We start from the raw sequence: 57,671 nt of genomic DNA, 5'->3' as shown, positions 1-57,671 counted from the left end.
CGAGCGTCTTGACCAGAAACTCGTCCTCGACAAACTCCACGCTTCGCAGCACAGTCGCTGACATTTCTCGCATGACCGCCTCCTTGGTAATAGGGCTTAACTAGGGCTGATTGACCAGGATAAGGTGGCGGATGCTTCCACTTCAGGCACTAAACGTCACCTGGCGTATCCGCCAGGTGATTTGCTAGTCTCTCTCGCGTACAAGATCTACGTAGAGTTTCCTGTTAAATAGAATTACGAAATGTTCGGATCTGAAAAGGAGGGATCGTGGCGTGACACAAGGCAAGACCAGTTTTCAATTGCTGGACGGTGGTCTTCCATCAACATCCACTTTGTCAACAGCTCGGTCGGTACGACCATCAACGAATTTCCCAGGCCTCTATGAGTTGAAGCCTTGCGAAGGCGAGCTAACGACCGCGTTCAAAGCGACGGAAAGCCGGTTGAGCAAACTCCTAGAAGATCGGAGCCGTATCGGCCGAGATCTGCATGACTCCGTGCTGCAATCGCTGTATGCCATTGGGTTAAACATAGAAGCGGCTCGGCGGGGACGGAACGACCAGACAACGGTGGGACGAAAAGAAACTGACGACCGAATGATCCTCCAGATCAATCAACTGATTCATGAGGTCCGTGGCATGATCCGAGAGTTAGAATCGGGCAATGTCCAGGAATTTGACTTATCGTCGGAGCTCTCCAGGTTATGCACGACCTACGAACAAGCGGGCCGGTTATGCATGAAGCTCGATATCCAACGCAGCGCCATTGAGGTGCTAACGCACGAGGAAGAGCGTGAAATCCTGAATATCGTGCGTGAGGCACTCAGCAATTGCGCGCGGCACGCCACCGCAACCCGTGCGGTCATCTCGATCCGCATGCGAGACGCGAGAATTCGGGTGAGCATCCATGACAATGGCATCGGATTTTCAGCGGCTGGGCAGCCGCGAGGATATGGGCTTGCCAATATGGAGGCTCGAGCGAAGCGACTCGGCGGGGCCTTGCGGGTTCAGTCCAAGATAGGAGAAGGGACACACATCATCGCAGAGTTCTCTTTGGAACCTGAGTTGACATCCATATGAAACCATCACCGACCAATATCATTCTTATTGACGACCATGAGATGGTTCGTCGTGGGTTGCGTGCGCTGCTTCACCTCGAACCGGATATGGCGATCGTCGAGGAGGCCGGGACCGTGGCGGACGGCGTAGCAGCCGTGGAGCGTCTCGCCCCGCAGATGGTGTTACTCGACGTAAAACTTCCAGACGCTTCGCTGACCGAAGCCTGTCGACGGCTTCTGGCCGTTGCCCCGAAGCTTCGGATCCTCGTCCTAACCAGTTATGCCGAAGATTCCTCGGTGATGGCTGCCGTCCAAAACGGAGCCCACGGCTACGTGCTCAAGGATATCCGAATGGATGAGTTGATTCGTGCCATTCGTACCGTTGCCAGCGGCCAGGGGTATCTTGACCCGAGAGTGACTCAGCAAGCCCTGCGTTGGATTCGGACCAGTTCACACCTTGGAACGACATCCAATGGAACCTCTCGACTCTCCCCCCAAGAGCGCTTGATCCTGCCGCTTCTGGCTGAGGGAAAAACAAATAAAGAGATTGCTGTCCATCTCCGTTTGAGCGACAAAACGGTAAAAAACTACCTGGCCAATATCTTTGACAAGCTTCAAGTCAAGCGTCGGACAGAAGCCGTTGCCTGGTTCATGAAGGAAACCCAGGTACCCGGTGGTGCGAGGAGTCAAGGTTTCTAGCAGGCTCCGAACAACATTGGTCGATGCCATCCTATGGCCAGCAATTTCCGTTTTGTACTGAGACCAGAAGCCCTTCAGAATACTCAAAAAGACTCTCCATCAAGGCGTAGACCCTTTGCACTCGTCTACCCATCGCCTGTGTAAACAGGCGTTTGCCCAGATGGTACGCTGAGCCTTCCAGCGATGCGAGAACGCCGCTGATGGACATTTTCAGCAACCTGCTGCCCACAGATATTCGCCACTCATCCCTCCTGCCTCCGACACCCCGCTGGCATTAGAAACCTCATAGGCTCTATACTGTGCGTTAAGTTGACATTCAGCGAATGACCTACCTGCAATGCGTTAGAGGTTAGCCCTGTTATTTTATCTGACAGGGCACCAGAGCTCTTCCCTATGAGTACGCCGCTGGATACCGATCGCTCACTATCCACCGAACTGGTCGATCTCCGCAGCCAAGTACTCGAATTGCAGCAATTAGCTCAGATAGCACAAGACCAGGTCTCAGCGCAGACCTCAGTGCTTGAGGCTGCCCAGATAGGCACATGGGAGTGGGACAGCCGTACCAATCGCGTCCTATGGTCATCGGAAACTGAGCAAATTTTTGGCATCCCTCCTGGTTCCTTTGACAGCACGTATGAGAAGTTCTTCGCACTCGTTCATCCAGATGATCGGCAGCGATTAGGCGCTGCTATTGGGAAGGCCGTTGAAAACCTGGCCCCCTACCGAGTTGAACATCGAATCATCACACCGGAGGGCGCCATCCTGTGGGTCGAGTGCCGCGGCCGAGCTGTGTTCAACCAGAACGAACCGGTGACAGGCATGGCCGGCACCATTGAGGACATTACCGCGCGTAAAGAGCTGGAACTGGCCCAGCAAGACTTTCGAGAAACACTCGAGAGACAAGTCCGCGAACGCACGGCGACGCTGGAACAAGCCATTACCGACCTCGAGAAAGAAGCCGAGCGGAGGCGAGAGGCCGAATCTGCGCTCAAGGCGAGCGAGCAGCGCTACCAGTCGTTGTATGAACAGAACCCTTTCATGTACTTCACCCTTACCCCTGAGGGTACGGTGTTGTCCGTCAATCAATTTGTGGCTGGTCAACTTGGGTATCAGAAGGAAGACCTCGTTGGTCGTTCGATCCTGAACGTATTTGACACGAAGGATCACCAGGCCGTGCTGACACAGCTCAAGGCCTCTGTAGCCAGTCCATACACGCTGTTTCAGTGGGAGATTCAAAAAACCAGAAAAGATGGGACGAGACTATGGGTCAGGGAACGAGCACGAGCCATTTACGATCTCGCGAAGCAACCCCTCGTGTTGATCTCCTGTGAAGATATCACGGAACGCCGCGACGCGGAAGACCAGCTTCGGGACAGTGAGACACGCTGGAAAGCGCTCTATGAACATGCCGGCGTAGGAATCGCACAACTTGACCTCAATGGGCGATTTCTCCAAGTCAATCCTCGGCTCTGCGAAACACTGGGGTATTCACAGGAATCGATGCTCCGATGTACGTTTCAAGATCTCACTCACCCCGATGACCTCGCGGCCAATCTTCACTCTATAGGAGAATTACTCGACGCCAAATGCCCCTCCTTCTCCATTGAGAAACGGTACCGCCGGAGCGACAACGCGTGGGTATGGGCCGAGTTGACCGCCTCGCTGGTCCGTACCGGCTCCGGCGAACCAGCCTATTTCATCGCCGTTATTCAACAGATCGACGATCGAAAGCAGGCTGAACAGCTGTTGCGCGAGAGCGAAGAGCGGTTTGAAAAGGCCTTCCGGTCCAGCCCCTATCCCGTCGTCATCTCTGAGTTGGAATCAGGCCTCTGCCTGGACGCAAACGACACAGCAATTCATCTCTTCGGTTGCCGCCCGGAAGAAGTCGCCGGACACACAGCGGATCAGCTTGGACTGTGGCCGACTCCCGACCACCGGCGCCGGTTTATTGCGCAGTTGAAACAAACACGATCGGTCCGGAACGTGGAGGCCTCACTCCGCATGAAATCTGGAGGGTACCGCACGTGTTTGCTCTCCACAGAACAAATTGAGCTGAATGGCAAGAGCTGCATGGTGACGATTGGTCTCGACGTCACGGAGCAACGACACGCGGAACAGGCCTTGAGGTTAACACAAATCGCCGTCGACAGATCCGCCGATCTGGCTTTTTGGATCGACAGGTCAGCCAAACTTCTCTACGTCAACGATGCGGCTTGTCAACGGCTCGGATATACGCGTGACGAACTTCTCCGCATGACCGTCGCAGATGTCGATCCTGATTATCAGATGGAGACGTGGCCCGCACATTGGGAAGAGCTCCGCCGAGACAGTCGTCTCAGATTCGAGTCGCGGCACCGCGCCAAGTCTGGAGAGACGTACCCGGTCGAAATCGTCATGAATTTTGTCGTGATCGAAGGCCAGGAATATAATTTCGCCTTTGCCCGCGACATCTCGAATCGCAAACGTTCCTACTCACTTCTCCAAGCCGCCATCAACTCGGTCGCAGACGGGCTGCTCGTCGTCGACCGAGAGGGAAACGTGACCAGTGTTAACCAACGGTTCCTGCACCTCTGGAACATCCCCCAAGCGTTGGCCGACAGCCGAGACGACGAGAAACTACTGGCCTTCGTGACTAACCAGCTTCGAGAGCCTGAGGCCTTTCTGCATAAGGTTCGAGAGCTGTACGCACATCCAGAGCGAGAAAGCTTCGATGTGCTCCACTTTAAGGATGGGCGAATCTTCGAGCGCTATTCACAGCCACAGATCCTCGATGAGGACATTGTCGGCCGAGTCTGGAGTTTCCGAGATATTACCGAGCACAGACACGCTGAAGAAGCCTTACGATCGAGCGAGCTAAGGCTCCAGCGCTTTGTCGCTGAAGTGCCGGTCGGGCTGTGTATTCTGGATGAGCATTGGCACGCGATCAGCGCCAATAAAGCGCTGTGCGAGCTCACGGGGTATGACGAACATGAAATCGTGGGCAGCACCTATGCCCTCTACACACACCCGGAGGATCTTGCGGCCAATATCATGTTGACGGACGAGTTTTTCCGCGGGGTTCGATCGCAATATGCCTACGAAAAGCGGTACATTCGTAAGTCCGGTGAAATTATTTGGGTCTCCGTCAAAGCCACCCGAATCGAGTTATCGGGCCATGCCGGGCCACTCCTCCTTGCTGCGGTTCAGGACATTACCGAGCGCAAACTAGCGATGGAAGAACGTGAGCACTTGAGTCGAGACCTGCACGACAATATATTGCAAGCCCTCTACGCAGTTGGTATGCAGTTGGAAGCCGGCAAGTTGTCGATAGGGAAATCGCCTCGGAAGGCGAAACTCCATATGGCTCAAGCCGTTGACCAGCTCAACGCCCTGATGTTTGATGTTCGGCGATTCATTACATCATTGACTCAGCGTACGACAATGGAACTGGATTTCGGACAAGCCCTGCGGCAGCTCATCACGTCGATGTCCAGTGCGAGCCAGGCCCCGCCTGAACTGGAGATCGCAACTCCAGTACTATCATTCATCACACCCACGCTGGGAGAACAGTTGCTTAACATTGTACGAGAAGCCCTCAGCAATAGTACCCGCCATGCGCAGGCATCCCATCGCTGGATTCGACTCAGCCTGACGGAGAATGCCATCCATTTGATCATCGGTGATAATGGGGTCGGATTTTCGACTGTGCGCAAGCGTCGAGCCGGTCATGGATTGGGCAACATGGCAACCCGAGCCAAGCAGATCTCCGCCATCTTTACGCTAAAGAGCGCACCGGGGGAGGGAACCCGAGTCATAGTCGACATTCCACTGAAGAAAGAACACATCTATGAGTAAATCTAAACCAATTCGGCTGGTCATTGTGGACGATCATGAAGTCGTACGTATTGGGCTCTGTGCGGTCCTCAATTTGACGCCTGGCATGAAGGTCGTAGGCCAAAGTGGGCAGATGGAAGAGGCGAAGACACTCTGTGATCGCCTGAAACCAGACCTCGTCTTACTCGATATCCGACTGCCGGATGGCAGTGGGGTAGATGCCGCTCGTGAGATTCTTGCCAAATGCCCCAAGATACGCGTGTTGTTTTTGACGAGCTTCGCCGACGACCATACGGTCCTAGAGGCTATTCTGTCCGGTGCTCAAGGGTACATTCTCAAGGATATCGCAGCCGAGGCGTTGGTTCGTGCCATTCGGACCATCTACGCTGGCCAGCCCGTCATCGATTCCCGCTTGACCAAACATACCACGGAGTGGCTCAAGCACATCTACACAGAGCCTGGCCAATCCAAACGACCACTCCTTTCACCGCAAGAACAACGTCTCCTTCCCTTGGTGGCAAAAGGCCTCACCAACAAAGAAATCGCCAAAGACCTCAACTTGAGTGAAAAAACCGTCAAGAACTATCTCGCAAATATCTATTCAAAACTGAACATCGGGCGCCGATCCCAGATTGCTGCCTTTTATGCCGGAAGCTTTAAGGGCTCGGAGGTGCGTTTACCCACGGCGACTCGCGCCAGTAATGGCTAACCCACGTGGATGCTCGCCTGTTGTTGCCACTGGGGAAAGAGCCTCGCCGCCTGGCTGTCCCCATCTGCCCAACGTATCGCGCGCGCGCTCGACCCCTCACACGCCCCACCAGCACGGCGATGGATGGAATTGACAGCTTGGAATGCACTGACTAGGATACGCTCCGCTGTCCATTCGTCACTGGAACACCTCTATCGTTGTCCTGTTTAGGAGGAATTTGATGTCCGATTCTGACTCACCAGAATCTCGAGAGATGCACAGATCACCGAAGACGTCTCACTCAGCCAGCAATCAGGTCGAGGCAACGTTCGAATCCATCATCTTTGCCAGTCGATGGATTCAAGCCCCTCTTTATGCCGGACTCATCGTGGCGGAATTACTCTATGCCTACAAGTTTCTTCTCGAGCTCTGGGAAATGGTGCTCCACATCAACAAGATGGATGAAACGGTCTTCATGCTGGGAGTTCTGGGGTTGATCGATGTGACGATGGTCGCGAATTTGCTGACCATGGTGATCATCGGCGGGTATGCGACGTTCGTCAGCAAGCTTGATTTGGAGCAGCATCCAGACCGACCCGAGTGGCTGACCCATGTGGATCCCGGGACCATCAAGATTAAGTTGGCGGCTTCGTTAATCGGAATATCAAGTATTCATCTTTTGAAGGGGTTCGTGGACGTCGCCAATGAGAACCCGGAACATCTCAAATGGAAGATCTTCATCCATATGACATTCTTAGCGTCTGCCATTTTGCTGGCATGGACTGACAAGATCATGCAGAAGGACAAGAAACACTGAAGGATGACGAGACCCTGCCGTGAATCACTCAAAACAATCGCCGGCCATAGGGGTACCGCAGCGTCCGTCTAGGCAGCAAGTTTGGAGGATCCGCTTGTCTCAACAGCTGACTTAATGGCGTCGACAGTCAACGGTTTTCCGAGATGTCCATCGATGTGGAACGGAAGATGCGCTAGAATCTCGCTACTGAACGACTCGTGCACCAGCCCGAAAACTCGCAACCGAGAGAAGCGTTCCTTCAGCCTTTGCACATGCTTACGTGCTATTTCTAAATCCAGCAAGTTGACCTCCACAAAAAACAATATGGGAGCAACCTCTGGACCTATCTTTACCAGATCTTCCACGTCCGCTAGGGTCTGGACGTGATATCCGAGCTTTTCCAATGTTCGTCCAATAACGGCTTGACTAACAACTTCTTTCACATAGACAAGCGCGACGCGAGGCCTAGCTGCCTCCGGCATACGGTCACTGGCGCGCGCAACCGGGAGGTCAAACCAGAATCGGCTCCCCCGGCCAGGCTTACTTTCGAACTCAATTGTTCCACCCATCAACTCCACAAGCTGTTTCGCAAGTGCAAGGCCAAGTCCTGTACCACCATATTGACGATGATCGGACCCATCCACCTGCACGAACGGCTGAAACAACCGATTGGCATCTGTCGGATTGATGCCAATTCCTGTATCGGCGACAGCAAACCGAATTCGGCCGGCACCCATCTTTTCAGGCCCTCCTGCAAGTATCTGCGGCGCCGGGCAGACGTGCACACTGACTTCTCCCCGCTCCGTAAACTTCATCGCATTACTGAGCAACACCTGAAGAATACGCCCGATGTGGGTTTGATCCCCCCACAATGTCGGCGGAATCGTCGAGGCAATCTCTCGGCGAAGCACAATGCCCTTTTCCTTGCTGCGTTCTTCATACCGAGCCAGATGTTCGTCAACTAATGCTGGCAGGGAGAATTCCACCCGATTGAGCGTGACACGGCCTGTGTCCAATTTAGAAAAGTCGAGAATATCATTCACGATATCAAGTAAGGCCTTGGCGGATGTTCTAATCGTTTCAGCGCATTCTCGCTGCTCAGGAGAAAGCTCCGTATCAAGCAACAATTCATCCATCCCGATGATACCGTTCATCGGCGTCCGAATCTCATGACTGATGGTCGCGAGAAACTCTGACTTCAGGCGAGTGCCTTCAAGCGCAGCGTCACGAGCCTGCATCAACTTATCCTGGCTGTCGTGCAAATCTCGCATCGCCTGCCCGGCTCGCACCATATAGCGCACCCGATGTGCGAGCAAGAGCCCATTGATCGGTTTCACGATGAAGTCAGTCGCCCCTACATCGTAAGCTTGAGTAATCGACTGATAGTCCTCAAGTCCAGTCATAATCAGTACGGGAACGTGGGTACCTCCCGGCATTTTCCGTAGCGCGGCACAGGCTTCAAATCCGTCCATCTCCGGCATTAAGATATCGAGAAGGACGAGATCTGGACGTCGCGTCATGAACGCCTCAAGCCCAAGGCGTCCATCCTCAGCTTCTTCAACCATCCAACCGGATTGCTCAAGCGCTTCACGCGCTAGCAGACGGGCGACGGGATCATCATCGACAATGAGAACCGTGGGGCAACGTTCCTCCGTCATGCCGCCGCCCTCCCATTGCGTAGTTCATCGTGAAAGGCAACACAGGCAGCACTATAGTGCCGCTCCAGATTCTTCAACATCTCATCCGCTCGCTCCAATTCTCCCCTCGCACCCATCATTTCCAGCTCGCGGCAGTCGGAAGCCAATGCAGTCGCTCCTAACTGTGCACTACTCGATTTCAGGCGATGCGCAGCGGCACGCAACTCAACCGCATCCTTTGACAGCACGGCACAGCGTATCCGATCGATGATCTCCGGCGACGAGTCCATATACTGAGTCACGATGCGGGCGACGATATCGGGTTGACCTGGTCGTTGCAGCGCACGGATGGCGGCTAACGCGGCCTGATCGATCGTCGTTGGTTCAACGATTGTGTCCCGGCGTGGCTCTCCCATCTGAAGAGCAGGAACCTCCTGCAGATTTTCCAGGTTCTGCTGCAGTGGTGTGCTCGTGACATCACCGCACACCTCGACCTGAACAGGTCTTCTGTTGAATACCCAACGAGCCAGCACCCGCTCAAGTTGAGAACACGTAAACGGCTTTGTCAGGTAATCATCCATGCCTGCGGCAAGGCACAACTCTCGATCTCCCTGCATCGCGTGTGCCGTCAGCGCAACGATTGGCACATGTGAAACAGATCGGTGAACGTTGATATGGGATGGCGGCGTTGTGCTCGCCTCACGTTCCCTGATGAGTTTTGTCGCGGTGAAGCCATCCATCTCAGGCATTTGGCAATCCATAAAGATAAGCGCGTACTCTGCCCTTTCCACCGCAGCGACTGCTTCTCGCCCGTTCTCAGCCGTATCAATTTGAACATTGAGCGTTTCCAGCATGCCGCAGGCCACTTCTCGATTCACCGGGTTGTCTTCAACCAGCAGAATACGAACCTGCTCAGATCCTTCCGCGTGATGGGCCAATGGTTCAGCATCGATACCGCTTTCCTTAACGAAAGGCGACTGCAACCTCTGAACAGGGTCGCACTCTTTGAAATATGCGCTAAACGTGAACGTGGATCCCTCTCCCGGAGCACTTTGGAGCTTGATATGACCACCCATGAGAGTAACAAGTTGCTTGACGATTGCTAGCCCCAAGCCGGTCCCACCATATTTCCTGGTCGTCGAGCCATCGGCTTGGGAAAATGCAGCAAAGAGATGAGCTTGAGCCTCAGGGGAGATGCCAATACCTGTGTCTCGTACCATGACCGACAATCCATACAGCTCCTCTCGATGACTCTCTACGGACACAGCTACCTCAATGCCGCCCTGCTCTGTAAACTTAACTGCGTTGCCGACCAGATTGACGATGATTTGTCTCAACCGTGTCGGATCACCGAGCAGATAGGCCGGAATATCACTGGCAACATGCCATGAGAGCTTCAGGTGCTTTTTCTGCGCTTCAGGCATCGCCAGATCGACTGCTTCCTGAATGGTCCGACAAACCTCAAGCGGTATGGATTCCAGTTGTAACTTTCCAGCCTCGATTTTCGAGAAGTCCAAAATATCGTTGATGATGGCGAGCAGGACTGAACCAGATCGATGGATAGATTCCGTCAAATGACGCTCTTTGTCGCCCAGGGCACATCGGAGCATGAGTTCTGCCATGCCGAGCACGCCGTTCATAGGTGTCCGAATTTCATGGCTCATGTTTGCCAGGAATTGACTCTTCGCCCGGCTGGCCGCTTCGGCAGTTTCCTTGGCCTGTCGGAGCTCCTCCTCTGCCACTTTGCGATCAGTCACATCGAGATGGATGCCGACGATGCGGGTCGACTGGTCCTGAGTCTTGATCAACATGCCACGGGCCAGAATCCACCGATAGGACCCATCTTTGTGGCGAAGACGGTGCTCAATCTCGAGATGAGACTCCCTCCTGCTCAAATACGCCGCGATGGCACCCAGGGCTCGCTCATGATCTTCTGGATGAATCCGACTTTCCCATTCCTGAAACGTATTGCCGAGCTCGTGATCCTCATGGCCCAACTGTCGCTTCCACTCAGGCGACAGATAGACGTCATTGGAATTGAGATCCCAGTCCCAGATCCCGATGTTCGTACTCTGCACCGTGGTGGTCAGACGGCCTTCACTGGTGCGCAAGGCCTGCTCGACTTTCCGTCTGTCGGAAGACTCGATCGCGAGCGCAACCGTATTCGCGACGGACGTCGCGAAATGCTGTTCCTCGAGCGTCCAATGTCGCACGGGACCGATATGTTCATGGCAGATCACGCCAACCATCCGGCCTTCCGACCGAATGGGCACATCCAACATAGAGGTAATCCCGAGTGGAGCCAGATACGTCGCGGTAAATTCGCTAGTCTTTGGATCCACCTGCGCATCATCGGCAGTGACGATTCGTTCGAAATCCAGTTCTTCGAAGTATTTCGGATAGTCGGTCGCCAACAACACAGTTCCTTGTGAATGTTCTTGGATGGCCAATTGATAGAGATCCGCACACTGAATGGCGGAACGAGCTTGCGTGAAAAACCAGATACTGACCCGTTCAACATGAAGACACTCTGTAGCCAAACGTGTGATCGTGTGAAACGCATCTTGAAGATTTCCCCCATAGATCTGGGGATTTTTCGCCAGCTCAGATAATGCCGTCTGGATTCGCCGGAGGAGGTCTTCAGTCTGTTGATGGTCTCGCTCAATTCGCTTTTGTTCACTGATATCTCTGAAGACCAGGACAGCCCCAACGACGTGACCGTCTAGAACCATGGGTGTGACGACCAGACTGATGGGAACAAGCTGCCCATCTGCCGTCACGAGCAAGCCATCGTCTGTGTTGTATGGCTCTCCAGATGCCAGCGATGGTACCGTGGCATCGGTAATCAGACACTCGTCTTGGTATTCCTCAGGTCCTGGAGCAATCATCCGATACACAGGACGCCCTGCGAGATCCTGAGCGGTCCGGCCGAACAACTGCTCGGCTTGCTGGTTGACCATTTGTATCTTCCACGCAGAATCAACAACACAGAGACCTTTTCCTAAGGCCTGTAAAACCGCCTGAAGCTTGTTCCGTTCCTGGGCCAGTTGTGTGTCGCTGCTCTGTTTGAGCTGCGCGTTGAGGTCCTGCATTTCCTTCGATGAGAGAGCCAACGACCGTTCCAAGAGTGCATGGCCCTGGTCGGCCTCCAGATAGCTTCGGTCAATCCGCTCGAGCAGCTCGCTCCATGCCTCACGTGACGGCGGCGGATGTTGTTCATCGAGGCCTAAACGTTTTAATTGTCGTGCCAGTAAGGGATGCATGAAGACTCAGGCCGCCTCACTCAATGTCGTCAGCGTCATCGTCTGATTGTGAAGATCACAGGTTCCTGTCGCAAACGGGGACAGCTCTCCGTAGGAGTAGAACCCAATCTGTCTGGTCCCTTTGGGAAGCACGTCCAGCGTCGCCTCAATTTCCTCTTCCGTTCGTCCCCCCAACACAAGACGCCGACCCACACAACTGATCGCAATTGCGAGGGTGCCGGGACCGCCATCCGTCGATAGCTTCGTGGAGGAGGCCGCTTCTGACGCACCTTGGACTAACCGATCGAAATTCGCCTTCATCAGCTGCGCGAGCGCCCCTTCCGGAATATCACCGGCGAAGGTCAGTGATTGTTCCCGCTCATCCACGGCCAAAATGGTTCGGACTAGACTCTTTGCATCTGATTCGTGAGAGCGCAACGCGAGCGGAAACAAGAGCCCCGTCGCTGGCAACCCAGCTGCTCGTTCGCCAAGATATTCCTTGTAGAGTTGGAGTGCAGGGCGGCCATCGAGCTCAAAGAGGATGTTTCCTTTCGATCTCGTCACACAACGCTCGGGGCCAAACCGATCCCATCCCCCCTTCGATCCATGTCCGATCTGAATGCGATCGCCATAAAAGCCAACGGCCGTCACAAAACCTGCTTGAGGTCGTCTGTCTTGCAGGACCCAGGTTCGTTGGAATCGGTCACCATCGCCGGCCAGTCCACCGGTCACCACAACGGACGGAGGTACCTTGGAATTTAATCCTCGAACCAGTTCACTCCCATTCACATGGAGCCCATCAGAAAGGACGAAGATGCCTTTCAATCGCGAATCGTTCAGCTGTCGGGCGATTTCCTGTCCGGCGTTGAACGAGTGGTCCGCGGACTGAACAGGCGCACTGGCTAGCCGAAGATCCGTATGATCAAATCGCACGATCGCGGCACTCACACTCTCATCAAAGATCTGTGTTCCCAAAATCTCCCCGGCAGTCGAGCATCCGATGACGATCGCTTCGCGATAGTCATCAGCCAGCTCGCTGAGAGGATCCGCTGAATCGAGAAAGCTGGAGGACCCGAACAGCAAGACCAGTGTCCGCCGAGAGTCAATACGGGGCCGGTTCTTGACGGACCAGTATTTCTTGCGATCATAACCAAAGGTATGAACTTCCATCGTATGTTCCCCTTTCGATCTTGGACTAGGCGGCAACCTGATCCCCCGGATCAACGTCCCGATTTGGTAGCCCCCTCACTGCTCGTTCACGGAGCCGGACCGTCAACCAACGGCGCAAGCCGCTTCCGAACGTTTCTTCTCCTGCACTCGTTCCTGCCCCATTCTAATCAACCTCTTGAAGATGGCTACACCCATGAGTCGTGGCCATTCGCAAATAAGGTTGCTCGGATAGATACGTCGACGTTCGTCGCATATCCCGCTTACAAGCGAAATCGCAAGCAAACCTACTCGGTACTTTTTCGGTTTTTAGATCACAAAACTTGATCGGAACGATGAAGCGGGTAATGACTAGCAACTACAACGTCGCCAGAAGGGACAATCAACCAGGTGGAGGAAAGTCACCCGCTGCTGCCCTGCCAAGAGGAGATCCAGTACAGGCAAACGGTCTATGTGTCACGCCTTAGACAGTAGCGCTTCAACCCGTTGAAGAAACTCTTCTGAACTGAACGGTTTGGCCAGAGCGTCGTGGGCTCCAAGCCCCATTGCCGCACGACACGTATCAATGCCCTCAATCAGATTGGCACAGATGGCGAGTATCCTCAGATGGGGAATGAGCCTGCAGGTAGATGATGATCTCGAGTCCATTCACTTTGGGCAGAGAGAGATCCAACACAACCAGCGCGAGCCGACCTCGTTCGATGCGCGCCAACCCCGCATACCCATCACCGGCTTCCTCGACCTGGTATCCCTTGTACTCAAGGACCTGGCGCATCCCCACCCGATGCTGCTGATCATACTCGACACCCAGTACGATCGACATAGATCCGTCCCTCACCCATGAAACGTAGACCACTGGGCACGGTGCTGAAGTTCGCGCACATAGAGGGCTGCGGCTTGCGCCCGCCGCGCAACCTGCAACTTTTTGAACATATTCGTCATATAATTCTTCACCGTCTTCGGAGATAACGCGAGTTCCACAGCGATTTCCTGGTTCGTTTTCCCGTCCGCCACAAGCGGCATCATGCGTTGCTCCTGTGGAGACAGCACGTGGAGCCTCGATTCTCGCAGGACGACTGTCTGATCGGCCATTTCCGAATGGACGGATGGTGCTCTTCCGGCAACAACGCGGATCGCGTGCAGCAGTTCAGTGCGGCTCATCTCTCTGAGCTCATACCAGTACGCACCTCGTTCAGCCACGGCATTGAACGCCGACGAGATGCAGGGCATCGTCGTCACCACGGTGATTCGTGTGTCATGGCGAACTTTGCACGGCTGGCGATAGGCTTCGGTCCAGAACCCGTCAAGGAGGTGAGGATCAATCAGCGCCACGTCCGCCTTACCTCGGCGGGAGTTCGACATCGTGCTGGCCGAGCTGTCGGCCTTTCCCACGACCACGAAATCCTCTTCCCCATCAAGCATGGCTCGCACACCAAGCCTGACGAGCTCTTGGCCATGGGCAATCAGCACTCGAATCGGATGCGATGCACGAGGATGACGTATGGCGATCTTGCGCGGCTCAATTGTCGATCGGCTAAACGGACGACCACGTGGTTTACCATTCATAGAGAATGCCCTTCAGCCCACGTAAACGTGTGGTTCAGCCATCACTCGCTTAGTGTTCCTCTTGGCTGCCCGCCACCCAGAAACCGCGGACGGAAATTATCAGAAGGGGTCTCGATCTGGAATCAGGTTTTGTCCTACAGCCATACGCGACATCATGAGATCTCTATTGCACAAGCTGGTGATCAATGGCGTAGCGGATCAGATCAGCGGTCGTTCCAAGGCGCAGCTTTTCGAGCAGCCGAGTTCGATACGTGCTCACAGTCTTGACACTGAGTTTCAACCGCGTGGCGGCCTGGGAGACGGTACGGCCCTTCGCCAAGAACGAGAGCACCTCCAACTCCCGAGGCGAGAGGTGAAGATGGGGCAGCATGTCGGCGATGGGTCTCCCGTTCTCGTCCATGACGCCATTCAACGCCTCAGTGATGTACCGGCCACCGGCAAGCACCACCTTCATCGCTTGAGATAGTTCTTCAGGCGCCGACTCTTTAGTGAGGTAACCAGATGCTCCCTGTTTCAACGCGAGTCCCACATAATGAGGATCTTCGTGGATTGACAGAATCACGCATTGGGTCTCGGGACGAATCTGTTTGATGTGTTTGAGCAAGGTCAGTCCGCTCTGGTCAGGAAGCGCAATGTCCAGGATCATCAGCTCCACCGGCTGTGCGCGCACGATGCGCATCGCCTCGTCTGCATTCGCAGCCTCGCGTACGATCGAAGAAGGATAGTGGTGCTCGATCAGCTGCCGGACGGCCCGCCGAAGAAGAGGATGGTCATCGATAATGAGGACACGCATACTGCCTTCTTCGTAGCCGGCATGGACTGACTCTCGTGGACAACCGTCAGTATGAGCTTACCCTTAGATAGGGAGCGTATATAGCAGACCGACACTCATTGGTATGTCCGTAGTCGTCCTACAGATCCCTGGATCGGATTCAATCTGTACGACTCAACGCCGGTGGAGCAGGTGGCATAGCCCCCTTGAATGGTGAGTACGTGGAGCTGCGCAAGACCGGCAAGACCTCAGCCCCGTAGCGGCCTGGCGGCTAGATCGTCAGGTGGTGCTCAATCGCGTAGTGAACGAGCTCAGCCGTCGTGCGGAACTCGAGTTTGGCGAGGAGTCTGGCGCGGTAGGTACTGATGGTCTTGACGCTGAGCGCCATCCCGCTGGCGATGCTCGAGACGGTCTTCCCCTGTCCGAGCAACCGCAAGACCTCCATCTCCCGGTCAGAGAGCAGGTCATGCGACGCAGCCAACTGGCCACTGTCGAGATAGGAGGCCAACTGGTTTGCCAGCAAACCGGTCATGTACCGCCGGCCCGCCATGACCTCTTTCACGGCCACCAGGAGTTCGGACGGTGCTTGGTCCTTGGTGAGATAGCCAGACGCACCGGCCTTCAAGGCGCGTACGGCAAACTCACGTTCTGGATACAGGCTGAGCATGAGAACCGGGAGCTTCGGCTGGAACAGCTTGACCTCTTTCAAGACTTCCAAACCATGCTTGTCCGGTAAGGCGACATCGAGGATGAGGAGATCCCATGGTTCACGGCAGACGGCTGCTACCGCCTCCGCCGCGTTCCCCACTTCCGCAATGGCCGAATAGGTGCCCTCATCAAGGAGGAGATCTCGAATGCCTCTGCGGACAATCGGATGGTCATCAACGATCAAACACTTACTTAACTTTGCCATGGCGACGTTTCTTTCTCGCAGTCGCTAAGATCGGAAGCCGTGACGGCACCGCAGCACCATCGCGCCTCGATGGAGCCTGGAGCAGAATACCAACGGTCACAGCCGTCTTGCCAGGTCTCGAATGGAGGTCCACCGTTCCACCTAACAGTTCAACCCGCTCCCGAATCCCTTGTAACCCAAACCGGCCCTTCGACGGAACCTTGCCGACCGTGAAGCCACAGCCGTCATCCTGCACGATCAACTTCGCCATTCCATCACTGCAACTGAGCGTGATCGTGACGGCGGTCGCCTTGGCGTGGCGGGTGACATTGGTCAGCAGTTCCTGCGCGATTCGGTAGATCGCACTTTCGACTTCGAGGCCACAACAGGCCTGGAAATTCACTCGGTCCGTCACAACGTGACAGCGCAGGCCGGACTGCTCTTGTATGTCGGTTGCTAGGCTCTCCAGAGCCGGCACAAGCCCCAATTTCTCTAACAACGATGGCCGGAGAGTCGAGACCATTCCTCTGAGAGATCCAAAGAGGCGATCAACCATGCTGAGCGCACGCATCACTCTCTCACGGACAACCTCAGCTGGAGCGATACGATTCTTGGCGAAGGTTGCGGCGATGCCGATGAGATCAAACTTCAGCCCGCTCAGGACCTGGCCGAACTCATCATGCAGCTCCCTCGCGAGTCTGTTCCGTTCCCGCTCTTCTGCCACTCGTACCTCTCGGCTCAAAATGTTGAGCCAGCGATACGACTCCCGCAGGGCCTCCTCCGTTCGTTTACGCCCGCTGATGTCCTCAACGACCGCTAGATGGAAACTCGGCTTCTCGCCGACCGCCCACATGGGCGAGACGGTCGTATTCACCCACACAGACGACCCATCGTTGCGGAACAACCGTTTCTCCATCGAGAACGAACGAATATCGCCCAACCTGAGCCGTCTCATGTTTTGGAGATCGACCTGCAGATGGTCCTCATTCGTGATTGCCATGAACGTAGTTGCCATTAATTCCGCTTTGGATAAGCCCACAATATCGCCATACTGTTGATTCACCAGGATGAATCGGCCTGTCACGGTTTCAATCTGTGCGATACCGGCGGCTGCCTGCTCAAAAATGGCACGGAACGTCGCCTCGCTTGAGCTGCGCTGCTTACGCGAGTGCGTACGGGTGCCGAGATGGGCGTTCGGTTCAATATGCCGCATGCAACACCTTGTCCACGTTTCGTACTTTTCTGTATAACCGTGGCAGTCGGAACGGATCAAGAGGTGAACGGCTAGCGGTCAGAACGGATCGGAACTCAGAGTGACGGCTGGGAGCCGTCAACCCCTCTGCATCTCACTATGGCCCTACTGCCATGCAGATGCAAGCACCCCTCTGCCGTCCCGCCAGTGAGGCGTCCAAGCGAGAGCCACGAGCTTCACGGCAATGTTGGCTTTGGTGGGTTTCATGGAGACGGAGTCGAGCTTTTCGGTCAGTGGATCGGTCGCTGCTGCTAACACGTCGCACTCTGACTTGAATTGTGCTTCAAGATCCGCAAGTTGTTGCTGAAGCGCAGCCACATTTTCTTCTGCCGCCCCGACATCTTTCGACTCTTTCATCACCCGGCCTGCGCTTCGAACCGCAGTGGTGGCGCGCCCGATGTTCGAAGCGCTGATGGTCTTCCGCCCGAGAAAGGCCCCGAGGATAGACGCTCCGACCGAAATCGCCGCTTGCACTTGGCTGGAGCGGGATTCAGCCTGCTGTTTTTCTTTCGCGAGTTCGGCCCGTCTGATCCGATCTTGAAGCGCGGTCATCTTCGACGCATATTTCTGGCGCAGCGCTTCGGCACCCTTGTCGCGTTGCTCCCGCCCGGCTTGCTGCAATCGAATCCGAAAATCTCGTTCAGACTCCTCCGGTTGAGAGACCACTTTGGTGCTCGGACTTCTAAACAACTCGACTTTTTGCGTCCTGAAGAGCCACCCCCCGAAATCCTTGTTCCACTCTGCATAACTCTTGGCCTTGCCTGCGCTCGCAGGCAAGGCAAGAAACTGTGCGCCCTCCTCTGGATTCTGTTCCAGATCGGCAACTGCCAAGTCCGCCGCTGTGGCCTTGTCCCAATCGACGGCAACAGGTCCATCCGCGATGGGAGCCAATACCGTCACATCCTGCATGCTATCGACGCCGCTCTTCGAATCGGAGAAGCGAGTTTGCGACGCCCCCAGTAACATCGGGACATAGACCAATTCGCTCCCTTCTGGCTTCGAGCCCCGTCGCGGCACAAAATGCTGGGGAACATCTGGAGGCAGCATGGGACGTGATTTCAGGGTTGAGGACTGTGTACTCAGTGCTGAGCGAGAAGTCTCAGTCCTCAGTCCTCGCTGCTCAGTCCTGTGGGGTTCCATCAGCGTCTTGATCTGCGTCCTGGTCAGCGGCCCACGGAGGTAGGACAGGCACCAGCGCGTCTCAAACACAACTGGTTCGTCCTCATGCACGTTATTCATCAGGAAGATCCGACTGCCGAGGCCAGCCAGCGTTTGCTCCATGCGGCCCCGATCGAACTTCTTCCCGGCGCTACTCGAAGCGCCTTCCAATCCCTCCAGCACACGAGCCTTGTCTCGTTCTGTCTGCAGTCGCCCAATAAACCAGGTGCCGGTGTTGGCCAGCCCTTTGTAGTCAAGATCGACGGGATTCTGCGTGGCAAGCACAACGCCAAGCCCGAATGCGCGAGCCTGCTTCAGCAAGGTCATCAACGGCAACTTCGAAGGCGGATTCGAGACCGGTGGGAAATAGCCGAAGATCTCGTCCATATAGAGCAGTGCGCGCAGGCTGGTCGTGCCCGATTGCGCTCTCATCCACCCGACCATTTGACTGAGTAACAGCGTCACGAAGAACATGCGCTCGGCATCATTCAAATGCGCGATGGAAAAGATCGCATGCCGTGGCTTTCCTGCCGGTGTATACATCAGCGACTGAATGTCCAGGGCTTCCCCCTCGAGCCAGGCCTGGAAGCCTGGTGCCGCCAAGAGATTGTTCAATTTCATCGCGAGGGCGAAGCGATCCTTCGATGGGAAGAATGAATCAACATCCATCACGCCGATCTTTGACACCGGCGGCGATTGGATGGCTTGGATCAATGACGCGAGATCAAGATCCTCTTCTTTCTTCCAGGTCTGATCGAGAATCGTGGACAGGAGAATATGCTCACGGCTCTGAATCGGATCGGCTTCGACCCCGAGCAAACCGAGCAGGCTCGTGACGGTCGTGCTAATACGCTCGCGCAGCAACTCCGCATCTTCTCGTACATCGGCAGCTGGGGCGGCGAACGATTTCAGGATGGAAACCGGCAACCCCGCGTTGCTGCCAGGGGTATATATCGCCACATCCGCTGCATCCCGCAGTCGCTGAATCCTAGCGCCATCCTGTTGCCAACCGGCCAAGCCCTTCGTCCAGAGTTCTGCTTGTGTCTGAGCGTAGTCTGCTGGTGACAAACCTTTTTTACGCGCGTCGTCTTCGTTGATCCAAGGTTGGAAGTCCTCGCCCTTGAGAGACGGGAACGTGAGCATCAAATTACCGAGATCGCCTTTGGGGTCGATGATAATGGCTGGGATGTTATCGATCGCCGCTTCTTCCAACAGAGCCAGACAGAGGCCTGTCTTGCCGCTGCCGGTCATGCCGACACAGACCGCATGCGTCACGAGATCTTTCGAGTCGTAGAGGAGCCATCCCGGCTTGGCCTGTTTGGCCGCGAGATCATAGGGCCGGCCCATATAAAAGACACCGAGCTTTTCGAAATCTTCCGCCGACCCGCCCACGGAGGGCTCAGTAGCGGCCTTCACCGAATCTGTTGTCTTCGCGGTTTCTCTCTTCTTCGTAGGCATCGCTCACCATTCTTTGAAGATTATGAGGACGGCGCCGGCCATCATGCCAAAGCCGACGAGATCATTCCATTTCAGTGGCTCTTTGAGGTACCACACCGAGAAGGCGCAACACACGACTAGAGTAATCACTTCCTGGATTGTTTTCAATTGGGCTGCCGTAAATTCTCAGCCCTGATGATCCATGAACGCTTCTACTGCAATCACGGATACACTGCTGCGGCTGGCGGACTCGCCGCTCAGTCAGTCAACGTACTCCGCCAGAGTACGCCTCCTTCCCTCGCGTCTCCACGCGCTCCCCCTCGCAACGTGTCTCCGTGATTTCGTAACGAACCGCCATGAATCACCAGGGCTCTTGCCCGATCTGATTCCCCGGCACTTGCAGGCACTACTCAAAAAGTACATTTCCCCAATTGGCCAGAGTCACGATCCACAAGGGCAAATCTTTGTACTTCAGATGCCCATACCAGGCAAACGTCATGAAGATGTTGGGGATGGTGAGCAACAAGGCTGTGTGCATAAGCCTCCTCTAGGCATTACGCCCTTGCCATTATCACATCCCGAGATCTGTCGCCGTACCCGATTTCCAAGCGCTGAGTTCAGTGCCCGGATGCAGTCGTTGCGCCAATGCCTGTCTCGGACCTCACCTGCTGAGCCAGAAACCCGCCACGGTCCTTTGCCGCCTGGCTGCTTCGGTCAAGAATCGAGAACAACCAGATACCCACGACGCCGATCGTCATCGAGAACAGCGCCGGTGAGGCGTACGGGAACAAGGCGCTGCCTTTTGGATAGGCCAAGGTAGCTTCCCACACCGAGGGTGATACGATCGTGAGCAGCACCGATGATATCAGTCCGAGAAAGCCTCCAATGACCGCGCCGCGGGTCGTGCAGTCTTTCCACAATACGGACATGAACAACACCGGGAAGTTGGCCGATGCCGCGATTGCGAATGCCAGAGACACCATAAACGCCACGTTCTGCTTCTCGAACACGATACCCAGCAACACGGCCAGAATGCCCAGCGCCACCGTGGTCATACGCGACACCCGCAACTCCGACGCACCGTCGGCCTTGCCGTCTTTGATCACCGTCGCATAGAGATCGTGCGACACCGCCGATGCACCCGACAGGGTGAGACCAGCCACGACCGCCAAGATAGTGGCGAATGCCACGGCCGAGATGAAGCCGAGAAACACATTGCCGCCAACCGCACTGGCCAGGTGTACCGCCGCCATATTGCTGCCACCCTTGAGCACACCGTTGGCATCAATGAATTCCGGGTTGGTCGACACAAAGGTGATTGCGCCGAAACCGATGATGAAGGTCAGCAGATAGAAATAGCCGATCCATCCGGTCGCCCACATCACAGACTTGCGCGCTTCCTTCGCGCTCGGGACCGTAAAAAATCGCATCAGGATGTGCGGCAGCCCGGCCGTCCCGAACATCAATGCCATGCCGAACGAAATCGCCGAGATCGGGTCCTTGACGAAGTTACCAGGTCCCATGATCGACTGCCCGGCCGCCGCCGCTTCCTCAGATGTCTTGCCAGCCGTCGTGGCCAGGCCGGCTTTGATCTCAACCGCGTTGGCAAACAGCGCCTCCAGGCTGAAGCCGAAATTCAGCAGCACCATGAACGCCATGAACGTTGCGCCGCCCAGCAGCAGGCAGGCCTTGATGATCTGCACCCATGTGGTTGCCGTCATGCCGCCGAACAACACGTACACCATCATCAGCGCGCCGACGATCACAATCGCAATCCAGTATTCGAGACCGAACAGGAGCTTGATCAACTGGCCGGCGCCGACCATTTGTGCGATCAGGTAGAATGCCACCACCACTAACGTGCCGGAGGCTGCAAAGATGCGGATTGGCGCCTGCTTGAACCGAAAAGCGGCGACATCGGCGAAGGTGAACTTGCCAAGATTGCGCAGGCGCTCGGCCATCAGGAACGTGAGGATGGGCCAGCCAACCAAAAATCCGATTGAATAGATCAGGCCGTCGTAGCCACTCGCCATGACCGCTGCCGAAATGCCCAGGAACGATGCCGCAGACATGTAGTCGCCGGCAATCGCCAGACCGTTCTGAAAACCCGTAATGCCTCCACCCGCTGTATAAAACGCAGCCGCCGATTTGGTTCGGGCCGCTGCCCATTTCGTGATGAACAGCGTGAGCAAGACAAACACACCGAACATGCAGATTGCCGTCCAATTGATCGTCTGCTTCTGTGTCTGGCCAGCATCCGGACCTGCGGCATACACCGATCCAGCAAGAACACACAGCGCCGCCACGGGCAGACCGAACCGCACCGCAGTGAGATACGTGCGCTGCAGACCGATCACTCCCGCACCTCTTTGGCGATGGCGTCGGACAACGCATCGAACTCGCGGTTCGCACGATTCACATAGTACGCGGTGATCGCGATTGTGAACACGATGAGGCCAAAGCCGATTGGAATACCCAGGGTCATCACGCCGGAGCCAAGCTTCTGCGACAGAACACTCTTGTTGAATGCCACCAGCAGAATGAAGCCGTAGTACGCAACCATCATCACCAGGGTTAGCCGCCAGCCGAAGCGGGTTCGCTTGGCTTTCAACGCCTGATAGTTCGGACTCTTCGCAATTCGCGTGACTAACTCAGCATCCACAGCGCTTCCTCGACATCATTGGTTCAAAACCGATCTTCAGCTCTGCACAGATATACCAATCGCTCGGGTAGAGGGCATTGTCACGTGAACGTGGCTCTGCTGCAAGAACACGACGATTTCTACGCGCCGCTCCGTTATTCATTCCCCATCGACGCGATCAGCCACACCTTCGCCGTCTTCTCACAGCGGGGAGAAACGGAATGTATGATTTTTCAGATGGCGCCGACCCGGCACACTAGACAGGGTATGAGGGCGCACGATGATCAGCGACAGGAACGACACTGCTGGACTTTTGGTGGGGAACAGGCGCCTTGCGGCGGAATCCAATCGTGAATCGGGACAGGCACCTCGACAGCCTACGGTCCGGCGGGAACCAGCCCCGATCACACCCCCGCTTCCCTCAATACCTGCCCCGTGTACGACCGCTTCGCCTTCGCAATCTCTTTCGGCGGCCCTTCGGCGACAATCTCACCGCCGCGATCTCCGCCCTCTGGCCCAAGGTCGATGATCCAATCCGCATTCTTGATGACGTCCAAATTATGTTCGATCACCAGCACCGTGTTCCCGGCTTGAACGAGTCGATCCAACACATCCAACAATCGCTGCACATCAGCAAAGTGCAGACCCGTTGTGGGCTCATCAAGGATGTACATCGTCCGCCCGGTCGCACGTTTGGAGAGTTCGCGCGACAGTTTCACGCGCTGGGCTTCCCCGCCGGAGAGTGTCGTCGCCGATTGGCCGAGCTTCACATAGTGCAAGCCGACATCGTGCAGGGTTTGGAGCTTCGTCTTAATCAACGGAATGTGTTCAAAGAATTCCAATGCATCGTCCACCGTCATGTTCAGGACATCGGCGATGCTCTTGCCCTTGTGAAGAATCTCCATCGTCTCACGGTTGTAGCGTTGGCCTTTACAGACTTCGCAGGTCACATAGACATCGGGCAGAAAATGCATTTCAATCTTGATGAGCCCGTCTCCCTGACAAGCCTCACACCGTCCACCCTTCACGTTAAAACTGTAACGTCCTGGCTTATAACCACGGACACGTGACTCTGGCAGATTGGAATAGAGATCGCGGATGTACCCGAACAGGCCAGTATAGGTGGCAGGATTCGACCGCGGTGTCCGCCCGATGGGCGATTGATCGATATCGATCACCTTGTCGAGCCCATCAACACCCCTGAGGTCTTTGCACCCATCGATCTTCGGCTTCTTGTGGTAGAGCAGTTGCGAGAGAGAATGGAAGAGCACCTCCAGTACCAGCGTACTTTTCCCTGATCCAGAGACCCCCGTCACGCAGGTGAACAGGCCCATCGGGATGCGCGCCGTGACGTTCTTTAGATTATGCTTTTGTGCCCCCACGACCGACAGTGTCCCTCTCGGCTTTCGATGCCGTTGAGGTACTGAGACGGTCTGAATTCCACGCAAGTATTGACCGGTCAATGAGTTGGCGTCGCCCATGATCTGCTGCGGCGTCCCTTGCGCGATGACATGCCCGCCCTGCGACCCCGCGCCTGGGCCCATATCCAAGACGTGGTCAGCCGCCATCATCGTCTCGGCATCATGCTCGACTACCACCACTGTATTGCCGAGATCTCGCAATCTAAGCAGGGTTTGCAATAATCGCCGATTGTCGCGCTGGTGGAGTCCGATCGACGGTTCGTCCAGGATGTACAACACCCCCACCAAGCCTGACCCGATCTGCGTGGCAAGCCTGATCCGTTGCCCTTCGCCGCCAGACAGCGTCGCTGCCGCCCGATCGAGCGTCAGATAGTCCAACCCCACATTAACGAGAAACCCTAACCGTTCGCGGATTTCTTTGAGGATCCGATGCGCAATCACGAGCTCACGGTCGGTAAACTTCAATGAGAGAAAAAAATCCACCGCTGCCCGAACGGAAAGCCTGGTCACCTCGGCGATCGACTGCTTCGCTAATTTGATGGACAGACTTTCTGGTCTGAGCCTGGCCCCCTGGCAGACTGTGCAGGGCTCCAGTAGCGTGAAGTCCTCTTCCTCCTGGCCACCTGGTGTCATGGCATAGCCGATGCCGTCACAAGCTGGACAAGCCCCGTGCGGGCTATTGAAGGAAAAGATTCTGGGCTCGACCTCCGGATAACTCACGCCACATTTGATACAAGCCAACCGGTCGCTGTAGAGCCTGGTCTGGCCATCGTCCGTCAATACGCCGACCAGCCCGCCGGTCAACTTGACTGATGTTTCGACAGAATCTGCCAGCCGCCGCAGGAGTGCCTCGCCGGATTTCATCACTAATCGATCGACGATGATCTCAATCGTGTGCTTCTTCTGTTTATCGAGTGTGAGATCTTCCCCAAGATCGACACTCTTGCCGTCAATACGCGCACGAACATAGCCCGCCTTTCGCATCTCCAGCAGTTCTTTCCGATATTCACCCTTTCGCCCACGCACGATCGGGGCAAGGATGTGGAACTTCATGCCTTCCGGCACTGAGGCAATCGCGTCCACCATCTGCTGCACGGTCTGTGCGGTAATCTCTTCTCCACATTGAAAACAGTAGGGGCGCCCAACGCGGGCAAAGAGGAGCCGGAGATAGTCGTAAATCTCTGTAACCGTGCCTACGGTAGATCTAGGATTGTGGCTGGTGCTCTTCTGTTCGATCGAGATCGCGGGAGACAAACCTTCAATCGAATCGACATCCGGCTTCCCCATCTGTTCGAGAAATTGCCGGGCATAGGCGGAGAGCGACTCGACATAGCGCCGCTGTCCTTCCGCATAGATCGTATCGAACGCAAGCGAGGACTTGCCTGACCCGCTCAAGCCGGTGATCACCACCAGCTTGTCGCGTGGAATTTCTACGTCGATGTTTTTGAGGTTATGCTCCCGCGCCCCTTTGATGACGATCGAATTTCCCATAGGCGCGGGATTATAGCATTCACGACATATTGTTGACACTATCGAACCGTACGTCTAGTATACGTACGACACAAGCGGAGACAATATGCCCAAGGTCGCACTAAAAAAAGAAAAGTGGACGCTCTCATTCGATCCGGCGTTAAAAAGCGCGGTCGTCAAAGCTGCCAAGCGTCGAGGCGTGTATCCAGTCACGTTGCTGGAAGGCCTTGTGAGGGAAAAATTCAGCCCGTACGGGCACACCGATGTCGACGACAGCGCCGCCTATGTGAGCGCGCTGCGAAAGCAAGGACGCAAGCAATCTGACGAGGCATTTCTGGATGAGATTGTGGCATGGCAAAAATCTCAGTCCTCGTAGACACCGACATTTTCATTGATTATTTCAACACCGGCCGATTCCATGCATTGTTCGATTCCAGCCGTTTCACGGTCTACTATTCAGCCATCACAAAAAAAGAGCTCCTGACCAAGCCTGGTCTCCGCGACAACGAACGCGCCGCTATTCTGGCCGAATTGGCCCAATGCCGTCTCATCGCTCTCTCCGATTCCATCACCACACGATACTCTGACCTTCGCCGCCGGCACCCAGCACTTGAGAAAGGGGATGCCCTCATTGCCGCCACCGCCCTTGTCAAGCACCTTCCCCTGATGACACGAAACAAACGTCACTTTCAGATCGTGCCCGGCTTGATCCTATTTGGGGAATAAGACTCGTGGACTATGACCGTCTGCGGAATCTGCGGCGGGTTCCATCGAGGGCTTCACCCCAGCGGATCAGAAAGGCCGTGACAAACTCATGCGCCTCTGCGGGCGGCACAGCCAGACGAGCCAATGCTAACGCGACCGCAAGCGCAATGTGATACCCCTCCGAACGAGACGCCACGGCACGCCGATACGCGGGATGCGCGTCGTTGATGACGACGGTGGACTCGACGAGACGGCCAAGATCCGGATCTCCCTCATGCGACTCGAACCGAATGGTGAGCCCGTACCGACCTGGTCGAGACCGCGCTTTGGCACCCGGCACGACCGCCGCGCCGGGCGATGACTCCGACTCACGTTGCGCTGCGCCTTGCGTGCCCTCCCCCGGTGGCTGAATTGTGCATGGTTCCTGTGGCGTGGTCGGAGGAGTGCCGGTGTCTTCAGACACCTCGGCGTCACCCATAATTGATGCAGCAAGCAGCCCCTGGCCGCTCTCCGCTGCCTCCGACCGTCCGATCGGCAACCGCTTCTGGCCACCTGCCCGGTGTTCAACCAAGGACGCCAGCAGGGGAAACTCCTCGGCCAGATCCACCAAGACCGTTTCCAAATCACGCTCCAGTGGCCGCATGGTTCGTCGGCCGGGTTTGTCGTCCGGTTCGCGAACATCTCCCCACTGAGTCAACCGTTGAGAGACCGCCTCTTGAATGGCCTTTCGATACCCCAGGTACAACGCGCCTCTGGCGCCGACACGGACGAAATCTCCCTTGTTCAACGTCAGCGCCGCAGCCAGCGCTGGCGCTTCGATCATCCCGACAATTCTCTCGGGTGCAGCCGGTGTAATCCCCAACCAGTCCCACCCGTGCTTGATGACTTTGCCAAACGTGCTGATCGCCAGTCCTCGCTGATCTTCAGGAAGCGGAGACTCGCTTCGAACCAAATAGCCGACGGCTACCGGCTTCCGTTTTCTTGCAAGACAGACCGCAAGCTTCGAGACATCCATGCCATGAGCCGACTGACGCTCCAGAACACGCCCGTTGACCTCAAACTGGAAACCTTTCGGGTAGTAGGCGACAAGCACCTCATCGAACTCGGGCTGAAGCAATGGTTGATACTGTCTGCGTAAGACCCCCTCAAGATATCCTTCATCCAGGAGGGGTGAGAGCGCGTTCTGAAGTTTCAGTTGCACCGCGGTGCCGTGATCGGTCACCAATCCAGGCGGAGGAATCCATCTCCACGGTGCCTTGTGCCGCCCAGCGAGGTGCCAACGGCTTGCCACATGTTCCTTACCGCGCCGAGTTTCCGTGACGACATCTTCACAGACGAGTAGACCAAGTTTGATTCCGACCCCCGCGAAACCGATGCCCTGTCCGCGCGTCTTCGTGCTGGCAGCCAGGTCGTGATACCGTACGAGATCCCGCCGCCTCATGCCCGACCCGTCATCGACGATGGTCAGTGTCAATGCCGCGGGATCCGCGATAAACCTGAGACCGGTCGCGCCGGAGTCAAGCGAATTGGCCACCACTTCGGTCAGAATCGTTTCTTCCAGCGCGCCCGGATAGGCATCGCGCAGGTCTTCGAGTAAATGCTGCAGATCAACGCGCGTTTCACCCAAGAGAATCTCCTTGAGCGGATACGAATGATAGTTAAGGGCACAGTATTACTAGCTGCACCCTACAGATCAAGTGTGATCACAAGACCATCACTGCCTTGCTCTTCTTGAGCCAGGTTCCCGCTCTCGATCATGCGGAAGAACTTTGTCCATCCCCTCCCCCTGCCACTGCATCGACCACGATGACGGAAATGATGGCCTGACAACAAGTCCGTTCATCCTGCAGCGTCTGCCAGAGGGTTGCCCCCTTGATAAAACTTCTCTTGCGAGGAGACACGGAGCCCCTTCTTCTCGAGCCAGTTCTCTCGTTAGACTCGTTCGAGCCGAAACTCCGACGAGACGGCGCTGAGGAAGACATGAAATTGGGTAGGCAAGGTCATGACCGGCATCTCTCGACAACAGCGGAGTTTGTGCGGAAGCCGCAGGACTATAACAAATGGTGTCGCGACTGGCTACCTTGACAAAGCTTGAAACCGGGTGCTACCACCGTCAAATGGTGGGAACAGACCCTCGTCCATTGATACAGGATTCTAAGGCCCCGGCGAAGGAGGTATCCACCTGGTCCGGCCAGGCCCGAGAAGATGCCGTCCAGCGGATGTTCACCTCGATTGCCGGCGCCTACGACCTGAATAACACACTGTTAAGTTTCGGCCTGCATTATCACTGGAAGAAGATTACCGCGTCCTTCATTACGCCCGTCGGACGGGGGATCGCACTCGATGTCGGATCCGGTACGGCCGACCTCGCCCTTCTACTCGAATCTCGAATGGGACCCAAGGGACGTGTGATCGCGTCAGACCTGAACTATGCGATGCTGGCCGAAGGCCTCAAGAAGATCGGTGGCAAAGGACTCACCGACAAAGTCACCTGCTTGCAGGCCAGCGCGGAACATCTGGGATTCGGGGACAACACCTTCGACGCAGTCACCACAGGCTTTTGCATGCGCAACGTCGGGGATTTACCAGGTGCCGTGCGAGAAATTCGCCGTGTCATGAAACCCGGTGGGCGCTTTGTGTGTTTGGAGTTTTCGCGTCCGGTATTCGGTTGGTTACGAACCTTGTATGATTGGTATTCGTTCAAACTGCTACCCTGGGTCGGTACCATCGTCGCCCGTGATCGCACCGGCGTCTACGAGTACCTTCCCGCGTCCATCCGGACATTTCCCGACCAAGAACGGTTATGCCAAGTCCTACGCGATGCCGGGTTTCGTCAGGTGTCGTACAAGAACCTCAGCGGCGGCATTGTCGCAATCCACGTCGCCACGAAATGAGAGTGCTCGCGTTAACAAGGTAACAAGTCATCAGATTTTTAAGGTTCACACGCGCTCACCTTTCAACCTAATAGCGTCTCGACCATGACTTCGATTCTCTACATCTTCCTCCCCTGCAAGATGGTCTATCCCATTGGGATCACCTACTTGGCGGATTTCATCCACCGGCGAAAACCGGATGTACGTCAACGTATTCTCGATCTCTCCTTGTTTCCAGTCGCACAGCGCAGCCAAGCCATTCGCGACGCCGCGACGGAGTTCACGCCTGACCTGGTCTGCTTCTCATGGCGAGACATTCAAATCTTTTCACCGCATGAGGGCGATTCGTCGTTAGAGCATGCGTTTAATTTCTATTTTGCCAGCAACCCGTTCAAGCGAATCACCGCCTCCATCGCAGGCGTCAAGCAGCTCTATCGCTATTACAATCACATCTATACGATCCTGTCGTACCCGGCGCTGATCCGCAAGGAGTTCCCCAAATCCCAGATCATGATCGGCGGTGGAGCCTTTACGGCGTTTGCCGATCAGTTGATCGAAAAACTCCCGGAAGGCACAATCGGCATCCTTGGCGAAGGGGAAGACGCCATCCTGAAGGTCATTGAAGGCCGCTCGATTGAAGATGAGCGGTACATTATCAAAGAAGGTAACCAGATCCGAAAAGGCCAGCAGGGTTCCCCCGCGCTGTTAGATGCGCTCACGGTCGATCTGCCCTATCTCACCTCGATCTTCCCTCAATATGGGGAATATATCGGTGAATCGATCGGTGTGCAGTCCAAGCGAGGCTGCCCATATGACTGCGCCTTCTGCCTCTATCCCTACATTGAAGGCAAACGAGTGCGGTACCGTCCACCGGAGATGGTCGTCAAAGATATTTCGCAGCATTACCATCAGTGGGGTGCCCGTCGTTTCTGGTTCACAGATGCCCAATTCATTACGGGCAAGGAAGCCTATCCGCAATGTACGGAAATCCTTGAGCGAATTGTGGCGGAAAAACTCGAGATCGAGTGGTCAGGCTACATTAGAACCTCATTGATTACCCCTGAGTTTGCCAAGCTGATGGTCCGTTCAGGGGTCGGCGACTTGGAGGTGGCCATCACCTCCGGTTCACAGGAGGTTCTGAACAATCTGCACATGGGATTCAAGCTGGAACGCTTGTACGATGGCTGCCGCTATTTGGCAGAGGCCGGCTTCAAGGGCAAGGTTATCCTCAACTATTCCCTCAATAGCCCTAAGGAGACGGAAGAGAGCCTGCTTCAAAGCGTCGAATCCTACAAGATGGTGGCCTCGATTCTTGGCGAAGAGCGTGTGTTTCCATTGATGTTTTTCTTAGGCATCCAACCGAATACCGACCTGGAACAACGCCTACTGGAAGAGGGGTATTTGTCGGCTGGCTATAACCCTTTGATGTTGACGCCGAGCAGTATCAAGAAGCTTCTCTATAACCCTGCCCCTCTCAACAAGATTATCGCCAAGGCTTGTCTCCGCGCCTGGGAACGGAAGCAAGGTAGCCGAGATCCCCGTCGATGGACCGGATCCCTGTCCCAGTCATCGGGAGAACCGGCCTATGCCGACCAAAACCTGAGCAGAGGGATCGAAGGCAATTCCGGACGGGACGCCTTGCTTTCGATCGAGGAAATCATCCGTTCCAGCAGACCAACCCCCTCGCCTTCACAGATGGCTGAACCAAGAGCCACCTCTACCAGGTGAACAGGCGTCATACCTCCTTCATTGACCACAAATGCACCTTCTTTACACTCAACATGTCCCTCCTGATACCTTGCATTCCCGTTTGAGCCAGTGCTATCATCCCGCATCTTTGGAGGCGTTGTTAGCACGTTAATCATTCTTATTTTCATACAATTACGACTCCTCTCCTCTGACCAATTCGCGCCTTAAGGAGGCGCCTCAATGTATAAGACAATCTATATCCCGGTCGATAATTCAGACCACTCCAATACAGCCGTTGATGTCGGCGTTCATTTGGCAAAAACCTTCGGTTCGAAGATCGTAGGGAGCCATGTCTACGCGGCGAAGATGCATGATAAACGCTTCAAGCAGATGGAAGCGGGCCTCCCGGAGGAATACCATGACGAGAAAGAACTTGACCGTCAGCGCCAGATCCACGACTCGCTGATTACCCGAGGACTCCAAATCATCACTGACTCCTACCTCGACTACGTCGACAAGAAATGTAACGAAGCGAATCTCCCCATTGAACGGCGATCGCTCGAAGGACGGAACTGGAAGGTGCTGGCCGAGGACATCAACACCAACGGGTATGACCTCGTCATCATGGGCGCGTTGGGGGTCGGAGCGGTCAAAGACAGCGTCATCGGCAGCAACACAGAGCGCGTGGTCCGCCGGGTCCGTAACTCCGACATGCTGATCATTAAGAACGTTCAGCCACTAACCGGCGGAAAGATCGTCGTGGCTGTTGACGGTAGCCCCTACTCGTTTGGCGGACTGATGACCGGCTTAGCGCTCGGCAAGGCCTTCAATATGCCGGTGGAGGCGATTGCGGCCTTTGATCCCTACTTCCACTACGCGGCATTCCACAGCATTTCAGGTGTTCTGAACGAAGAAGCCGGTAAAGTCTTTCGTTTTAAGGAGCAAGAAAAGCTGCACGAAGAAATTATCGACAGCGGCTTGGCTAAAATCTACCAGTCTCATTTGGACATTTCCCGCGAAATCGCCCAGGCCGAGCAAACAGATGTGAAAACGACATTGCTGGACGGAAAAGCATTCGAAAAAATTATTCAGTACGTCCGGAAAGATGTCCCGGCCTTGCTCATCGTCGGGCGCATCGGCGTCCATAGCGACGAGGACATGGACGTCGGCAGCAACACCGAGAATCTGTTGAGGAGCGCCCCCTGTAATGTGCTGATCTCCAACCGCAAGTACGTGCCTCCGATCGATACCCAGGCCGAGTACACCATTGCCTGGACAGAAGAAGCGCTGCGGCGGATGGAAAAAATCCCGGTCTTCGCGCGCGGCGTGGCAAAGACGGCTATTCATCGGTATGCCATCGAAAAAGGGCATACCATCATCAGTAATACCGTCGTTGACACCGCGATCGGACACATTCTTCCAAAAGGTGCCATGGACGCTATGCGCGCCCTTGGCGGCAGTTTGGACGCAGCGGGTATCGACCGTGACAAGATGCAAGCCGATGAGGGCGTGACCAAAGATCTCATGGGTCCGACATTGAGTGGAATCATGACCCAGATCGTTGAGGAGAAACCCAAAGAGATCAGCGCCTCCACACAGGCCTACCTAGACCGCATGGGGCAAACCTATTTCGTCTGTGACGGCTGCGGCTACATCGGGAAGGGAGACAGCCCGGTCAAATGTCCGGTGTGCAGTGCGGATGGGACGAAATTCAAACAGGTCGATAAGAAGATTTTTGAAGTAGCCGCGACAACTGAAGGTGAATTGGAAACGGACGTGGCCTACGACGACGTGCCAATGCAATGGACCAAGGATGCAAAAGAAGCGATCCGTGCCGTCCCTGCTGGTTTCCAACGGAGACGTGCGAAGGCCAGGATTGAAAAGAGCGCACGGAAATTAGGCATGACGACCATCACGCTTGAATATGCGGCGCCGACCATTCAAGAGGCCGCATCCGAAGACTATACGCCAATTTTCTCCAACAAAGGCACCGGTACCTCGCCGATAGCAGAAGCCACCGTTGCAGCGTCAAACGGGAATGAGGCGAATGGTCATGTCGAAGCCGCCTCGCCCTACACCTGGACGGACGACGCACAAGCCAGATTGGATCGAGCTCCGGAAGGCTTCATGCGGGATTGCACCAGATCGCTCATTCTCAAGCATGCCGAGAAAATCGGTGCGACTCTGATCACGATTGAGGTCGCCGATGAAGGGATCGAGCAGGCAAAGGGGTATATGGCCGAAGCGATGAAGACTGGTAATCTCAAGGACATGATTGCCGACCTCACCGGAAAAGGACGCGGATAAGTTTCACGTGCTGAGTTTTTGGTGCTGGCCCCCAGCGCCTTCCTCTGACGAATCTTCGTTCTCAGCACCCGATACAATACACCATGGGTAAATCTCTTCCTATCTTCAATGGTCCTTCAGGTGTCTTGGGCTCTTTACAGCAACAAATTGCCCAGTTCTTCACCCCCACTCCAAAGGGGGAAGGACCGTTTGATGGCCGGACGGTTGACGACTTCAAGCCCTACCTCGTTGCGCTGAACCTGACCAAGCGTTGCAACCTCAAATGCAATCACTGTTATCTCGATGCGACGACCAAAGCAGCCGGTGGGGACGACGAGCTGAGCACCGAAGAGTGCTATCGGCTCATTGAACAGATCGCAGAAGTGAATAAGGGGTGTCTTCTCGTCATTACTGGTGGCGAACCACTAGTGCGTCCTGACATTCTCGACATTGCTCGTTACGCCGTTAAACTTGGCTTTATGGTGGTCTTCGGCACAAACGGGATGCTGATCGATGACCAGATGGCCAAAACGCTTGTAGAAATTGGCGTGATGGGAGTTGGCATCAGCATTGATTCACTGGACGCCGTAAAACACAATACGTTCCGTGGCGTTCCAGGAGCGTGGGAAGCGGCAGTATCCGGCATTGAAGCCAGCAAGCGGAATGGCCTCCAATTTCAAGTGCATTTCAGTGCTCAGCCGATGAACTATCGGGAGCTGCCTGAGGTCATTGACTGGGCGCACCGACTTGGCGCCCGCGTCATGAACGTGTTCTTTATGGTGTGTACGGGACGAGGCGAAGAGCTGACAGATATCACTCCCGCTCAATATGAAGAGGTCCTTGGCTACCTCGTTGAATGCCAAGATAATTACAAAGGCATGTTGGTCCGTGCCCGTTGCGCTCCGCACTTCAAGCGGCTGGCCTATGAGAAAGACCCTAACTCCCCGATCACGAAGGCGACCGGATATATGGGGGGAGGATGCCTGGCAGGCACCAACTATGCCAGAGTGACGCCGAACGGTGAGTTAACCCCTTGTCCCTATATGCCATTGTCGGCAGGGAATATCCGTCAACAGAGCTTCGTTGATCTCTGGGAACGATCGGATATCTTCAACTCCTTTCGCTATCCCCAACTCAAGGGGAAATGTGGTGACTGCGAATATACTGACATCTGCGGGGGGTGCCGCGCCCGCCCCTATGTCGACCACGGCGACTGGCTGGATGAAGATCAGTGGTGCCTCTACACCCCGAAAGGCGGCGAGAAAATTAAAGTGGCGTTCAATGTCACGGAAGAGACCGATGTCGCGTGGGACGATGCGTCTGCTCTCCGATTGAGCCGTATTCCCTACTTCCTACGTGCGATGGTGAAGAAAGGCGTGGAAAAGCACGCCCGTGAAAACAATGTACCGCTTATCACCGTTGAACTCATGGAAGAGCTACGCAAAAAGCGATTCGGCAATGACGCACCTGTCTTTAACTTTGACGTAACGGGTAAGGGATAAGGCGTCAGGGATGAAGACCTATAGGCCCATCCTCAACGCCCCCACACTCCTTACGACTCTCTTCTGACTGGTTTTCAAATGGACGCGCTCCAAAGTATCACCACCGATCTCAACACTCTCATACCGATCGTCAATCACTGGTTTCATCTACTTTCAGCAATCATTTGGATCGGCGGCTTGGCATTTCTCGTTATGGCGGTGACACCCGGACTGGAGAAAGCCGTTCCGAAGAATCAGATCAAACCCATCACGGATATTTTTTACCGTCACTACAAGAAAGTCGCTGGCATTCTCGTAGTCGTCCTACTATTCACCGGCGGTGTGAATCTCCACTACGTCAATCAGGTCATCACTTCACAAACGGGAAGCGGGATCCAGTACCACTCCAAGTACCTCATCGTCTTCATGATTAAGCTTCTTCTTGTGCTGGGGCTTCTCACACTGTTCCTCTACACCGTCATTTTTAAGTCAGACGATGAAGCCGATGAGGGAGAATCCTACGAGGTTATTCCCTTCCAACGCGCCGCCCTGTGGATGGGATTCTTCATTATCCTCTGCGCCGCCGCTATGAAGCACCTGCATCAATAATTCTGCATCCTGTCCCTGAACATTCCCGAGACAGTTCGCCGTCTCACATGAGACAGCTACTGTATCACCTCGATACAGTTCAGCACGTCATACGATCAAGCATTTTCAAAACATACACATATAATCATATACTTATCATCTCATATCTTAGCCAAACATACGGGAATGGACGTTGCTTAACCTATTGGCAAGAGTCATGGAGCCTTGTGGGTTATCTCGTAACCACTAAACAAAATGGAGCACGGTATGGAGCTGACAGTCACTCACATCCTAAGGAGGTCTTCCTCTTCCTCACCATCTGGTGCCCCCTTCGGATCCTGTCCATCCAGAGCAGCACTGCCACCTTCCGCCGGTGCCGCGCCTCCTCGAAAAGGTACAGCCCGACCTACCATTCATCCCATTGCTACGAAACCACGTGGGCCGGTTCAGACAGCCCCTTTCCCCCTCGTCGATTCTGAGATAAATCTCCCGCAGCTGGCATTAGACCCAGATCACAGGCTGAGTCCAGACACGAACGTGAGGGTCGAAGCGAGCACAGCCCGTTCGATTTTGGTTGTCGAGGATGACCCTGATATCGCGATGGCCCTACAAGACTTGCTCGAGTTTGAAGGATTCCATGTTGACTGTGCGCAGACCTGTCATCAAGCCTTTTCATCCATCGAACAGAATGCCTACCATGCCATCCTTCTCGATCTCGGCCTACCTGACGGAGATGGTTGCTCGATCTTGGAGAAGCTCCAAGTTTCACATCCCACCCTTCCTGTGATCGTCTTAACGGCTTCAAATAGGAACCTAGGATCCCTACGCGCCTATGCCCGTTTGACCAAACCGTGGGAGCGAGACCAGTTGTGTACGATACTTCGCCACGCCATCGGCATGGCATGATCTTCAACACACTCTGAATTAGGAAGGACGATCAAACAAGAAGGGATTTACATCACTTAGACCGGCTGAGGCCTAGAGCTCGCTTGAAGACCGCAGTGAAACCGAAATAGCCGAAGGAGTCTTTGAGGTTGGAATAGAGCCGCTTGACGGTGCCCATCTCAGGATTGGTGACATACTCCATTGTTAAGGCAATCCGTTCCTCACCCTCTCCGAGAGGTGTGACCGCATGCCAGAGTTTATCACCGTTAAAAATCACCATATCCCCCGGCTCAGTCACGAGCTCAAGATGGCGGGGTGGCTTGGTTGGATGGTCCTTGAACAGCTCGCACACCAGCTTGCACTGGACTGACCGATCGACAAGCCCCATCAGAATCGTGTAACGAGCGCCCTTGTAGTATGACGTATCGTAATGAAACCCAATATGGTCGCCCGGTTCAGTGTAGTAGTAGAGGGCGCAGGAATGGGGATCGTTGTCCGGGCAGAACATCAGCTTCGCCTCAACGAGCCGATTCAGGAATGCCCGGAATGACTCGGACCGATAGAGGTCGAGAAAGCGGGGGGCTTTCTCCTGCACGGTATAATAACTAACGCTCCCGCCCTTCTTATGGCCGGGAATGTAGTTTCGATTGAGTTCCGCTTTCACGCCCTGGGCCTGGGGAACAAGCACCTCCTCTACGAAGGCACGAGGCAAGAATTGTTTAATGACGAGGAACTCGTTCTGATCCCAATATTCTTGGTGAAGCCGGTCGAAATCCAAGGCAATGACCGCTTGGGTGACCCTGTCCGTCACATTGCTCACAAGACTCTGCACCTGTCCCAATCCCCCTCGCCAATACGGTTCTCGGTCAATGGTCGTTAGTCATTCGTCAATGAGAAATGCCCCAGGTCATAGTCATGACTATTGATCATCCACCAATGACGCTTACGGCCCATTCAATACCGGAGCCCGGACGACTTCCGCATCCACCGGTGTCTTAAAGTCGAACACCTCATTACCTAATCCCAGGTTGGGTTTCAAGTTCGAAAACTCAAAGACGGCGACGTTGCCGCTGACCTCATGGAGAGACACCGCGCGGATAAAGTAGGTTTTCGGGAAGACCTCAACGACGATCTTCTGAAGATTCTGAGTGGATTCCTGCCCCTTGGCTTTGGGAATCAGCGTGATGAGCGGCATCCCACCGACTCCACGATCTCTTCCCCTGGTAGGCTCAATCTCAAAGGATTCATCCAATTTGGCCGCTCCCTGCAACAGTTCCAATGGCGCCTTGGAGGCAGCCATCTGTGTGAGCTTCCCGACCAGAACCTGCTTATGTTCGGGAACATAGACCTTCACGTCCTCCTGATTCACATAGATTTGCTCAGTCGCTGGATCCAAGTAGTCCCACCGTAAGCGACCGGGCTTTTTAATATAGACCTTGCCGGACGACGTTACAGGCCGTTCAAACCCTTCAATCTTGGTTTTCTGAGAAAAGTCGGCCTGGAGATCCTTCATCTTCTCGTATCGCGCTTGCAGCTGTTTGACGACTTCACGAACCTCATGCAAGGCCTTTTCATCAACCAGTCCGTCTGCCGCCCAGGCCGGCAAGGCCAATAGGACACTCAATGAAACTCCAAGCCACCAGCGCATCATACCTCCGCCGCACCAACTGGGCCGCGCCGTCCAAGCACCTCTCGACGCCCATCACGACCCGCAGCCCCCACAATGCCTTCCGATTCCATCTGTTCGATCATGCGCGCCGCCCGAGGATAGCCGACCCGCAATCGGCGCTGGATCAGCGACGCTGAGGCCTGCCCCGTCGACAGCACTAATTCTTTCGCCTGCTCGTACACCTCGTCTTTCGCCTCTTCCTCAGCCGCCTCCTCCAACTTGAGGGACTGCAGCTCCTGGTTATAGATCGGCAGGGCTTGTTTCTTCACAAACTCCACCACCGAACGGACATCGTCGTCCGACACAAAGGACCCGTGCAGACGCGCAAGGCGTCCGGTTCCAGAGGCCAAATACAGCATATCTCCACGGCCGAGGAGAGCCTCCGCTCCGTTCGCATCGAGAATGGTTCGAGAATCGGTCTTCGACGAGACTTGGAACGCAATACGTGCTGGGAAATTCGCTTTGATCAGACCGGTCAGTACATCGACAGATGGACGCTGAGTGGCCAGCACCAGATGAATGCCGGACGCCCGGGCCATCTGCGCAAGCCGGGCAATCTTGTCTTCCACATCTTTCGGAGCGACCATCATCAGATCCGCCAGTTCGTCGATCATGACGACGATAAACGGCAGCGGTTCAGGCGGCGTCGGTTTCGGCTGCATGCAACCCCGTTCCCCCTCGGCGATCGAGGTTTCACCAGCGGAGAGACGCTCTTCTTCAGAGAGAAATTTCATCGGAAGCTCAGTCTGCTCGACGCTCGGTGCGTTACGTTCAGCAAACACCTCGTGCAAACCGGCGACCTTTCGATTGTACGCATCAATGTTCCGCACACCGGCTTCCGCCAGCAGCTTATACCGCCGCTCCATCTCAGCGACGACCCATCCCAGGCCTCTTGCGGCTGACTTGGGGTCCGTAATCACCGGCCGCAAAAGATGTGGAATGCCTTCATACGATTGGAACTCGAGCATCTTCGGATCAATGAGCAACAGTTTCACTTCACTCGGCTTGGCGGAAAAGAGGATACTGAGTAGCATCGTGTTCAGGCTGACACTCTTCCCAGCTCCCGTCGCCCCGGCCACCAAAAGATGCGGCATCGCCTTCAGGTCCGCCGTGCTGGGCGCACCGAAGATATCCTTACCCAGCGCCAGTGTGAGCCTGGATCGTGCCCGCCGAAAGGCCTCGCTCATGACGACTTCTTTCAAGGACACCGTCTCTCGCGACCTATTCGGCACCTCAATCCCCACGACTGATTTGCCGGGGATCGGCGCGACAATACGAATGCTCGTAGCCTTGAGCGCCAAAGCCAGGTCGTCGGCCAGATTCACAATGCGGGCGACCTTCGTGCCGGGCCCCGGCTCAAATTCGTACATAGTGATGACGGGGCCTGGTCTCACTTCCGTCACAATGCCCTCGATGCCGAAACTCAGCAATGCGCGTGATAAGATCTCGGACTGTGCTTTGAATTCCTCATCCGACATCCGATCCATCGGTCCAGAAGGATCACTTAACAGAATCTCCGGGTCAGGCAGCTGATAGTTTTTGGGCTCGGCTGTCGGCATAACCACTTCCAACTCAGTTGTTTGCGCGTCCCATGTTGGGATTGCGACAGGGAATGGCTGGATGATCGGACCTGGAGGAATCTGGGTTGGGGTCAGCTCCAACTCCTCGATCTCGTCAATGGCTGACTCCTCTCCTCGAGTGACGACCGCTGGCTTGGACGACCTGGCTCGTAACCGTCGATTGCCGATCTCTTTGTCGACCTCAATTGATCGTTCCGGCATCACCGCGAACACCCCTTCGCGAAGAGTGGCCCAATGTTCGGGCATCCGACGCACGGCTTCCGCCAAGGACAGAGGGGTTGTCAGCAAGAGGGAGACCAGGAATCCTGTGATGACCAGAATATGGGCCCCGGTTCCGGCAAAGACGACTCGGAGTCCCTCGGCGATGGTCTGACCAACGACACCACCGCCCATCCCACGGGAAATCATCCCGCTGGTCAGGGTTGGAACCCCCGTCGTTTCAAGATGCAGAAAGGCGCTCAAGAAGAAGACGGCGGCTAAGGAGCTAGCGGCTGTCCGCAGCGTAAAACTCACCGGAACCTGAGAGAAGCACCGAACTCCCAACCGCCCCAGCAGCACAGGAAAGAGATAGGCTGCTCCACCGATACCAAAAAAGAACCCACCGGCCAACAACGCACCGAACGAACCAATGAGATTGCGTGGCGGATCGGCATCCGACACACCAGTCGCCAGCATCTTCGCCTCTCCCGGCACAAACGAGAGGAGGCTCAAGAGCATCAGCAGACTCAGCGCGATCAAAATTACGCCGATCACTTCTCGCTGAATATGAGAAGGGGGAGATGGGGCGCGGCGGGCTTCTCCCCGCTTCGCCGAGGTGGTGGCACCCATGGAACGAATGCTAACACAGGGGCAGGGTCATTTCAAACGAACGCGCATCTGAGTCACCAGCAGTCCAGCGCCCCTGTCAGACCAATCGACCCGTCACAATGGAGCCGATGGCGCTGTGTGCCGAATGATCTTGCCTTCCACCAGATAGACAACCAACTCGGCGATGTTGGTGGCATGATCGGCCACTCGCTCGAGCGACTTGGCGATAAAGCTCAACCGGATGGCACGTGAAATCGTATGCGGATTTTCCATCATGAAGGAGAGCAGTTCACGAAACAACTGTTCCATGAGATCATCGACGAAGTCATCATCCCCGATGACTTTCCTAGCCAGAATGGCATCCTCCTTGACGAAGGCATCGATACTTTCCTTCACCATCACTCGCGCGAGGCTCCCCATCCGCGGGATATCGATGTAGGGCTTGAGTTGAGGCTCTTCGTTCAGTTCGATCGCGCGCTCACAGATACTTTCCGACAGGTCACTGATACGTTCGAGCTCAGTGGACAGTTTCATGGCCGTCGTCACCAACCGCAGATCGCGCGCCGCCGGCTGGTGGAGTGCCAACAACTCAATGCAGGCTTCGTCAATCTCCACATCCATCGCATTCACTTTATGATCTCGTTCGATCACGCGGCAGGCCAGAGCCGCGTCTCGCGTCACCAATGCGGTCAAGGCCTTATCAATTTGGTCTTCTGCGAGGCCAGCCATTCGCGCCAGCTTCGTCTTGAGTTCGGCAAGTTCTTCGTCGAAGTGTCGGTGTTGAGCCATAGTGTCACCCAAATCGTCCAGTGATGTAGTCTTCCGTCTGCTTCTTCGAAGGGTTCGTGAACAACTGCTTCGTGAGACCATATTCGACTAATTGGCCGAGGTACATGAATGCGGTCCGATCCGAGACCCGGGCCGCCTGCTGCATGTTGTGCGTCACAATGACGATCGTCAACTCTTTCTTCAACGAAAACAACAACTCTTCGATGATGCCGGTCGCGATCGGATCTAAGGCGGAGCAGGGTTCATCCATCAAGAGCACATCTGGCTTGACGGCGAGGGCCCGCGCAATGCAGAGGCGCTGCTGCTGACCGCCGGACAAGCCAAGTGCACTCTTATGGAGTCGGTCCTTTACTTCCTCCCATAAGCCGGCTCCTCGGAGACTTCGCTCGACAATCTCTTCCAACACTATCCGATTCTTCAGGCCTTGCAGCCGTGGACCGTACGCAACATTTTCATGGATCGATTTGGGGAACGGGTTAGATTTTTGAAACACCATGCCCACTCGTTTTCGAAGATCCGTGATGTCGATCGCTGGATTAAAGATATCCACGCCGTCGATGAGGATGTTTCCTTCATGCCGCGCACCTTCGATGAGGTCATTCAAGCGATTCATGCATCGCAGCAAGGTAGATTTCCCGCATCCTGATGGCCCAATGAAGGCAGTCACTTGGTTTTCTGGAATATCTAAATCAACCTTGAACAGGGCCTGGACCGGCCCATAGAAAAAGTTGAAGCCCTGCACTCGAAGTTTCGACTTCCCCTGAGCACTGGGCTGAGGCGTCACGTTGGAATAATGAGGGTCCATGCTCTCCATCTCCAGTGAGGACACAGCGGGTGAGAGGGTAGAAACACCGGACGTCACGTCAAACTGCGGACCCAGCATATTTCCTCCTCATTCGATTTCGCAAGAGGATGCCCGTGAGGTTAAGCGTCACCACCACCAGAATCAACACCAATGTGGTGACATAAACCATCGGCTTGGCAGCTTCCACATTCGGTGATTGAAACCCCACGTCATAAATATGAAACCCCAGATGCATGAACTTTCGGTCCAGGTGAATAAATGGCCACGTCCAGTCGATCGGCATAGCCGGTGCCAGTTTGACGACGCCGGTCAACATCAAGGGCGCCACCTCACCCGCGGCACGAGCCATGGCCAGGATCAATCCGGTCAAGATGCCCGGGAGTGCCGTGGGAAGCACGACTTTCCACATCGTTTCCCATTTGGTCGCGCCCAAGCCAATCGACCCTTCTCGATACTCCCTCGGCACGGCTGCCAGTCCCTCTTCCGTTGCAACGATCACGACAGGAACGGTCAACAGCGCCAGCGTCAATGAGGCCCACAGAATTCCACCCGTGCCGAACGTGGGAGTGGGCAGCCGATCAGAAAACCACAGCGCATCGATTGTACCGCCAACGCCGTAGACGAAAAACCCCAACCCAAATACGCCGAAAACGATCGAAGGAACCCCGGCGAGATTATTGACGGCGATGCGAACGGTCCGCACAATGACTCCCTGGCGGGCATACTCCCTGAGGTACAGCGCGCCGATGACCCCAAAGGGGGTCACGACGAAGCTCATGATCATCACCATCAGAACCGTGCCGAAAATGGCCGGGAAGATCCCACCCTCCGTGTTGGCTTCTCGTGGCTCTGTCGTCAGCACCATCCAGACGTTGCCGGCATAGACCCACACCTTCTCCAACTTCGAAAGGTCGTTCGGACGCAAGACTCTCATAACTTGGCTGAGCGCAACGGACTTTTCTCTGCCATTGGCATCAACAACGAGCAACATATACGTGCTCTCTGCCTCGCTTGATTCCGCCTGTCGAAGCAGTGCCGGGAGGGACTGCCATACGGCCTCCGATCCTTCAGCCACACTCTGGTCTTCCTTGCCCAGCGTCCGGAGCCGTCCATAGAAGTTCCCCCACTCGCGCCGCTCTACCATCACGAGATCAGCCGGCGTGGCTCGTTCGACGATCTGATCGGTGTTGATCCAACGATAGTCCAGACCGTACAGATCGCGGTTGCCGATCTTCACTCTGATTCGAGGGACCCCTTTCGGACTCACTTCTTCGCCGGCCAACTGACCGATCACATGTTTTCCGTCCTTCAGTGTCAATTCGACGAGATCAGCCGGCCAAAAATACCCGAACCCGTTGAGGAGGATGAGCACCAAAAGCCCGCCGATCATGAGGAGCGAAATGGAAAGCCCAGCCCCGCAGCCCCAAATGAAGAGCTCACCGCTTGCCATGAAATGCTTGACCCACTGTTTCATCGAATCACTCGTACCCCAAACTTCGTCAGACTTACGTACAACAACTGGACTCTACCCACTAGCCCGGAACGTTACCTTCCATGAATCTTGTCGCACTAGAATTGGCTATATTTCTCCCTGAGCCGCTGTCGAACCAATTCCGCTACCGTATTGAGCAGGAAAGTCGCAATAAAGAGGAGCAAACCCGCCAAAAAGAGTGTGCGATACAAGGTCCCGCCATGTGGCGCTTCAGGGATCTCCACGGCGATATTCGCGGACAGGGTCCGAAACCCGTTGAAGAGGCTCCAATCCATAATCGGTGTATTGCCGGTCGCCATTAACACGATCATGGTCTCGCCAACCGCCCGACCGAACCCGATCATCAATGCCGAGAAGATGCCTGGGCTGGCCGAGATCAGAACGAGATGGGTGAGCGTTTGCCATCGCGTGGCGCCGAGGGCCAAGGACCCGGCGATCAGGTTCTTTGGAACATTGGAAAGCGCTTCTTCAGAAATGCTGTAGATGATAGGAATGATGGCGAATCCCATGGCTACCCCGACCACGATGGCGTTGCGCTGATCATAATTCAAACCGAGATGCGTCTGGAGCCATGGCTTAAAATGACCATCAAACAAGAAGGCCTCCCACCACGCGTTGGTCTCAAGGCACCCCCAGACCACAGCGACGATGATCGGCATCATGAGCAGCGCCTCTGCACCAGGCCGCACACGATGCTTAAGCGAGGCAGGAAGCAGGAGAAAGAGTCCGCTGGAAAGGGCAATGACCAAGGGCATCACCAGGACCATCCCCGTCATGGCGGGAAAGTTTCGCTCCAGGACCGGGGCAAACCAAAGGCCGGCCAGAAATCCAAGCACTACAGTGGGCAGCGCGGCCATGATTTCAATGGTGGGCTTGATCTTCGCTCGGAGATCCGGATGCATGAACATCGCGGTATAGATGGCGGCCAATACCGCCAACGGGACCGCCAGGAGTACAGCATAGATGGTGCCCTTAATGGTTCCAAAGATCAACGGGGTCAAGCTGAACTTGGCTTCAAAGTCGTCCGACCCACTCGATGATTGCCAAACCAGTTCCGGCCGATCATAGCCCTCGTACATCACAGGAGAGAACAAGGTGGCCAAGGTGATTTCTGGGTAGGGATTCGAAATGTCGTAATGCACTAGCTGATCATTTTCGGCGAGACCGACCAGGCCATCCGCCTTGGGAGAAAAATAGGTACTGCGGAGTGCCCCCTGTTGTGGAGCAAGTATCAGCAACGTTTGTTCGGACGTCGAATGGTGCAGACGGATTTCTCCCCCGGCATCGGTCGTGATGAATCCCTTATCGCGCTGGGAAATCGTGATGTCGGTGACCGCACTCTGATGAGGGACAAACCGATGGACACGCGTCATATGGGTCGTATTCGTCGCGGCATGTTCCCGCACGGGCATCCACACGGCAATCTGCCCGGACGCATCGCCGACCACAAGACTCCGGTCACTCATCAAATAGGCCAGTGCGGTAATCGCCTCGGTTCCTTCAGAATCCTGACTGATCTCAACAAGACCGGGCTTCGCCGGTTCCCGGAGATCGAAATGGTAGATCTTGCCCTCTTCCGTACCGACAGCGAGAAGGTCGGCACGACTCGCGAGTGTGATCGCCGTCACCCGACCAGGGATGTTGGAGGTGAGATCGACCTGTGTGATCGAAGCCTCAGCGGTTCCATCGGGACGGGATACGCTTCGGCTCGTGGTGAGCCAGAGATGCTGATCTTGAAGCAGCGCGGCAACTCGAACATCGGAGTCCGTGCTCTGGTATGCCATCTTGGTGATTGGTTGCGGAGTTGGTGCCGCAACCATCGGAGTCCCAACCGTGACGGACGAGGCGATCGAACGTTCGTTCCCTTGGAAGTCCTGCGTGAATTCAATTGCCACAGGGATAACGCGGCCGTCTTCCGTGCCCATGGCGAGCTGGTGCCCCTTCCCCAATGCTCGCGCGAGCGCTGTGACCGAACCATCAGACAACAAGCCTCGCGAAGGAACCTTTGATACGGCGGACTTCCCTTCTTCTAAGAAGACAAACTCTAATGAGTCACCTCGTAGCACATAGGCAAGCTCTTGATGCTCGTCGATGCCGATGAGCGCTGACGTCGAGGGACGCTCAAGCGGGGAGAGTGCAATCGGCTCGGTCAGGGTGGCGTGGGGCGGTTGAAAAAGTGGGATGACTTCTTTCACCAGAAAGATGCACATCCCGAGAATGCAGAGGATAATGCTGATCCCACCGGTCTTGATGATGATGTTGGTCAGCCGATCCGTGATGGACCTGATTTGGCGTCGAGTGAACAGTCCACTCACCAGGGCCGGGGTCGGGGTCGGAATGGAACCCCGTCCTGGGGAGGGTTCTCCTTGAAGAACCGGTATTGGAGTAAGTGGCGGCACGTTCATGCTTTGACTTTCGATGTCCGTTCCAATGTTTCAGCTTTACACTTCTCACAAGATCGTGAGTCGGCGTATGCCTGTTACCGTCTACCACTCCGACAGCCGGCCTTAGACTTATTCGATTTTTGCCGATTCCTTTTCAATCACAGACTGCGGGAGTGGAAAGAAACCATCCTTGATGACGATGGCTTGCCCTTCCTTGCTATAGATGAACTTGATGAACTCTTTGACGAGTGGATCCAGCGGCTTGTTCGGCGCTTTATTGACGTACACCAATAGATGCCGCCAAAGGGGATAAGAGCCGTTCAACGCATTGGTCTGCGTAGGGGCCACGAAGGGTGCTCCCTCTTTTTCAGCCAATGGAAGGACGCGCACACCGGAGGTTAAATAGCCGATCCCACTGTACCCAATCCCAGCCTGATCTTCCGTGATGCCCTGCACCACGGAAGCAGAGCCTGGCTGCTCTTTGACTTCATCTTTATAATCGCCGTTCTTGAGCGCAAACTCCTTGAAAAACCCATAGGTGCCGGAGGCTGAGTTACGGCCATAAATGCTGATTGGCGTGGTGGCCACTTCACCTGTCACTCCCAGCTGGCCCCACTGATCAAGGGTTTGCGACGCCCCAAATCGGCGGGTCTTCGAGAAGATCGCATCGACTTGCGCCATCGTGAGTCCTTGGACAGAGTTGTCCTTGTTGACATACACGGCCAGCGCATCAATGGCGACCGGAAATGCGGTTGGTTTATAGCGGAATTTTCTTTCAAAGGAATCGATCTCAGTATTTTTCATCGCGCGGGACATTGGGCCCAGCTGTGCGGTCCCTTCAATCAAGGCCGGAGGTGCGGTGCTTGAGCCCTTGCCTTCGATCTGAATTTTGACGCTTGGATATTGCTTGCGAAATCCTTCGGCCCACAGCGTCATGAGGTTGTTGAGCGTGTCCGAACCGATGCTGTTGACATTCCCTGATACCCCGCTGACTTTGAGGTACCCCTTCAAAGCCGGATCCAGCACGATATGGTCATCGGCATAGACAGATGGGAGGCCCGAAACAAGAGCTCCAATGAGGGCGATGCAAGTTAGACCAGACTTAGCAGCCGATATGTTCATAAATAGTCCTTTCGTCATCACTGACTTATTCCATTGGCACAATAACCCTGTTGCATTGCCAATACATTACGCGAATGTTACAGGCGTGTTACATAATGCGCACGCTATCTCGAACGGCCTTGATTAAAGGGGCAGGCTGTCGCCTGCCCCTAATCATCATCAGAAGTTATACTGCAACTGAGTCCGGACAATATCCCCTTCACGGATGTTATAGGGAGCGGTCTGCGTGTCGGTACGTCTGCTCCGCGCATAGGCGATCGTGAACTCTAAGGCCTTCGCGATTTGCCACTCCATCCCGACTTCCCATTCCCGAACCACATTGAATGGAGAATTCGTCCGATGCTTCTTTCCACCGCTGTATTCTTGGTACCGCACATAGGGGATAAGGCTGGTCAACCAGGGCTTGTTCACGTCCCACTTATACATCCCCTGGACGTAGCCGCCCTGGACGTCCCCTTCTTCAATGCGAGTTCGGGTCGCGTTCAACTGAGGACCATTGCCCCAGTTCCACTCCGCCTGGAACCCGATCGGCTGCGGATACAGTACAAAGTGCACGCCAACCCGCTCGTCAAGAATGTTCCCGTTATTTTCGACTGTCGGAGTTGCTGCGAGGCCGGTGCCTGAGGGAGTCCCGACGTTGAACGTCCCACGGTACGCATCGACACCGAACTGAATGATCTGTCCGTAGGGCAATTCCATTGGATAGGTGGCATGCAGGACGACATGTTTATTATCATTCCGCTCCGAGACATTGAGAGTTTGGCCATTATAAACTCCGACGCCTAACATGCCATAGTCCCCGGATCCCTTGAGGCCCGACTCGACGAGCTTTTTGAACAGTTTTCTGGTCTCCTTCGGCGTGTAGTAGAGGAAAAATCCAAGATCCCGTTCGCCGTTCACCGCGCTATTGAGGCCGTCGTCCCGGTCGAACGCAAGTCGATTTTGACTGGACTGCAGATTTGCAAACCCAAACGGGACCTTCGACTGCCCGACACGAACCCGCAATTCCTTTTCCTCAAAGAATAGGAAAGGCACAGGCATGAAAATATCGGCATAGGCATCGCGAAGTTGGACAAAGTGATTGCTCTGATCCCCTGTCGTGCCGGGTACAGTGCCGGAAAATTCCGGCTGAATATAAAAGGACAGCCAATCAGTCACGTCGCCCGAAAAGACGAGGCGGACGCGGCGGAAGGCAAATCCGGTATTGTCCCGAATAGTGTTATCGTACTCGCTCCGGATGGATTTATCTCCGGGCAGGTAGGTATACCGGGCTTGGACATACCCCCGAATACTGATCTTATCGAACCATTTCTTGATTGATGCCCTATCGGCAACGATCGCATCATCTCGTTCATGCTCAGCCTTGAGCTTGAGCCATTCTTCCTTCGTAATCTGTCCCTTCTCGTACAGGAGATCCTCAACATTGGCATGAGCCTGATTGGCCTGAAAGATCAACCCGAGACCGAAGACACACACGGCGACCGCAAACCACCATTTCTTCATTCCGCTACCTCCCTCTAGTTGGTCATGTTTCGAATACGTGGCGAGGTATAGTTGAGCAGCGTTAAGATAGTGCTACGGGGTTGTTACCGATTTGTTAAATCGACGATGGCCTGGTGAATGGCAACGACTCACGCAAAGAGTGGGCAGCTGCAGTCAATCCAAAAGGTAGTCTGCTACGGATGAACGAATCATTGAAAACACGCGACCAGCACCATACTGAACCACCTCTTTGGTCAATGGCTGCGGCAGTGCTCGTTATTCTCGGCGCCCCGCTGGTTCTCTACTCTTTCGCTCCAACTAGCCCTGTTCGAGAAGGGGACACCGTCTTCTCAGAGGGTGAACAGCAGGTGCAGATTCGTCAGGCAGCGACAGATCAATCGAATAAGAAGGACAACACCTGTTTACTTGATCCGAACAGTCCGTTGATCGTCCTTCACGCTTCAACCGACCAGGGAGATGGATCGATCATTGCCCATGTTCAAGGCAATCCTGCCGACGAATGGCCTTTTTGCCCCGTACATGCCGAGGTGATATTGAAAACCCATCAAATATTCCAGAAGCCTGCGGTCTTTGGGACGGTACGAGAGGTCTTGGTTGGATGGTTCGGTCGATGAGCGAGGTGCCGTTATCCTTTTAGGCGCTGAGCAAATTGCTTTCGAAACTTCGCAACTTTTGGACCGACCACAAACTGGCAGTAACCCTGAAGGGGATTTTGAGCAAAGTATTCCTGGTGATAAGACTCCGCCTCATACCACGGACTAACTGATACGACCTGCGTGACGATGGGAGCGGTATACAGTCTTTCAGTTATAAGAGATTTAATGAGGTCCTCGGCGGTTTGCTGCTGTTCCGGGGAGGTATAAAAAATCGCTGACCGATACTGAGTACCTGCGTCGTTTCCTTGCCGATTGAGGGTCGTGGGGTCGTGAATGACGAAAAATATTTCGAGCAGTCCTTTATAGGTGATCACGCTGGGATCAAATGTAATACGCACGGCCTCGGCATGGCCGGTCTGCCCCCCACACACCGCTTCATAACTGGGATGGTCTAGGCTACCTCCGATATACCCAGACTCGACCGATTCCACCCCCCTGACCTGGTCAAAAACGGCTTCAAGACACCAAAAACAGCCGCCTGCAAGGATAGCGACTTCCTTCTGAGGTAAGATCGATTGCGATTCAATGCCCATGGTGTGATCGGTCGAGTGAATGACAAGATTCTTGTCGCAAGCGAAGACCGACTACTCCTCATCTTCCTCAATATCCTCAATCCCTTCATAACTCATTTCAGGGAAAGCCGCCGACGCCTTTTCACAGGCGGTTTCAATCATCTCTTCCGCATCTTCCGCCGAATCGGCATCCACCAAGAACTTCACCGTGATTGCATACCTCTGTTCCACCCCCAACTCCTTTCTCTATCCTCATACCATGATTTTTGTATTAGGACTTCAGTCGCACTGTACTTTCCGACAGTTACGGTAGCCATGTCAACCGTGGTCAAGGTCAGGATAGCGCCTGTACAACGCATACGACTACACTGTAGTGTGGGAGAACGACGAGATTGCATCGAATAAATTTCAGGAAATCCTTACGAGAGAGGACCTGTACAGGCTGGAGCGACTTGAAAAGAAGTTACTCGTCTTGTTCGAGTTCGGTGAGTATCGACTTGAGCTTCGCCAGCTCTTCTGGAGTGATACGCGAAAAGGCAATCCCAAAAGTATTGCCATCGACCCAACGCACCGTGGCTTCCTCGATTCTCAATGGCCAATCCAGACCTGGAATGTGGAGTCGGCATTCGAGCGTGGCCCCTTGCATCACTTTAGTATCGCTTTCGATCTTACACCCGCCGGTAGAAATATCCAGAGTTCGTCCCTGCCCCTCCTGCTTTTGCCCCGAGAAGGTGCTGCGGAATTGGGTGGTGAACCGTGGCTGGACCCGCCGATCCTCTGGCAGAGGTTTGGCCGGAGTCTGATCAGAGGGTTTTGACTTGAAGAGAGAACTGAGTTTCTTCAAAGATGAATTCCTTCAGCAAATCTCATCATCTGAGAGCACTCCAATCGACCTTTTCGAACCCCAGGGAAGAACTGATCCGCTATGCAGATCGACCTCCTTGTGAAACATCCTATTTCTTGGTGGAAAGAAGCATGTGGCCGCGGCGGTTCTGTTGATAGCAGGGCTCATCCCGATCAAAGCAGAAGGGACGCTCCTTTCCATACGAGACAATCGCTACCTGCTTGGAATTCGCCCCAATTTCCGCCAAATAGCTCCTAGCTGCCTTGGCGCGTTTGTCGCCCAACACCATGTTGTAATCGGTCGTGCCTCGCTCGTCACAGTGCCCCTCAATCTTCAGCGTGGTGCTTGGATGGTCCTTAAGATACGCCGCGTCGTGATTGAGCGCTTCCATACCGGACTCCGACAAGGTCCACTGATCATACCCAAAGAATACATCCTGCAACCCTGCCTCCACGGCAGCCTTTTCTTCTTGTGTCAATTCCGCACGCTGATGCGCACTGTGCCCAGACGGGTTCATTGAGGTCGAGTATCCGCCTTGCCCAAGTCGTTCCTCCGACGGATTACGGGAGAACCCACTCAATTCTCCGCTGGGGCCTCCTCTAGACATATTGGGGAGCTTCGCAGCCCCGCTCTCTGCATCACCTGCCCCCTCAGACTTGAGCCATTTTGTGTTACAGCCTTGATTTGACAATAAAATTAATCCCATTGCTACCACCGCTCCGGACTTCGCAATTACTCTACTCATGCCCCTTCCCCTCCATATGATATCCCGATCCCGCGGCTCAATCGATTCAGTGGTAAGTCATGTTGTAATGATGCCCTTGTGTGAATCTCGCCGGTTGCCTTCTCCACACGAAATAAATATAACACCGCTCTTGAAAAGGGACGCTTTAGCAGAAGCCTAGCCGATGAATGACAGGATACCTAATACATTCAAATATTTGGCAAGGCGACGGGGAAAGATTGTCTGACTAGACAGAGAACTACAATTGGGCCAGCAAGAATCCGAGAAACATGAGAAGGAGAGAAAAAAGAGGCCGATCAAGCACCACTGGTAGCTTAAACGGACAGCCCCCTCTCTTGCTCAGCGGGATCCTTTCCGATCAGACCAACGGATCGGTTGCAAGACTGCTCCTAACCCAGCCATCGCACCGATCAACACCAGCATGGCTAGTGCAATCACGAGGAAAAATGCTGCTCTCATGTCGTGCAAAATGGGGATCATAGTACCTCCCTCTGCTTGCTCGATTCATTGACTGCGCCATCCACATTCACAAACCCAGGGACTCGCCGGGTCCATCTTCTCAAGCGGTCTTCTACAACAGGGGCATTCTCTGGTCCAAGCACACCGCTTCTTCTGTTCAGAGTATACCGCTCCAAACGTTGCCCGCGTTCTATATCGGCTAAACCACGGCCCGGGATAACCTCTTTTACGCATAGATGTCATAGTAGATGAACTTCCATCACGGTTCTATCCAGCTTTTGCGGAATGACCGACGGACCTCACATGCATCTAACTCATTGTAAATTATAGACATAGACATCAAATCAAACAGGACATCCAAGTCGGCAAGGATCGGGCCAACAGCCTACTGGCTCGACGCCCTACCGAGGCGATTCATCCACCAAAATCGCACTCACTTGGAAGGCTTCACAGACGGATGAATGAACAGCAAGGCGGGAATGCCGCACCCCTGCGGCTATCGGGAATGAACGGCGGGAAAACTTTGTAATCCAGCTTCGATCAGGACGGCACTCTGCTCAGGAGACATGCTCCTCTAAATCCTCAACGATTCACGTCTTTCCCCATCTTGTCCACGCTACACCCTAAAACAGCGGCTTCTTCCCGCCAGCTTTGATGATGGCGTGGCGAAAGGCTTTGGAGAGGCTGTCTAGAGATGCCATGTCACAGACGGGAATGTAAATTTCCCCCTTTCTTTCTCCAGGTTTGTCTTTAGGGGCGCGATCCTCATAGACAAGCTCCTCGAGACTCGTCACGACTAATTTTCCGGTTTTTAGTTCGTGTACGGGTTTGCCTGATATTGCGAGAGACGCCAGCCATTCGTTCATGCAGGCCCCCCGCGCACAACGCAATCGAACTCCATAGAGGTTCGCAGTTTCACCCTCCTGCTCGGAACTCACGCTTGGAGACAATGCGTTCAAGTCAAACTCCTGAATCCTTTCTACGGGTGATTGAAGCCCGAATATGCCGCTCAACTTCCTGTGTTCATTGAAACGTGTCACAATTTTGAGAGCTGATGGAGGTGTCACTACCACATCGACCTTCGCCATTCTATCCATATGCCAGAGGGATCCGTCCTTAGCGATCATACGTTGCAAACCACTGTGCATTGTTCCACATGCTTCCCACGTATCTTTGATAAATGCGACCGTCTCCTCCAACGAGGGTCCATCTGTGCCGGGTGCATCATTCGATATCGCCCATGCACTCGGCAGACTCGTCATCAGGACGAAGATGATAGAGACACCTAGCCTCCCAACCTGGCACTTCATCATCATGTTGCCACCTCACAAGACTGTGACGCGAAATACGATCTTGAATCTACTCTTGATCTGACCAATATTCAGATGAGTTCCCAACGCCCGTCTGCAGATGCGGCTTACGCGGGGAATAACTTCCATCCAGGTCCGATACAGCAGTCGTGCTCACAGAGAATAGGCTCTGCAAGAATCGATGTTCAGCATGACCGAACCTGATCTGCACTCCATTCAGTGCTTGGATGGTCTTACCCAGACTGGGCAATAAGAAATCGATCTCAACCATCACTTAGCTCGTGCGTTGCTTCAGTAAAGAGCAAACCTGGTTTTCGGGAAGCAAGCGAAGGGGCACAGCTCGATCATGATATCGGCAGGCTCGACGAATCAGTCTCCTTACTCTGGGTTAGGGGCTTGCCGCCCCCGTGCAATCAACGTGGCAGGGCAACTCGGGAAGATCCGGTAACTTGTTGAATTATTGGTGCGCCCGGCAGGAATTGAACCTGCGACCTACGGGTTCGAAGCCCGGCGCTCTATCCAACTGAGCTACGGGCGCAGCAGGAGTACATGAATCACGTTAGGACGAGACTTGTCAAGGTTCAGAGAGTCTACCAAGGCAACTAGAGTCGTGCCAGAATCTCATCAGCAACTTGCGTGGCAGATTTTCCATCGGTCTCAATGATGTAATCAGCAGCAGCTTGATACTTCGGCGTCCGTTCACGAAGCACATCTTGAATCTCGTCAAGAAACGACTTCGTTCCAGTGAGAGATGGTCTTTGTGTATCCGCCCCAATTCGCCTGGCAATGGTCTCAACTGGGGCAGTCAGCCAGAACAGCTTCCCTGTGCGTTTCAGCCCCTCGACATTTTGCGATCGAAGGATCGCGCCCCCGCCAGTATCGATCACGACCCCATCCCGGCCCGCTAGATCCTGGCAAATCTTTGTTTCGAGATCACGAAAGTACTCCCACCCATGCTGTTCAACGATCTCAGGAATGCTTTGGACGGCCGATTTCACAATCTCCGCATCGGTCGAAACTAGGACACGTCCAAGTCGCTCCGCCACAAGCTTTCCAACTGTGCTCTTTCCCGTACCTCGATAGCCAATGAGCACCACATTCATCGAAAATGAGACTCCAAGACCTGGCGCATCACGTCAACCGGAGCAGACTGATCAGTCCATAGCTCAAATTGAGCAATTGCCTGATTAAGGAACATTTCCAATCCCGGAATCGTCTTACACCCTACATGCTTCGCATCCTTGAGCAATCTGGTTTCGAGTGGGTTGTAGACAATATCCATGACAGCCAGGTCGGGATGGAGGAGCGAGGCAGGAACACAGGTAGCCTCGACTTTCGGAGACATCCCGACCGGAGTACAATGAATAAGTATGTGCGCAGCAGGAAGAACCCGACGAAGGGTGGACTCATCCAGATACGAATCCTCTACCGTCACCACTGTCGTGGAACGAATATCCTGAGCTAAGCGAGTCCGCTCCGCATCCTCAATCCCCAGCAAGGTCAATTTCTCTGCACCGGACTCAGCGGCCAGTGCGAAGGCGATTGCTCGGGCGGCACCTCCCGAACCGAGAACGACGATGCGTTTGCCCGTTAGCGCAACTCCGCCCATCTTCAAAGCCCTCAGAGCACCTGTCGCGTCCGTGTTGTACCCAGTGAGTTCGCCCTTTTCAGCTACAATGGTGTTGATCGCACCGATCTTTTGGGCCGTCGTCTCCACATGATCAAGAAATGGTATAGCTGCCACTTTGTGAGGAATCGTGACGCTCGCTCCGCGAAAGTTTCCCAGTGCACGGAGCCCTTTGATGGCCTCACCAATCGCTTCCACGTGCCAGGCGAGATAGACAAAGTTGAGCCCCAATTTGCGGAACGCCGCATTGTGGATAGCTGGCGACAGTGAATGCCCGACCGGATTGCCAATCACTCCGCAAAACTGTGTCCGAGTATCAATATCCATTTCTTCATCTAGCACGAAAACCGCCATCGCTCGTTGCCGCAACCACTACCCTTTATAGACGGTCATCCCCCCATCAATAGGAATGGTCGCCCCAGTCATCCAGGCTGCTTCATCTGAGGCCAGATACAGAACCAGATTCGCCACTTCTTCTGGTGTCCCAGGACGACGTATCGCATATTGGGCCAGAATGGGCTGGAGCATATCTGGATTAGCCATCAAGGGGGCCGCCATAGGCGTATCGATGAGACCAGGGTTCACCACATTACAACGAATTCCTTCCTTCGCATATTCGACAGCCAGTGCGCGCGTCAAGGCGTCAAGCGCCCCTTTGGATGCCGTATAGGCAGCTAAGCCGGAGAGACCGACTAAGCTAGCAATGGACGAGATATTCACGATCGAGCCTCGTCCTTGTTTCACCATGTGGGGGATGACGGCTCGTGTCATGCGGAAGACCCCGGTTAAGTTGATATCCAGTACGTTTGCCCAAACGGCATCATCAGTTTCGTGGAGCCGCTTCCCAAACTCACCGATCCCCGCGTTGTTGACCAGAATGTCGATCCGCCCAAAGCTATCGATCGTTCGACGGACAACATCCAGTACATGAGTTTCGTCCGTTACTGAACCAGCAACTCCGAGTACTTTTCCCTTGTTATGTCGAATCACACTGGCCACACGATCCACTTCCTGTTGCCGACGTCCCGTAATGACAACCGATGCTCCCTCCTCGGCAAAACGTTTCGCGATCGCTTCGCCGATTCCAGCATTGCCTCCCGTCACCACGGCTACCTTGCCTTCCAATCTATTCATGCGTTCAGCTCCTCTTCTGCTTCATCGGACAGACCTTCCCGGTCTCCGTCTGGAGGAGCCTCTTTCCCAACCAACGAACGGAGCAGCCCTGGCTCCACTTTTCGGGCTACGGTGATGAATCCAGAATGGGCGACCATGCGATGATCAGGCCGCACGCTCCTGCCCTGCACAGACCAGGTTCGGAGCAGCGTTTCAAACGTTTCGATCATCCCGAATACCGTTGCCCGTTCAAGCGCCTCAACCGTTTGTACGACTTGGGGTACGGTGGGGACAAAACTCAGATAGATCCCACCAGATCGCAGCGCGGTGGCTGCATGGGGGACCACCTGCCAGGGCTCAGGTAAATCGAGCACGACACGGTCGAAGGGAATTCCATCGTCAAGTAGATCAATACCTTCATAGGTATTCTTCCGCAATGCCGTCAGGTTGGGGACGGGCCCCATATAGCGATCGACGTTCAGCAGTGCAGTGCGGGCAAAATCTTCCCGCATCTCATAGGTTACCACTAACCCTCGCGGCCCTACCGCTCGTAACAGCGCCATGGTCAGCGCGCCCGAACCGGTTCCGGACTCGAACACCCGTGCACCCGGATAGACATCCGCCCACATGGGAATCAGCGCGAGGTCTTTCGGATAGAGCACTTGAGCGCCCCGCGGCATTTTCAGCACGTAGTCTCCAAAAGTAGGCCGGACAGCCAACATCTTCTTCCCGCCCGAGAGAACGACAATGGTCCCATCCGGCCGCCCGATAATCGTGTCGTGAGCGATCTTCTGACCACTAAATTGATAGGTTTCGCCCGCCTTCAACGTAAGGGCATACTGGCGCCTTTTGTGATCGACAAGATGAATGCGTTCGCCGCTTGATAATTGAGACATGCCGCGCATTCTAGGGGGTTCGTTCCGGAGTTTGCAACCAACGGCCATTTCACGACAACAGAAGAAAGTGGAATTTATCGATCTACCCGTTGTTCATCCCTTCGGCGATTTTAGGCCTTGTGCGCATGGAGTTCACAATGCGTGGCATCGTGTTTCTGTATAGAGCTCTACACAGACAGATTCTCGCCGCGGCGATGAGAGTTGCCGTCATCTCCCTGTACCTGATGCTCATGTTCGGGCAAAACCAGTTCGACGATCTGCTGTCGAAGCGCGACGACATCAATGCCGAGCTGCAGAGAATTATCGATCAACAGACCAAACCATGAGGAGTCACGGTTGCTGCTGTCGAGGTAAAGAATGTGGATATTCCTCAAGACATGCAACGTGCGATTGCCCGGCAAGAGGAAGCCGAGCGGAAACGTCGAGCCAAAATTATCTATGCGGAAGGGGAATTTCAAGCCGCGCAGAAACTGGCGGATGCGATCAGTCAAAACCCTACTGCACTGCAGCTGCGATATCTCCAGACACTCGTCGAGATTGCGGCTGAGAAGAACTCGCCTACGATCTTTCAAATTCGAATCAATACGCTTGCCCCGTTTATAAAGAGATTGCTACCGAAATGGTGTGGCATTTCAGTCTGATCGTGGTGCCAATTCTACATACATGCCGCATAAGTGCGACATTTGTTCCTTCGTTCTCTCATTAGCCAACACTAATCTTTCTGATTTTTCGAGCTGATTACACCGACAGGTTCTCATCTTCGATTCGGCATCCCTTTTGCCTTGTAGAAGGGATACACCGGGAATAATTCGGTGAATCTTCTTGGCTCAATAGGACTCTAACCATGGTGAGTGATATTCAACCAGAGCAAGGGGTGACACGATGAAAGAAGAGCTTCGATCCTCTGAGGGACTAGATATACGGACAAGGTTCGCCCCCGATGCCGATGATGCGAATGCAAGTGGCATATTGGGGATGATTGGTCGTGTCGAAACTGAGGAATCCGAAGCGGATGGGAAGCCCCAACCGGTTATGCGTCCAAGCCCGGGGACCAGCCCATTTTTCTTGGAATCGTTGTACTTCCGGTCATTCGGCGAACGCAGACTCTTGACGCGAGAAGAAGAGGTCACGATTGCCAGGCGTGTA

Annotated in this window: 49 protein-coding genes, 1 tRNA gene and 1 pseudogene (2 of these 51 only partly in view); 17 read left to right on the top strand and 34 right to left on the bottom strand. The window is 54.7% G+C overall.

Annotated features, from left to right (window positions below; all coding sequences use genetic code 11):
- Window positions 1–73: the 5' end (the start) of a GNAT family N-acetyltransferase gene (locus E8D52_08880; protein ID TKB69075.1), read on the bottom strand. 644 nt of this gene lie to the left of the window's left edge; 73 of the gene's 717 nt are visible here — the first part of the coding sequence; it begins with the start codon at window positions 71–73; its stop codon lies off the left edge, out of view.
- A 199-nt stretch (window positions 74–272) separates the two neighbouring features.
- Here E8D52_08880 and E8D52_08875 point away from each other — a divergent pair, with 199 nt between their 5' ends.
- From E8D52_08875 to E8D52_08855, 5 genes are all read left to right on the top strand, one after another.
- Window positions 273–1,076, top strand: a complete 804-nt coding sequence (locus E8D52_08875) for a hypothetical protein (GenBank protein TKB69074.1) — start codon at window positions 273–275, stop codon at window positions 1,074–1,076.
- Window positions 1,073–1,753: a response regulator transcription factor gene (locus E8D52_08870; GenBank protein TKB69073.1), complete on the top strand. Its 681-nt coding sequence runs from the start codon at window positions 1,073–1,075 to the stop codon at window positions 1,751–1,753. The genes E8D52_08875 and E8D52_08870 overlap by 4 nt, the downstream gene beginning before the upstream one ends.
- Window positions 1,754–2,146: 393 nt before the next feature.
- A complete protein-coding gene (locus tag E8D52_08865) occupies window positions 2,147–5,587 on the top strand; it encodes a PAS domain S-box protein (GenBank protein TKB69072.1) in 3,441 nt (1,146 codons plus the stop codon).
- Window positions 5,580–6,275 (top strand): response regulator transcription factor, encoded by a 696-nt coding sequence (locus E8D52_08860; protein ID TKB69071.1) that lies wholly within the window; start codon window positions 5,580–5,582, stop codon window positions 6,273–6,275. The genes E8D52_08865 and E8D52_08860 overlap by 8 nt, the downstream gene beginning before the upstream one ends.
- Window positions 6,276–6,528: 253 nt before the next feature.
- Entirely contained in the window at window positions 6,529–7,071 is a 543-nt protein-coding gene (locus tag E8D52_08855; GenBank protein TKB69456.1) for a TIGR00645 family protein, read from the top strand.
- A gap of 68 nt (window positions 7,072–7,139) precedes the next feature.
- Here E8D52_08855 and E8D52_08850 read toward each other — a convergent pair whose 3' ends face one another.
- From E8D52_08850 to uvrA, 14 genes and pseudogenes are all read right to left on the bottom strand, one after another.
- Window positions 7,140–8,708 (bottom strand): response regulator, encoded by a 1,569-nt coding sequence (locus tag E8D52_08850; GenBank protein TKB69070.1) that lies wholly within the window; start codon window positions 8,706–8,708, stop codon window positions 7,140–7,142.
- On the bottom strand, window positions 8,705–11,950 hold the full coding sequence (locus E8D52_08845; protein ID TKB69069.1) for a PAS domain S-box protein: 3,246 nt from the start codon (window positions 11,948–11,950) through the stop codon (window positions 8,705–8,707). The genes E8D52_08850 and E8D52_08845 overlap by 4 nt, the downstream gene beginning before the upstream one ends.
- A gap of 6 nt (window positions 11,951–11,956) precedes the next feature.
- Window positions 11,957–13,099 (bottom strand): hypothetical protein, encoded by a 1,143-nt coding sequence (locus E8D52_08840; protein ID TKB69068.1) that lies wholly within the window; start codon window positions 13,097–13,099, stop codon window positions 11,957–11,959.
- A 568-nt stretch (window positions 13,100–13,667) separates the two neighbouring features.
- Complete coding sequence (locus E8D52_08835) at window positions 13,668–13,919, bottom strand: response regulator (protein ID TKB69067.1); 252 nt, start codon at window positions 13,917–13,919, stop codon at window positions 13,668–13,670.
- Between the two features lie 11 nt (window positions 13,920–13,930).
- Window positions 13,931–14,662 (bottom strand): response regulator transcription factor, encoded by a 732-nt coding sequence (locus E8D52_08830; protein TKB69066.1) that lies wholly within the window; start codon window positions 14,660–14,662, stop codon window positions 13,931–13,933.
- Window positions 14,663–14,825: 163 nt separating this feature from the next.
- A complete protein-coding gene (locus tag E8D52_08825) occupies window positions 14,826–15,455 on the bottom strand; it encodes a response regulator transcription factor (GenBank protein TKB69065.1) in 630 nt (209 codons plus the stop codon).
- 250 nt (window positions 15,456–15,705) lie between these two features.
- Window positions 15,706–16,347: a response regulator transcription factor gene (locus tag E8D52_08820; GenBank protein TKB69064.1), complete on the bottom strand. Its 642-nt coding sequence runs from the start codon at window positions 16,345–16,347 to the stop codon at window positions 15,706–15,708.
- Window positions 16,331–17,539 (bottom strand): PAS domain S-box protein, encoded by a 1,209-nt coding sequence (locus E8D52_08815; protein TKB69063.1) that lies wholly within the window; start codon window positions 17,537–17,539, stop codon window positions 16,331–16,333. Before E8D52_08815 ends, E8D52_08820 begins: the two co-directional genes overlap by 17 nt.
- A gap of 144 nt (window positions 17,540–17,683) precedes the next feature.
- A complete protein-coding gene (locus E8D52_08810; GenBank protein TKB69455.1) occupies window positions 17,684–20,152 on the bottom strand; it encodes an ATP-binding protein in 2,469 nt (822 codons plus the stop codon).
- Window positions 20,153–20,197: 45 nt separating this feature from the next.
- A pseudogene (locus E8D52_08805) lies at window positions 20,198–20,377 on the bottom strand (transmembrane signal peptide protein).
- Between the two features lie 202 nt (window positions 20,378–20,579).
- Window positions 20,580–20,711: a hypothetical protein gene (locus tag E8D52_08800; protein TKB69062.1), complete on the bottom strand. Its 132-nt coding sequence runs from the start codon at window positions 20,709–20,711 to the stop codon at window positions 20,580–20,582.
- A gap of 79 nt (window positions 20,712–20,790) precedes the next feature.
- The gene (locus E8D52_08795) at window positions 20,791–22,497 is read right to left on the bottom strand and encodes a cation acetate symporter (GenBank protein ID TKB69454.1); all 1,707 of its coding nucleotides are present in this window, start codon (window positions 22,495–22,497) and stop codon (window positions 20,791–20,793) included.
- 29 nt (window positions 22,498–22,526) lie between these two features.
- Window positions 22,527–22,835, bottom strand: coding sequence for a DUF485 domain-containing protein (locus E8D52_08790; GenBank protein TKB69061.1), 309 nt, complete (start codon window positions 22,833–22,835; stop codon window positions 22,527–22,529).
- A 383-nt stretch (window positions 22,836–23,218) separates the two neighbouring features.
- On the bottom strand, window positions 23,219–25,726 hold the full coding sequence (gene uvrA, locus E8D52_08785; protein TKB69060.1) for an excinuclease ABC subunit A: 2,508 nt from the start codon (window positions 25,724–25,726) through the stop codon (window positions 23,219–23,221).
- 85 nt (window positions 25,727–25,811) lie between these two features.
- Here uvrA and E8D52_08780 point away from each other — a divergent pair, with 85 nt between their 5' ends.
- Both E8D52_08780 and E8D52_08775 read left to right on the top strand, forming a co-directional pair.
- Window positions 25,812–26,081: a hypothetical protein gene (locus E8D52_08780; protein ID TKB69059.1), complete on the top strand. Its 270-nt coding sequence runs from the start codon at window positions 25,812–25,814 to the stop codon at window positions 26,079–26,081.
- A complete protein-coding gene (locus E8D52_08775; GenBank protein TKB69058.1) occupies window positions 26,057–26,431 on the top strand; it encodes a type II toxin-antitoxin system VapC family toxin in 375 nt (124 codons plus the stop codon). Before E8D52_08780 ends, E8D52_08775 begins: the two co-directional genes overlap by 25 nt.
- Window positions 26,432–26,441: 10 nt before the next feature.
- Here the strand turns inward: E8D52_08775 and E8D52_08770 are convergent, their stop codons facing one another.
- Window positions 26,442–28,043 (bottom strand): hypothetical protein, encoded by a 1,602-nt coding sequence (locus E8D52_08770; GenBank protein ID TKB69057.1) that lies wholly within the window; start codon window positions 28,041–28,043, stop codon window positions 26,442–26,444.
- Window positions 28,044–28,527: 484 nt separating this feature from the next.
- Here E8D52_08770 and E8D52_08765 point away from each other — a divergent pair, with 484 nt between their 5' ends.
- The 6 genes from E8D52_08765 (at window position 28,528) to E8D52_08740 (ending at window position 36,233) form a co-directional block, all read left to right on the top strand.
- Entirely contained in the window at window positions 28,528–29,304 is a 777-nt protein-coding gene (locus E8D52_08765) for a class I SAM-dependent methyltransferase (protein ID TKB69453.1), read from the top strand.
- An 84-nt stretch (window positions 29,305–29,388) separates the two neighbouring features.
- Window positions 29,389–31,011, top strand: a complete 1,623-nt coding sequence (locus E8D52_08760) for a radical SAM protein (protein ID TKB69056.1) — start codon at window positions 29,389–29,391, stop codon at window positions 31,009–31,011.
- A gap of 201 nt (window positions 31,012–31,212) precedes the next feature.
- Window positions 31,213–33,279 carry a universal stress protein UspA gene (locus tag E8D52_08755; protein TKB69055.1) on the top strand — a complete coding sequence of 689 codons (2,067 nt, stop codon included), beginning with the start codon at window positions 31,213–31,215 and terminating at the stop codon, window positions 33,277–33,279.
- An 83-nt stretch (window positions 33,280–33,362) separates the two neighbouring features.
- Window positions 33,363–34,760, top strand: coding sequence for a radical SAM protein (locus tag E8D52_08750; GenBank protein TKB69054.1), 1,398 nt, complete (start codon window positions 33,363–33,365; stop codon window positions 34,758–34,760).
- Window positions 34,761–34,838: 78 nt separating this feature from the next.
- A complete protein-coding gene (locus tag E8D52_08745; protein ID TKB69053.1) occupies window positions 34,839–35,348 on the top strand; it encodes a hypothetical protein in 510 nt (169 codons plus the stop codon).
- Between the two features lie 234 nt (window positions 35,349–35,582).
- Window positions 35,583–36,233 carry a response regulator gene (locus E8D52_08740; protein ID TKB69052.1) on the top strand — a complete coding sequence of 217 codons (651 nt, stop codon included), beginning with the start codon at window positions 35,583–35,585 and terminating at the stop codon, window positions 36,231–36,233.
- 52 nt (window positions 36,234–36,285) lie between these two features.
- On the opposite strand, the gene E8D52_08735 is transcribed toward E8D52_08740, so the two are convergent.
- The 9 genes from E8D52_08735 to E8D52_08695 form a co-directional block, all read right to left on the bottom strand.
- On the bottom strand, window positions 36,286–37,032 hold the full coding sequence (locus E8D52_08735) for a 2OG-Fe(II) oxygenase (GenBank protein ID TKB69452.1): 747 nt from the start codon (window positions 37,030–37,032) through the stop codon (window positions 36,286–36,288).
- A 123-nt stretch (window positions 37,033–37,155) separates the two neighbouring features.
- Window positions 37,156–37,863, bottom strand: coding sequence for an outer membrane lipoprotein carrier protein LolA (locus tag E8D52_08730; protein ID TKB69051.1), 708 nt, complete (start codon window positions 37,861–37,863; stop codon window positions 37,156–37,158).
- Window positions 37,860–40,289: a DNA translocase FtsK gene (locus tag E8D52_08725; protein TKB69050.1), complete on the bottom strand. Its 2,430-nt coding sequence runs from the start codon at window positions 40,287–40,289 to the stop codon at window positions 37,860–37,862. The genes E8D52_08730 and E8D52_08725 overlap by 4 nt, the downstream gene beginning before the upstream one ends.
- 93 nt (window positions 40,290–40,382) lie before the next feature.
- The gene (gene phoU / locus E8D52_08720) at window positions 40,383–41,057 is read right to left on the bottom strand and encodes a phosphate signaling complex protein PhoU (GenBank protein ID TKB69049.1); all 675 of its coding nucleotides are present in this window, start codon (window positions 41,055–41,057) and stop codon (window positions 40,383–40,385) included.
- Window positions 41,058–41,061: 4 nt separating this feature from the next.
- Window positions 41,062–41,871: a phosphate ABC transporter ATP-binding protein gene (locus E8D52_08715; GenBank protein ID TKB69451.1), complete on the bottom strand. Its 810-nt coding sequence runs from the start codon at window positions 41,869–41,871 to the stop codon at window positions 41,062–41,064.
- Between the two features lie 49 nt (window positions 41,872–41,920).
- On the bottom strand, window positions 41,921–43,336 hold the full coding sequence (gene pstA / locus E8D52_08710; protein ID TKB69048.1) for a phosphate ABC transporter permease PstA: 1,416 nt from the start codon (window positions 43,334–43,336) through the stop codon (window positions 41,921–41,923).
- A 95-nt stretch (window positions 43,337–43,431) separates the two neighbouring features.
- Window positions 43,432–45,759: an ABC transporter permease subunit gene (locus E8D52_08705; protein ID TKB69047.1), complete on the bottom strand. Its 2,328-nt coding sequence runs from the start codon at window positions 45,757–45,759 to the stop codon at window positions 43,432–43,434.
- 108 nt (window positions 45,760–45,867) lie between these two features.
- On the bottom strand, window positions 45,868–46,860 hold the full coding sequence (locus tag E8D52_08700; GenBank protein ID TKB69046.1) for a phosphate ABC transporter substrate-binding protein: 993 nt from the start codon (window positions 46,858–46,860) through the stop codon (window positions 45,868–45,870).
- Between the two features lie 159 nt (window positions 46,861–47,019).
- On the bottom strand, window positions 47,020–48,363 hold the full coding sequence (locus E8D52_08695) for a porin (GenBank protein ID TKB69045.1): 1,344 nt from the start codon (window positions 48,361–48,363) through the stop codon (window positions 47,020–47,022).
- A gap of 113 nt (window positions 48,364–48,476) precedes the next feature.
- Here E8D52_08695 and E8D52_08690 point away from each other — a divergent pair, with 113 nt between their 5' ends.
- A complete protein-coding gene (locus E8D52_08690; protein ID TKB69044.1) occupies window positions 48,477–48,977 on the top strand; it encodes a hypothetical protein in 501 nt (166 codons plus the stop codon).
- Between the two features lie 11 nt (window positions 48,978–48,988).
- Here the strand turns inward: E8D52_08690 and msrA are convergent, their stop codons facing one another.
- From msrA to E8D52_08645, 9 genes are all read right to left on the bottom strand, one after another.
- On the bottom strand, window positions 48,989–49,552 hold the full coding sequence (gene msrA, locus E8D52_08685) for a peptide-methionine (S)-S-oxide reductase MsrA (protein ID TKB69043.1): 564 nt from the start codon (window positions 49,550–49,552) through the stop codon (window positions 48,989–48,991).
- Between the two features lie 442 nt (window positions 49,553–49,994).
- Window positions 49,995–50,375: a PilZ domain-containing protein gene (locus E8D52_08680; GenBank protein ID TKB69042.1), complete on the bottom strand. Its 381-nt coding sequence runs from the start codon at window positions 50,373–50,375 to the stop codon at window positions 49,995–49,997.
- Window positions 50,376–50,484: 109 nt separating this feature from the next.
- Window positions 50,485–51,120: a hypothetical protein gene (locus E8D52_08675; GenBank protein ID TKB69041.1), complete on the bottom strand. Its 636-nt coding sequence runs from the start codon at window positions 51,118–51,120 to the stop codon at window positions 50,485–50,487.
- A gap of 1,082 nt (window positions 51,121–52,202) precedes the next feature.
- The gene (locus E8D52_08670) at window positions 52,203–52,676 is read right to left on the bottom strand and encodes a hypothetical protein (GenBank protein TKB69040.1); all 474 of its coding nucleotides are present in this window, start codon (window positions 52,674–52,676) and stop codon (window positions 52,203–52,205) included.
- 674 nt (window positions 52,677–53,350) lie between these two features.
- A tRNA-Arg gene (locus tag E8D52_08665) sits at window positions 53,351–53,427 on the bottom strand.
- Window positions 53,428–53,491: 64 nt separating this feature from the next.
- The gene (locus E8D52_08660) at window positions 53,492–53,992 is read right to left on the bottom strand and encodes a shikimate kinase (GenBank protein ID TKB69039.1); all 501 of its coding nucleotides are present in this window, start codon (window positions 53,990–53,992) and stop codon (window positions 53,492–53,494) included.
- Window positions 53,989–54,843, bottom strand: coding sequence for a shikimate dehydrogenase (locus tag E8D52_08655; protein ID TKB69038.1), 855 nt, complete (start codon window positions 54,841–54,843; stop codon window positions 53,989–53,991). Before E8D52_08655 ends, E8D52_08660 begins: the two co-directional genes overlap by 4 nt.
- Before the next feature lie 45 nt (window positions 54,844–54,888).
- Complete coding sequence (locus tag E8D52_08650; GenBank protein TKB69037.1) at window positions 54,889–55,650, bottom strand: SDR family oxidoreductase; 762 nt, start codon at window positions 55,648–55,650, stop codon at window positions 54,889–54,891.
- Window positions 55,647–56,525, bottom strand: a complete 879-nt coding sequence (locus E8D52_08645) for a tRNA (adenine-N1)-methyltransferase (GenBank protein ID TKB69036.1) — start codon at window positions 56,523–56,525, stop codon at window positions 55,647–55,649. Before E8D52_08645 ends, E8D52_08650 begins: the two co-directional genes overlap by 4 nt.
- A gap of 137 nt (window positions 56,526–56,662) precedes the next feature.
- Between E8D52_08645 and E8D52_08640 the strand changes: the two genes are divergently transcribed.
- The 3 genes from E8D52_08640 to E8D52_08630 all read left to right on the top strand — a co-directional run.
- Window positions 56,663–56,851 carry a hypothetical protein gene (locus E8D52_08640; protein TKB69035.1) on the top strand — a complete coding sequence of 63 codons (189 nt, stop codon included), beginning with the start codon at window positions 56,663–56,665 and terminating at the stop codon, window positions 56,849–56,851.
- A gap of 33 nt (window positions 56,852–56,884) precedes the next feature.
- Window positions 56,885–57,166: a hypothetical protein gene (locus tag E8D52_08635; protein TKB69034.1), complete on the top strand. Its 282-nt coding sequence runs from the start codon at window positions 56,885–56,887 to the stop codon at window positions 57,164–57,166.
- Window positions 57,167–57,407: 241 nt separating this feature from the next.
- Window positions 57,408–57,671: the beginning of a sigma-70 family RNA polymerase sigma factor gene (locus E8D52_08630; GenBank protein ID TKB69033.1), read on the top strand. 987 nt of this gene lie beyond the right edge of the window; 264 of the gene's 1,251 nt are visible here — the first part of the coding sequence; its start codon is at window positions 57,408–57,410; the stop codon falls past the right edge of the window.

It is taken from the genome of Nitrospira sp., from assembly GCA_005116745.1.
Classification (GTDB): Bacteria; Nitrospirota; Nitrospiria; order Nitrospirales; family Nitrospiraceae; genus Nitrospira_D.
This window is presented reverse-complemented; position numbering and strand designations above follow the sequence as displayed.

Coding starts and splice junctions, on each gene's coding strand:
- E8D52_08870 (TKB69073.1), top strand. CDS start 1,073: ATGAAACCATCACCGACCAATATCATTCTTATTGACGACCATGAGATG.
- E8D52_08865 (TKB69072.1), top strand. CDS start 2,147: ATGAGTACGCCGCTGGATACCGATCGCTCACTATCCACCGAACTGGTC.
- E8D52_08860 (TKB69071.1), top strand. CDS start 5,580: ATGAGTAAATCTAAACCAATTCGGCTGGTCATTGTGGACGATCATGAA.
- E8D52_08855 (TKB69456.1), top strand. CDS start 6,529: ATGCACAGATCACCGAAGACGTCTCACTCAGCCAGCAATCAGGTCGAG.
- E8D52_08850 (TKB69070.1), bottom strand. CDS start 8,708: ATGACGGAGGAACGTTGCCCCACGGTTCTCATTGTCGATGATGATCCC.
- E8D52_08845 (TKB69069.1), bottom strand. CDS start 11,950: ATGCATCCCTTACTGGCACGACAATTAAAACGTTTAGGCCTCGATGAA.
- E8D52_08840 (TKB69068.1), bottom strand. CDS start 13,099: ATGGAAGTTCATACCTTTGGTTATGATCGCAAGAAATACTGGTCCGTC.
- E8D52_08835 (TKB69067.1), bottom strand. CDS start 13,919: ATGTCGATCGTACTGGGTGTCGAGTATGATCAGCAGCATCGGGTGGGG.
- E8D52_08830 (TKB69066.1), bottom strand. CDS start 14,662: ATGAATGGTAAACCACGTGGTCGTCCGTTTAGCCGATCGACAATTGAG.
- E8D52_08825 (TKB69065.1), bottom strand. CDS start 15,455: ATGCGTGTCCTCATTATCGATGACCATCCTCTTCTTCGGCGGGCCGTC.
- E8D52_08820 (TKB69064.1), bottom strand. CDS start 16,347: ATGGCAAAGTTAAGTAAGTGTTTGATCGTTGATGACCATCCGATTGTC.
- E8D52_08815 (TKB69063.1), bottom strand. CDS start 17,539: ATGCGGCATATTGAACCGAACGCCCATCTCGGCACCCGTACGCACTCG.
- E8D52_08800 (TKB69062.1), bottom strand. CDS start 20,711: ATGCACACAGCCTTGTTGCTCACCATCCCCAACATCTTCATGACGTTT.
- uvrA (TKB69060.1), bottom strand. CDS start 25,726: ATGGGAAATTCGATCGTCATCAAAGGGGCGCGGGAGCATAACCTCAAA.
- E8D52_08780 (TKB69059.1), top strand. CDS start 25,812: ATGCCCAAGGTCGCACTAAAAAAAGAAAAGTGGACGCTCTCATTCGAT.
- E8D52_08775 (TKB69058.1), top strand. CDS start 26,057: ATGGCAAAAATCTCAGTCCTCGTAGACACCGACATTTTCATTGATTAT.
- E8D52_08765 (TKB69453.1), top strand. CDS start 28,528: ATGGTGGGAACAGACCCTCGTCCATTGATACAGGATTCTAAGGCCCCG.
- E8D52_08760 (TKB69056.1), top strand. CDS start 29,389: ATGACTTCGATTCTCTACATCTTCCTCCCCTGCAAGATGGTCTATCCC.
- E8D52_08755 (TKB69055.1), top strand. CDS start 31,213: ATGTATAAGACAATCTATATCCCGGTCGATAATTCAGACCACTCCAAT.
- E8D52_08750 (TKB69054.1), top strand. CDS start 33,363: ATGGGTAAATCTCTTCCTATCTTCAATGGTCCTTCAGGTGTCTTGGGC.
- E8D52_08745 (TKB69053.1), top strand. CDS start 34,839: ATGGACGCGCTCCAAAGTATCACCACCGATCTCAACACTCTCATACCG.
- E8D52_08740 (TKB69052.1), top strand. CDS start 35,583: ATGGAGCACGGTATGGAGCTGACAGTCACTCACATCCTAAGGAGGTCT.
- E8D52_08730 (TKB69051.1), bottom strand. CDS start 37,863: ATGATGCGCTGGTGGCTTGGAGTTTCATTGAGTGTCCTATTGGCCTTG.
- E8D52_08725 (TKB69050.1), bottom strand. CDS start 40,289: ATGGGTGCCACCACCTCGGCGAAGCGGGGAGAAGCCCGCCGCGCCCCA.
- phoU (TKB69049.1), bottom strand. CDS start 41,057: ATGGCTCAACACCGACACTTCGACGAAGAACTTGCCGAACTCAAGACG.
- E8D52_08715 (TKB69451.1), bottom strand. CDS start 41,871: ATGGAGAGCATGGACCCTCATTATTCCAACGTGACGCCTCAGCCCAGT.
- pstA (TKB69048.1), bottom strand. CDS start 43,336: ATGAAACAGTGGGTCAAGCATTTCATGGCAAGCGGTGAGCTCTTCATT.
- E8D52_08705 (TKB69047.1), bottom strand. CDS start 45,759: ATGAACGTGCCGCCACTTACTCCAATACCGGTTCTTCAAGGAGAACCC.
- E8D52_08700 (TKB69046.1), bottom strand. CDS start 46,860: ATGAACATATCGGCTGCTAAGTCTGGTCTAACTTGCATCGCCCTCATT.
- E8D52_08695 (TKB69045.1), bottom strand. CDS start 48,363: ATGAAGAAATGGTGGTTTGCGGTCGCCGTGTGTGTCTTCGGTCTCGGG.
- msrA (TKB69043.1), bottom strand. CDS start 49,552: ATGGGCATTGAATCGCAATCGATCTTACCTCAGAAGGAAGTCGCTATC.
- E8D52_08675 (TKB69041.1), bottom strand. CDS start 51,120: ATGAGTAGAGTAATTGCGAAGTCCGGAGCGGTGGTAGCAATGGGATTA.
- E8D52_08670 (TKB69040.1), bottom strand. CDS start 52,676: ATGGATAGAATGGCGAAGGTCGATGTGGTAGTGACACCTCCATCAGCT.
- E8D52_08660 (TKB69039.1), bottom strand. CDS start 53,992: ATGAATGTGGTGCTCATTGGCTATCGAGGTACGGGAAAGAGCACAGTT.
- E8D52_08655 (TKB69038.1), bottom strand. CDS start 54,843: ATGGATATTGATACTCGGACACAGTTTTGCGGAGTGATTGGCAATCCG.
- E8D52_08650 (TKB69037.1), bottom strand. CDS start 55,650: ATGAATAGATTGGAAGGCAAGGTAGCCGTGGTGACGGGAGGCAATGCT.
- E8D52_08645 (TKB69036.1), bottom strand. CDS start 56,525: ATGTCTCAATTATCAAGCGGCGAACGCATTCATCTTGTCGATCACAAA.
- E8D52_08640 (TKB69035.1), top strand. CDS start 56,663: ATGCGTGGCATCGTGTTTCTGTATAGAGCTCTACACAGACAGATTCTC.